This window comes from Bacteroides sp. MSB163 (genome assembly GCF_036416795.1).
Classification (GTDB): domain Bacteria; phylum Bacteroidota; class Bacteroidia; order Bacteroidales; family Bacteroidaceae; genus Bacteroides; species Bacteroides maternus.
In genome coordinates this window covers 1845488-1903158 of sequence record NZ_CP143867.1, presented here as the reverse complement: position 1 = coordinate 1903158, position 57671 = coordinate 1845488, and the positions used below count along the sequence as shown (strand labels likewise).

38 protein-coding genes and 1 pseudogene (2 of these 39 running past the window's edge) are annotated in these 57671 nt (G+C 45.7%); 32 read left to right on the top strand and 7 right to left on the bottom strand.

The window, feature by feature from the left end; all coding sequences use genetic code 11:
• The 6 genes and pseudogenes from VYM24_RS06525 to VYM24_RS06500 form a co-directional block, all read left to right on the top strand.
• Positions 1-1194 carry the 3' portion of a family 43 glycosylhydrolase gene (locus tag VYM24_RS06525; protein ID WP_330941797.1) on the top strand. 195 nt of this gene lie to the left of the window's left edge, so only the last 1194 of its 1389 coding nucleotides appear in the window; its start codon lies beyond the left edge, outside the window; it ends in the stop codon at positions 1192-1194.
• A 12-nt stretch (positions 1195-1206) separates the two neighbouring features.
• Positions 1207-2787 (top strand): glycoside hydrolase family 43 protein, encoded by a 1581-nt coding sequence (locus VYM24_RS06520; protein WP_330941796.1) that lies wholly within the window; start codon positions 1207-1209, stop codon positions 2785-2787.
• A 104-nt stretch (positions 2788-2891) separates the two neighbouring features.
• Positions 2892-5708, top strand: a complete 2817-nt coding sequence (locus VYM24_RS06515) for a TonB-dependent receptor (RefSeq protein WP_330941795.1) — start codon at positions 2892-2894, stop codon at positions 5706-5708.
• Between the two features lie 105 nt (positions 5709-5813).
• The gene (locus tag VYM24_RS06510) at positions 5814-6743 is read left to right on the top strand and encodes a metallophosphoesterase (RefSeq protein WP_330941794.1); all 930 of its coding nucleotides are present in this window, start codon (positions 5814-5816) and stop codon (positions 6741-6743) included.
• Between the two features lie 860 nt (positions 6744-7603).
• Positions 7604-8881, top strand: a complete 1278-nt coding sequence (locus tag VYM24_RS06505; RefSeq protein ID WP_291550421.1) for a WD40-like domain containing protein — start codon at positions 7604-7606, stop codon at positions 8879-8881.
• 137 nt (positions 8882-9018) lie between these two features.
• Positions 9019-9682 (top strand): annotated as a pseudogene (locus VYM24_RS06500) (KilA-N domain-containing protein).
• Between the two features lie 76 nt (positions 9683-9758).
• Here the strand turns inward: VYM24_RS06500 and VYM24_RS06495 are convergent.
• Positions 9759-11561 (bottom strand): mechanosensitive ion channel family protein, encoded by a 1803-nt coding sequence (locus VYM24_RS06495; RefSeq protein ID WP_291550470.1) that lies wholly within the window; start codon positions 11559-11561, stop codon positions 9759-9761.
• Between the two features lie 120 nt (positions 11562-11681).
• On the opposite strand from VYM24_RS06495, the gene VYM24_RS06490 reads away from it, so the two are divergent.
• The 6 genes from VYM24_RS06490 (at position 11682) to VYM24_RS06465 (ending at position 18997) form a co-directional block, all read left to right on the top strand.
• Entirely contained in the window at positions 11682-12641 is a 960-nt protein-coding gene (locus tag VYM24_RS06490; protein WP_330941793.1) for a calcium/sodium antiporter, read from the top strand.
• Between the two features lie 26 nt (positions 12642-12667).
• Positions 12668-13717, top strand: coding sequence for a helix-turn-helix domain-containing protein (locus tag VYM24_RS06485; protein WP_291550423.1), 1050 nt, complete (start codon positions 12668-12670; stop codon positions 13715-13717).
• 74 nt (positions 13718-13791) lie between these two features.
• Positions 13792-14931 carry a hypothetical protein gene (locus VYM24_RS06480; RefSeq protein WP_044263164.1) on the top strand — a complete coding sequence of 380 codons (1140 nt, stop codon included), beginning with the start codon at positions 13792-13794 and terminating at the stop codon, positions 14929-14931.
• Positions 14932-15016: 85 nt separating this feature from the next.
• Positions 15017-16888, top strand: coding sequence for a DNA topoisomerase IV subunit B (locus tag VYM24_RS06475; protein ID WP_291550424.1), 1872 nt, complete (start codon positions 15017-15019; stop codon positions 16886-16888).
• The gene (gene coaD, locus VYM24_RS06470) at positions 16885-17337 is read left to right on the top strand and encodes a pantetheine-phosphate adenylyltransferase (RefSeq protein ID WP_044263160.1); all 453 of its coding nucleotides are present in this window, start codon (positions 16885-16887) and stop codon (positions 17335-17337) included. Before VYM24_RS06475 ends, coaD begins: the two co-directional genes overlap by 4 nt.
• A gap of 34 nt (positions 17338-17371) precedes the next feature.
• A complete protein-coding gene (locus VYM24_RS06465; protein WP_330942220.1) occupies positions 17372-18997 on the top strand; it encodes a S41 family peptidase in 1626 nt (541 codons plus the stop codon).
• Here the strand turns inward: VYM24_RS06465 and VYM24_RS06460 are convergent.
• Entirely contained in the window at positions 18994-19596 is a 603-nt protein-coding gene (locus tag VYM24_RS06460) for a phosphatase PAP2 family protein (RefSeq protein WP_291550425.1), read from the bottom strand. The genes VYM24_RS06465 and VYM24_RS06460 overlap by 4 nt on opposite strands.
• A 105-nt stretch (positions 19597-19701) precedes the next feature.
• Here VYM24_RS06460 and VYM24_RS06455 point away from each other — a divergent pair, with 105 nt between their 5' ends.
• The 4 genes from VYM24_RS06455 (at position 19702) to VYM24_RS06440 (ending at position 24309) form a co-directional block, all read left to right on the top strand.
• Complete coding sequence (locus VYM24_RS06455) at positions 19702-20613, top strand: helix-turn-helix domain-containing protein (protein WP_291550426.1); 912 nt, start codon at positions 19702-19704, stop codon at positions 20611-20613.
• 189 nt (positions 20614-20802) lie between these two features.
• The gene (locus VYM24_RS06450) at positions 20803-21504 is read left to right on the top strand and encodes a succinate dehydrogenase/fumarate reductase cytochrome b subunit (protein ID WP_330941792.1); all 702 of its coding nucleotides are present in this window, start codon (positions 20803-20805) and stop codon (positions 21502-21504) included.
• A 36-nt stretch (positions 21505-21540) separates the two neighbouring features.
• Positions 21541-23520, top strand: a complete 1980-nt coding sequence (locus VYM24_RS06445) for a fumarate reductase/succinate dehydrogenase flavoprotein subunit (protein WP_291550427.1) — start codon at positions 21541-21543, stop codon at positions 23518-23520.
• Positions 23521-23553: 33 nt separating this feature from the next.
• Positions 23554-24309: a succinate dehydrogenase/fumarate reductase iron-sulfur subunit gene (locus VYM24_RS06440; RefSeq protein WP_007211613.1), complete on the top strand. Its 756-nt coding sequence runs from the start codon at positions 23554-23556 to the stop codon at positions 24307-24309.
• Positions 24310-24394: 85 nt separating this feature from the next.
• On the opposite strand, the gene VYM24_RS06435 is transcribed toward VYM24_RS06440, so the two are convergent.
• Positions 24395-26746, bottom strand: coding sequence for a sensor histidine kinase (locus tag VYM24_RS06435; RefSeq protein ID WP_330941791.1), 2352 nt, complete (start codon positions 26744-26746; stop codon positions 24395-24397).
• Positions 26747-26846: 100 nt separating this feature from the next.
• Here VYM24_RS06435 and VYM24_RS06430 point away from each other — a divergent pair, with 100 nt between their 5' ends.
• On the top strand, positions 26847-29621 hold the full coding sequence (locus VYM24_RS06430) for an outer membrane beta-barrel protein (protein ID WP_330941790.1): 2775 nt from the start codon (positions 26847-26849) through the stop codon (positions 29619-29621).
• A gap of 18 nt (positions 29622-29639) precedes the next feature.
• Here VYM24_RS06430 and VYM24_RS06425 read toward each other — a convergent pair whose 3' ends face one another.
• The 4 genes from VYM24_RS06425 to VYM24_RS06410 all read right to left on the bottom strand — a co-directional run bounded on the left by VYM24_RS06425 (position 29640) and on the right by VYM24_RS06410 (position 33560).
• Positions 29640-30485: a helix-turn-helix transcriptional regulator gene (locus VYM24_RS06425; protein WP_330941789.1), complete on the bottom strand. Its 846-nt coding sequence runs from the start codon at positions 30483-30485 to the stop codon at positions 29640-29642.
• A 129-nt stretch (positions 30486-30614) separates the two neighbouring features.
• Entirely contained in the window at positions 30615-31595 is a 981-nt protein-coding gene (locus VYM24_RS06420; RefSeq protein WP_330941788.1) for a fimbrillin family protein, read from the bottom strand.
• Between the two features lie 40 nt (positions 31596-31635).
• Positions 31636-32589, bottom strand: a complete 954-nt coding sequence (locus VYM24_RS06415) for a DUF5119 domain-containing protein (RefSeq protein ID WP_330941787.1) — start codon at positions 32587-32589, stop codon at positions 31636-31638.
• Between the two features lie 5 nt (positions 32590-32594).
• Complete coding sequence (locus VYM24_RS06410; protein ID WP_330941786.1) at positions 32595-33560, bottom strand: DUF3575 domain-containing protein; 966 nt, start codon at positions 33558-33560, stop codon at positions 32595-32597.
• Positions 33561-34528: 968 nt separating this feature from the next.
• Between VYM24_RS06410 and VYM24_RS06405 the strand changes: the two genes are divergently transcribed.
• From VYM24_RS06405 to VYM24_RS06335, 15 genes are all read left to right on the top strand, one after another.
• Positions 34529-35128, top strand: a complete 600-nt coding sequence (locus VYM24_RS06405; RefSeq protein WP_330941785.1) for an RNA polymerase sigma-70 factor — start codon at positions 34529-34531, stop codon at positions 35126-35128.
• Between the two features lie 65 nt (positions 35129-35193).
• Positions 35194-36246 (top strand): FecR family protein, encoded by a 1053-nt coding sequence (locus VYM24_RS06400; protein WP_330941784.1) that lies wholly within the window; start codon positions 35194-35196, stop codon positions 36244-36246.
• Between the two features lie 96 nt (positions 36247-36342).
• On the top strand, positions 36343-39855 hold the full coding sequence (locus VYM24_RS06395) for a TonB-dependent receptor (RefSeq protein WP_330941783.1): 3513 nt from the start codon (positions 36343-36345) through the stop codon (positions 39853-39855).
• Between the two features lie 15 nt (positions 39856-39870).
• Positions 39871-41637, top strand: coding sequence for a RagB/SusD family nutrient uptake outer membrane protein (locus VYM24_RS06390; RefSeq protein WP_291550443.1), 1767 nt, complete (start codon positions 39871-39873; stop codon positions 41635-41637).
• A gap of 19 nt (positions 41638-41656) precedes the next feature.
• On the top strand, positions 41657-42559 hold the full coding sequence (locus VYM24_RS06385) for a glycerophosphodiester phosphodiesterase family protein (RefSeq protein ID WP_291550444.1): 903 nt from the start codon (positions 41657-41659) through the stop codon (positions 42557-42559).
• A 12-nt stretch (positions 42560-42571) separates the two neighbouring features.
• On the top strand, positions 42572-44017 hold the full coding sequence (locus tag VYM24_RS06380; RefSeq protein WP_330941782.1) for an outer membrane protein assembly factor BamB family protein: 1446 nt from the start codon (positions 42572-42574) through the stop codon (positions 44015-44017).
• A 36-nt stretch (positions 44018-44053) separates the two neighbouring features.
• Positions 44054-44953, top strand: a complete 900-nt coding sequence (locus VYM24_RS06375) for a glycerophosphodiester phosphodiesterase family protein (RefSeq protein ID WP_330941781.1) — start codon at positions 44054-44056, stop codon at positions 44951-44953.
• 12 nt (positions 44954-44965) lie between these two features.
• Positions 44966-46318, top strand: a complete 1353-nt coding sequence (locus tag VYM24_RS06370) for an MFS transporter (RefSeq protein WP_330941780.1) — start codon at positions 44966-44968, stop codon at positions 46316-46318.
• A gap of 138 nt (positions 46319-46456) precedes the next feature.
• Positions 46457-47773: an ATP-binding protein gene (locus VYM24_RS06365; RefSeq protein ID WP_330941779.1), complete on the top strand. Its 1317-nt coding sequence runs from the start codon at positions 46457-46459 to the stop codon at positions 47771-47773.
• A 554-nt stretch (positions 47774-48327) separates the two neighbouring features.
• Positions 48328-49944, top strand: a complete 1617-nt coding sequence (locus VYM24_RS06360; RefSeq protein WP_330941778.1) for a DUF6377 domain-containing protein — start codon at positions 48328-48330, stop codon at positions 49942-49944.
• A 378-nt stretch (positions 49945-50322) separates the two neighbouring features.
• A complete protein-coding gene (locus VYM24_RS06355) occupies positions 50323-50841 on the top strand; it encodes a DUF5004 domain-containing protein (protein WP_330941777.1) in 519 nt (172 codons plus the stop codon).
• 14 nt (positions 50842-50855) lie between these two features.
• Positions 50856-52022 (top strand): hypothetical protein, encoded by a 1167-nt coding sequence (locus VYM24_RS06350; RefSeq protein WP_330941776.1) that lies wholly within the window; start codon positions 50856-50858, stop codon positions 52020-52022.
• Positions 52023-52043: 21 nt separating this feature from the next.
• The gene (locus VYM24_RS06345) at positions 52044-54977 is read left to right on the top strand and encodes a SusC/RagA family TonB-linked outer membrane protein (protein WP_330941775.1); all 2934 of its coding nucleotides are present in this window, start codon (positions 52044-52046) and stop codon (positions 54975-54977) included.
• Between the two features lie 53 nt (positions 54978-55030).
• Complete coding sequence (locus VYM24_RS06340; RefSeq protein WP_139261779.1) at positions 55031-56551, top strand: RagB/SusD family nutrient uptake outer membrane protein; 1521 nt, start codon at positions 55031-55033, stop codon at positions 56549-56551.
• Between the two features lie 25 nt (positions 56552-56576).
• Positions 56577-57671 carry the 5' portion of a glycoside hydrolase family 99 protein gene (locus tag VYM24_RS06335; protein ID WP_330941774.1) on the top strand. It continues 135 nt past the right edge of the window, so only the first 1095 of its 1230 coding nucleotides appear in the window; its start codon is at positions 56577-56579; its stop codon lies beyond the right edge, outside the window.

The window sequence follows — 57671 nt, the reverse complement described above, 5'->3', positions numbered from 1 at the left end:
TCGGGACCGCCTGTGGTATGGAAATCAAAGGACTTTGTTCATTGGAGCTTTGACGGTACTTATTTCCCTTCTGCCGCGAAAGAAAAGTACTGGGCACCCAGTAAGGCTGTCGCTGCCAATGGCAAATACTATATTTATCCGACAATAAACGGATATATGTATCCTGCGGTAGCGGATAGCCCGGATGGTCCTTTCAGGCTGGCCCATGGAAAAGATGAGTTTCATAAACCTTTCACGACTTCCACCTTATTACAAACAGAAGATCCCGGAGGCATTGATGCCGAGGTGTTTATTGATGACGACGGTCAGGCTTATGTGTTCTGGGGACGCAGGCATGTGGCTAAACTTAATAAAGACATGATAACGGTGGATTCAGACATTCAAATGATCTCCACTCCCCGCAAAGAATATTCCGAAGGACCCATTTTCTTTAAAAGAAAAGGAATATACTATTATTTATACACCATTGGAGGAGACGAAAAGTATCAGTACGCCTATGTGATGAGCAAAGTTTCTCCAATGGGGCCGTTTGAATTTCCCAAGCAGGATATCATTTCCACGACTGATTATAAGAAGGGGGTCTTCGGCCCGGGACATGGTTGTGTATTCAGTCCGGAAGGAACGGATGATTATTATTTCGCCTATCTGGAGTTTGGACGGCGTAGTACAAACCGGCAAACTTATGTAAACCGATTGGAGTTTAATGAAGACGGCACAATCAGGCCTGTCGAACTTACTCTGGATGGAGTGGGTGCCTTGCGGAAGGTAAAGCAGGAGAAGAAGATAAAGATAGACACCATTTATGCGTCCAGCACAGCAGAGCCTTTACACATCAAACCGATGAAGGATACTTTGTGCCGCCGTACAGAATATTTTGTTCCCGCTTTTGCAGCAGACGGGGCCAATGGCTCGCGATGGATGGCGGCTGATAGGGATAATGAAAGCTGGATTGTTGCAGATTTGGGAACAGCCAGGAAGGTGCGCCGCAGTGAAGTCTACTTTGTGCGTCCCACAGCCGGACATGCCTATCTGCTTGAAGGTTCGAGTGATGGAAAGGTATGGGAAGCTTGTGGAGGACATGAAGATATAAGAATACAATCGCCGCATACGGATGCACCAGGCAAGAAATACCGGTATCTCAGGATAAAGATATCAGAGGGCGTAAAAGGAATTTGGGAATGGAATATTTACTAATAAGAAGTTAGTATGAAACACCTATTAGCACTCATCTTTTGCGTATATTTTAGCGGCTGCCTGATGGGGCAGCAACAAGCTGAATGGGGGAACTGGAAAAACTGGGGTGACCAGGAAGACGGTACCTACCTGAACCCCATCATTCCGTCAGACTATAGCGATATCGACTGCATTCGTGTGGGTGACGACTATTATGCCATATCCTCCACCTTCCAGTTCTCTCCGGGAATGACGCTACTACATTCCAAAGACCTCGTCAACTGGGAACTTTGCGGAAACATCATCAATGATTTGACTCAGATTGGACCAGAATTGAATTGGGATCGTATGAACCGCTATGGCAAAGGGGTATGGGCAGGAACATTGAGGTATCACAACCAACGGTTCTATCTATTCTTCGGTACACCCGATGAAGGGTATTTCATGACCTCCGCTGCTCATCCCGAAGGTCCGTGGGAACCACTGACACCGCTTCTTACCGAAGCAGGCTGGGACGACTGTACTGCAATGTGGGACGACAACGGAAAAGCCTACTTTGTCGGCACCCATTTTGCCGACGGATATAAGACCTATCTCTTTAAGATGACTGAAGATGGGAAAAGTATTGACCGGAAATCTGCGGTACTCATCCATTCGGGCAGTGGCAGGGAAGCCAGTAAATTGATTAAGGTGAACGGTTGGTATTATCTGATTTTCAGTGAGCATAAGCCGGGAGTGGGCCGTTACGTCATGGCAAAGCGTTCCAGGAAGTTGACAGGACCCTATAAAGAAGAAAAACAGTTGGCACTGCCCGGTTGTGAAGCTATGGAACCGAATCAGGGAGGTATTATCCTGGGAAAGGACAATAACTGGTATTTTCTTACCCATCATGGAACAGGGGACTGGAGCGGGCGAATTGTCAGTCTCCTACCCGTTACGTGGATAGATGGCTGGCCCATACCGGGTGAAGTACTTCCCCAGAATATCGGTGCAATGAAATGGGGGGGAAAGATGCCTTTCAAATATACTGAGAAACTATCTATCAAGCGTAGTGATGACTTCGACAATGAACGGCTTGCCCCGCAATGGCAATGGAACTATCAGCCAAGAAAGGAATACTTTTCACTCACCGAACGTCCGGGCTGGTTACGCCTGAAAGCTTACCGCCCCTTAGAGGCCGATAAACTGCTGAAAGCCGGCAATACACTTACGCAGAGGACTTTCAGAAAGCTGGATAATGATGTCGTGATAAAGATGGATATTTCCAATATGAAAGATGGACAAAAGAACGGGCTTTGCCACTTCTCTTCACAACATTCGGCTATTGGTGTAGTAAAAGAAGATAGTACCTGTTATCTGGAATATAGAAAAAACGATAACATAACGAGAGGAATCCCCATCCGGTCGCAATATGTATGGCTTAGGACGCAGTGGGGGTTAGATGGTAAATCCCACTATTATTATAGTCTGGACGGGGATAACTTCCTGCCGTTTGGCGAACCTTATCAATTGGTATGGGGAAATTACCGGGGTGACCGCATAGGCATTTATTGTTTTAATGATAAGGGAGAGACCGGTTTCGTAGATGTGGATTATTTCCATTATCGATTGTAACCGGAATGTATCATATTTGTTACCGATTCTTAAATTTGCCGCAAAACGTATGAAACGCTATGTCTCTACTTTTGCGGCAAATTAATCAACGAATGACAACAGGTATGAAACACATTGTTAAAGTATTCACGCTCTTATTCTTATTTGCAACAGTCGGTAGCACGGCAAAAGCCGACGAGAAAGTAAACGTAGTGAAACAGGGCACCGTACGCGGCCGCATCATAGATGCCACGAAACAAACCCTTCCGGGTGCCTCCATTTACATCGAGAAACTGCACGCCGGAGTGACGAGCGACGTCAACGGCTTCTACACTTTCCCCAATCTGGAACCGGGGACGTATACCGTAAAAGTAAGTTATGTGGGTTACTCGCCCGTAGAGCTGAAAATAACCATTCCCGAAGGACGCACTTTAGAGAAAGACGTAGTGATGAACGAAGGAGTGGAACTACAGGAAGTAGTGGTAGGTGGTGCTTTCCAGGGACAACGCTGCGCCGTCAATTCGCAGAAGAACAGCCTCGGCATCAAGAATGTAGTATCTGCCGACCAGGTAGGCAAGTTCCCCGACTCCAACATAGGCGATGCACTGAAACGCATTTCGGGTATCAACGTACAGTACGACCAAGGTGAAGCCCGCTTCGGACAAGTACGCGGCACCTCCGCTGACATGAGTTCCGTCACTATCAATGGCAACCGCGTCCCTTCTGCCGAAGGTGATACGCGCAACGTGCAACTGGACCTTATCCCGGCAGATATGATACAGACCATCGAAGTGAACAAGGTAGTCACCCCGGATATGGATGCCGACGCCATCGGCGGTTCCATCAATCTGATTACGAAGAACTCTCCTTATAAACGCTTCATCAGTGCCACCGCCGGAACGGGCTACAACTGGATTAGTGACAAAGCGCAACTGAACCTGGGTTTCACCTATGGCGACCGCTTCTTCAACGACAAACTGGGACTCATTCTTTCCGCTTCCTATCAGAACTCCCCCTCCGGCTCGGATGACATCGAATTTGTATGGGACAAGGACGTAGAAACCGGAGAACTCTGCATCACCGACTATCAGGTGCGCCAATACTACGTCACCCGCGAACGCCAAAGCTACTCCACCGCACTGGACTGGGACATCAACGAGAACCACAAACTGACTTTCAAAGGCATCTTCAACAACCGCAACGACTGGGAAAACCGTTACCGCCTCAACGTGAAAGGTATCAACCTGGAAGAAGATGATAACGGCAACGAATATTGTTCCATCAACAACAAAGGCGCCGTACGCATACAGACCAAAGGTGGCACGCCCGACAACCGCAACGCCCGCCTGGAACGTCAGCGCACGATGGACTTCACCCTCGGCGGCGAGCACCTCTTCGGCAAACTGGACACGAAGTGGAGCGTCAACTACGCCAAAGCCAGCGAAGAACGTCCCAACGAACGCTACATCGACTATCAACTGAAGAAACAGAAGTTCACAATGGATTTGAGCGATGAGCGCAAGCCGTTGCTTACCCCGCAGGAAGGTTCGGCTATGTATCTGAACGACGATTTCAGTCTGAAAGAGGTGACGGAGCAACAGGAAGATATTCAAGAGAAGGACTTCAAGTTCAAACTCGACTTTAGTTTACCACTCACGAAAGGAAAGTTCGGCAATCATCTGCGCTTCGGAACTAAGGTGGTGCATAAGACTAAAGATAAAGAGATTGACTTCTACGAATACACCCCACTGGATGAAGACGGTTTCGATAAAACCAGTCTGGCGGCTGCCGTAGACCAGAACCGGGACGGATACATGCCGGGCAAGCAATATAAAGCCGGTAGCTTCATAAGCAAGGAGTATCTGGGAGAACTTGACTTGAACAATGCAAGTCTGTTTGAAAAGAACCAAGTACAGGAAGAGCTTGCCACCAACTTCAACGCCAAAGAAACCGTTGCGGCAGGTTATCTGCGCTTCGACCAGAAGCTGGGTAAGAAGTGGGACTTGATGCTGGGCCTGCGTCTGGAGAATACGCATGTGAAATATTCGGGTAGCCAGTATGATGCGGACGATGACAAGACCACCCGCACAGCCTACGAGTCGGACAGTTACCTGAATGTGCTTCCTTCCGTTCTTGTGAAGTATGATGTAAACGATGATTTCAAGGTGCGCGCCTCGTTCACCAATACAATTGCCCGCCCCAAATATGCCGCCCTGGCACCGAACATTACAATTAAGCGTAGCGACAACTCCATCTCTTTGGGTAATCCGGGCTTGAAACCTACCATTTCTTATAACTTCGACCTGAGCGGTGAGTATTACTTCAAGAGCATCGGTCTTGTCAGTGCCGGCATCTTCTACAAGAAAATCAATGATTTCATCGTAGACCAGACTATGCGTAACTACAATTACAACGGAACCACGTATACCAAGTTCAGCCAGCCGCGCAACTCGGGCAACGCTGATTTGCTAGGTGTGGAAGTAGCCTATCAACGCGATTTCAGTTTCATAGCTCCAGCCTTGAAGTGCATCGGCTTCTACGGAACATACACTTACTCTTACTCCCGCGTGGATAACTTCAACTTCGAGGGACGTGAGAATGAAAGTGGTCTGCGCCTGCCGGGTTCTCCGGAACACACGGCCAATGCTTCGCTCTTCTTTGAGAAATCCGGTGTGAGCCTCCGCCTTTCTTACAACTATGCATCGGCATTTATCGACGAGATGGGAGCGGAGAAGTTCTACGACCGCTATTACGATGTAGTGAATTATATGGATGCCAACGCCAGCTATACTTTCGGAAAGAAACTGAAAACAACGTTCTATGCCGAAGCCACCAATTTGCTGAACCAGCCCTTACGCTACTATCAGGGAACGAAGGAACGGACGATGCAGAGCGAACACTACGGCATAAAGGTAAATGCAGGCGTAAAAATCAACTTTTGAATTACTATTCAATAACAACTTGTTGACGAAATTAATTCATAACCGCACAGCAAGGAAGCAAATTAATTCCGCCAACAAATAATAAACAATCAAATCAATATAATAATGAAAAAAGTATTCTTTCTCCTTTTAGTTGTCCTCCTCAGCAACTGGGCAACCGCACAGATAACGGATTATTCCATCTTCGACAAGAAATTCAACTTCTACGTCGCCAACGACCTCGGTCGTAACGGTTATTACGACCAGAAGCCCATAGCCGAACTGATGGGCACCATGGCCGAAGAAGTCGGTCCCGAATTCGTAGTCGCCACCGGAGACATCCACCATTTTGAAGGCGTGCGCAGCGTGAACGACCCTCTGTGGATGACCAACTACGAACTCATCTACTCCCACCCGGAACTGATGATAGACTGGTTTCCCGTACTTGGCAACCACGAATACCGCGGCAACACGCAAGCCGTAATGGACTACACCAACGTCAGCCGCCGATGGACCATGCCCGCCCGTTACTATACCAAAGCATTCGAGGACGACGGCATCACCCTCCGTATCGTCTGGGTGGACACCGCCCCCATGATGGACAAATACCGCAACGACTCAGCCACCTATCCCGATGCCTGCAAGCAGGACTTGCAGAAACAACTCGCCTGGATTGACTCCGTATTGACTACCGCCAAAGAGGACTGGGTAATCGTCGCCGGACATCACCCCATCTATGCCGAAACCTCGAAGGACGACAGCGAACGCCAAGATATGCAGGCTCGCCTCGACCCCATACTACGCAAGCATAAAGTAGATATGTACATCTGCGGGCATATCCATAACTTCCAGCACATCCGCAAACCGGGAAGCGATATTGATTATATTGTCAACTCCTCCGGTTCCCTGTCCCGCAAAGTGAAACCGACGGAAGGAACGGTATTCTGCAACCCGGAACCGGGCTTCTCCGTTGTCTCTGCCGATAAGAAAGAGTTGACGCTACGGATGATTGATAAGAAGGGGAATGTGCTGCATGCTGTGACGCGGAAGAAATAAGACGGTCCGAAAAGAGATTCCTTCTTCCATGAAAAAGAATGTCTGTAGTGTTAGCTTTCTTCTTTATATACCTTTTTGTCCGTTATCTGCTACCTGCACCGGACAACTTAGGCATTGCATCTGATTGGTGCTTATAATTAGTAGTTTTCTAACAGTACTTGCAAGCTACTCTGATACAATAGTTTGCAGTTTCCCCACGGTAGGAAACGACAGTTTCTATTAAGAGAAACTGCACCCATCATAGGAAACGGGACGTTACATGGAGAATTGTGTTGCTCAGAAGGCTACACCATTTCCCCAAAAGGGTGTAGCCATCCACCCCGAAAGGTGTAGCTATCCGCCCAAAAGGGTGTAGCCTTGTAGTATGAAAGGAGGTTTTCCTATAAAATAGGGAGGAGAATCTTCTCCTAAAAGCTGTTTTAGCTCCTACTTTCAGGCTTTTCTCCGACATTTTTAAAAGAACGTTTTGATATCTTTTAGTCTCTTTACATATAAATTTGGATAGGATTATCAAAGTAACACATACAGAATAGTGAATAATCAGAATTACATCTTTCTTTTTGAACATCCGTCAAGTCATTTCCTTGCATTCTTTTCCATCAGTATCGGGAAGGTTTCCAGATTTTTTATTCAGGCCGTTTGTCCTGTCTTTCCGTATAAAACGGGGAATGACAACAATATTCACAACAGAACAATAAGATTAACGGACACCAACAGATGTCCGATTGAACAAACAATGTACTCCCCCAATACTTAGTCCGATGCGAAGGCACACAAAGAAAACAGAAAAAAGGAAAATAAAATTAGAAGAATACAAATGGAAAGTGATAACTTTGTCCCAACAATAACAGATAAACGCTATGAAGAAGATACATCTCTTCCTGCTGCTGGGCCTGCTACTTGCAGCATGTGACAAAGACAAGGACAAAGACGAACAACCCATTTTCGTAACCGACATCGTGATGCCCGACCCGGGAATCGAGTTCACTCCCGGCGACAAAGTAACCATCAAAGCACAAGGCTTTCAGACGGACGATGACATCATGCTTGATATCCGCTGGCCACTCGTAGACCACCCGCTCTTTGACGAAGGATATGCGCGCGGCGTATCGGCCGTCATCACGGAGAAAACAGCCACCAGTATCACGCTCCTGGCACCCGGACACTACCCGGCCTCTACCACAGAAGTATTCCTGCGCCGCTCTGGTGAAATGATGTCACTGGGAAAGATTGCGGTGAAAGACGGACAATCGCCCGAAGAGTTCCAGCTCTACGGCATTGTCAATTCCAAATCCAATACAGACTATCCCTACTCCATCGAACACATAGAACGCGGAACGGGAAAGATTACAAGAGTGGAACAATTCACGGATGGCAAAGAATTCTCTTGTGCAGTCAACATCTCCGGAAGTTTAACCCTCTGCGGGATTCAATCGCAGGGAGGAAACCGGAACATCGCCAACTACGACCTGTCCATGAACTACTGGAAGTGGGCGGAACTGGGGCAAACTGTGACCCTCTGCACCAGCTATAATAATATAGTAGCGATACAGGAAGTCGACCCGAATCATGTGTCGACACACGTTGTCAGTTCTTGGGCCAACACCCGAAGTGACTATCCTGCAATCCCTAGCATAAAGTTGCCCGACGGCATGAAATCCGAAGCCCTGGCCCGTTATACCGGCGTGATAACGGGTAGCAATCTGTTGCTTTCAGCAGACAACGGCAACGGCACCTTTTCTCCTGTTGTAGTAGACCTTGGAAAGCATAGCATGCACGCTTTAGCCCCCCTACAGTCCACCGCCCTGATTCCTTTCTGGATAATGGTGCCTGTAGAAGATGCAGGAAGTATGAAGTATACACTTAGCGGCGGATATGCCGTAGTAACCGACAGCGGAACGGAATTCCGCCTTTGGAATACCACCACCATGAGTATGGCAGAGCCTTTTGCTACCTCTCCCGACTATGCATGTTCAATAGCAACGCACATGAAAGATGCGAATACACAGGAACTCTATGTGCTGTCCACCGGGAGGAGCGATCAAATGATTGGGGTTTACGATATACTGAAGAAAGAGTGGAACTTGAGGTTATTCCCAGGCGTTTATCCGTATTCGGAGATTGTGCTGGCACGGTAAAGCAGGAGGAGGACATTCCTGTTTTCATGAAAAAGGATGTCTTTATTGTCAGCTTTACGTGATTTCTGAAAAGCAAATCTGAAATTATTCTCATAAACAGGTAACTTCGACGTTGAATGCAAATAACTTAAATCTACATGGCTAAAATAAAAGTACAAAATACAGAAATTACAGTTCTAACAAATAACGACCAGGATTATATTTAATTAACCGATATGGCACGTAGTCAAATGCAAGAGCACATAATATTCAGATGGCTTAGCTTAAAAAGTACACTTGAATATATCGGTGAATGGGAAATATTATACAACTCACATTTTAATTGTACCGAATTCGGTACAATTAAAAATATGGCTGGTAGTAACAATTTTGTTCTATCAGTTAAAACATGGATAGAACGAACTGGAGCTATTGGCATAATATCAAAAGCTGGAAGATATGGTGGCACTTATGCCCATAAGGATAATTCACACTGACGCTATCAAACAGAATCTTATTCCAGTAGAAGTAACAGCTAAGCAAGCAAGCATTATTTATGCCGAAGAAGCCGATGTGCTTAATGTGGCTATGTTTGGGCAAACAGCTAAAACATGGCGAGAGCAACATCCCGAACTAAAAGGAAATATCCGTGACTACGCTTCCATCAATGAACTTATTTGCCTCTCGAACATGGAGAACCTCAATGCCGTATTTATTGATCAAGGTATTCCCCAAGGTGAACGGCTAATTAAACTCAACCAAATAGCTATTCAACAAATGAGAATACTAGAAAATGATGAGAATAAAAAACGATTGAAATAATTCAGGCATGCACTTCATTTTCTTTATCACCTTCATCCCTACGGGGAAAATAATCCACCTCTGCACCGGATAAGGTTTATTTCTTCCCCCTCAGATCATCCTTGGGTATCGTCGTCTCACTACCGTCGCGCGTAGCGATGTAGTGCGGCGACATAATCTCGATGCCCTCTTCATTAAATCTATCCTGGATATTCTGATGCAAATCGGAATACACCTGCGCCAACTGGTTGGCATCCTTTATATAAGCATTCACCTGATAGACCGGATAATAATCCTGAAGAGACGTTTCCAATACAAACGGACGCGGATCATCTACCACTCCGGGTGTATTCAGAGCGGCCTCAACCAGAAGTTGATGCGTCTTCCGCCAGGGAATATCATACCCCACACTCACTTCCGAATGAATAATCAGTCCATAGTCGCGTGCCGACTGACTGAAATTCACCGTATGCGAAGACATGATGAAAGAGTTCGGGATAGTTACCACCTCATTCTTCGGCGTACGGATACGCGTCACTAACGGAGTCTTCTCTATTACATTGCCCGTAGTATCATTCAGTTTGATGCGGTCGCCCAATTTGAAGGGACGCATATAAGTGATTACTAATCCCGCAATAATATTCCCGATCACCGTACTCGAACCCAACGAAACAATCAAGCCGACAAAGACCGATATCCCCTGAAAAACACCCGACTTGGAACCCGGCAAATAGGGATAAATCATAGCAATCATAAACGCATAAAGCAGGAAACGCACAATGTGAAACGTCGGCATAGCCCAATCGGCATAGAAACCGCCTATCTTCAACCGCTCCGATTGAATTTCACTGGCAAGATAGCGCACCAGCCTCACCAGGTACTTCACGGCAAGCCATATCACAAAGATAGTGAACAGATTGGGAATATATTCCACTATACCCAGGAAGATACTCTTTATCGGATCCCATATATACGAGAACAACTTGTAGGCGAGGTCTTTTGTCTGAGGGAATATGGAGAAGAGCAATGGCACCGTCAGCACCAATTGAAGCAGCATCACCGCATATCGCAACAGATTTGCCAGGAAGACAAGCAGATTCACCTGCTTCTGCGTATCCAGCAATTCGTAATCCTGAATGGAGATAGGTTTCAGTTTGGTATCTTTCAATCGTTGGATACGCACTTTCAACTTATTGAACAACCAGGTGGTGAGTTTAAACAGCAGATACTGGCCTATGATTACAAGAATGAAATAGAGAATGCGTTTGCCAAGCTGCCACAGGCTATGCTCGTCTTTCATCACCTTTAGCTTGTCTACGATCACTTTACGCTTGGCAACCGCCAACTGATCGCGCGAACAACCTTCCCACAGACCATCCTGATCCGTAAAAGAAGAAAGAACCTTATTACCATACATCAGATCGGTAACAATATCACTACTCTCTAAGTAAACCGAATCCGGTTGCAGATTAAATCGCTTGCCCAGTTCCGTTATTGCCGCTGCATTCATTTCGGCACGTTGCTGCGGAGTATGCCCGCCCCGCTTGGCAAACAGGTAATACAGCGTATCGCCTTCCACCACTACCGGCACACCCGGCGTCATCCGCCTGAGCGAGTCAATGCGCAATCGCTGCTTTGCCAGCTTCAGGGAGTCCGCCGCATCATACTTCAGCCTCATTTGCTCTATCTCCATCCTGAGATTAGCCTCATTCAGCCTTGCAACCTCCAAGTCCTCTTTCATCTTCAGCAGATGAACCGAGTCTGTATCTGCCCTTTGGGCGACAACAGTCCCCAAAGTATCGTCATTAAAGACATCTAATACCTTCTCTACCAACTGGGCAGATGCGCCGCCCGCAGGCAACAGCAAGAGCCAAAGACATAATGCACGTATTCCCTTCATATAATAGCCTTTAATCAGGTTACTTAAAAACAACAAATTGATTAACGTGCCAAACATACGGAATGTTTTTTACTTTTCATAAAAGGAATTAATTATATTTGCACAAAAAACAGAATTCTCATGGATATTCTTTGTCTTATCGGAGGACTTCTCCTCATCCTTTTAGGGGCCAACGGACTGACAGACGGAGCCGCATCCGTCGCCAAGCGTTTCCGCATCCCCTCCATTGTTATCGGGCTCACCATCGTAGCTTTCGGGACTTCCGCTCCCGAACTGACAGTCAGCGTATCTTCGGCTCTGAAAGGCAGCGCGGACATCGCCATCGGAAACGTTGTAGGCAGCAATATCTTCAATACACTAATGATCGTAGGCTGCACGGCACTCTTCGCCCCAATTGTTATTTCCGGAAATACGTTGCGCAAGGAAATCCCACTCTGTATCCTGTCCTCCATAGTATTGCTGATTTGCGCAAATGATGTCTTACTGGATCATAGCTCCGAAAATATAATCAGCATTACAGACGGATTACTCCTGCTCTGTTTTTTCTTGATCTTCCTCGGATATACCTTTGCCATCGCTTTCCAAGAAAAGAAAGAGGGGGAAACGGAAGAAGAAATCAAACAACTTCCCATGTGGCGGTCCATACTATATATAATAGGTGGACTGGTAGCTCTGATTGCCGGCGGCAGTTTCTTTGTGGATGGTGCCAGTGGCATTGCACGCAGTCTGGGAGTAAGCGAATCCGTCATCGGATTGACTTTGGTAGCAGGCGGCACATCCCTGCCCGAACTTGCAACCTCCATTGTTGCTGCCTTAAAGAAGAATCCGGAAATTGCCATTGGAAACGTGATTGGCAGTAACCTGTTCAACATCTTCTTCGTGTTAGGATGCAGTGCTTCCATCACACCGTTGCACCTGACGGGTATCACAAATATGGATCTGCTGGTACTGGTAGGTTCGAGCATCTTGCTGTGGCTATTCGGATTGTTCTTTGCCAAGCGTACCATTACCCGCATCGAAGGCAGCATACTGATGCTTTGTTACATAGCATACACCATAGTACTTATTTATAACGTTTAATGGGAGGCATCAATATATCATACTTCATGAACGGAGCTGCATTCATGTTCTTCGGATATGTCAGTTTCCGCTTGCTCACACATAGGCCACGCTCACGGATACAGAGCATACTGGGACTCACCCTTGCTTTCTGGGCATTATTGGAGTTCAAGGATATATTACTCTATTTTCCTTCACTGAAAACCGAACAATTGGTCAATTCCCTGCTATTCATTGACGGATGGGCAGTTGCCGCCTGTTCCTTCTATCTTCTGGAATTAACGGCACCCGGATGGCTTAACTGGAAGAAAGTTTTTTTGCTTTTCAGTCCCTATATTGTATTTACAATTGCCTATTTGTGTACATTCCATGCCCCCATTTTCCCTTTTTATTTCGGATTCATTCTACTCTATAGTGCCGTTATTGTACTCATAGTTACATTCGCTGCCCGACGCTACCAACGATACATACGCAACAACTACTCTTATTCAGAACATATCGATGTGGCATGGTTGAAGAAAGCCACATTTATTCTCGCCATCTGCCTGGCAACATGGGTATATACCAGCATGAATATTACAGGCTGGGGAGATACTATTTATTATATTTCTTCTGTCATATTGTGGTTTGTTATTATCCACTATTCAGCCCATCAGATTACTATCCCTATGCCTAATAATCTGAAAGGCAACCTCCTGGCTAAAGAGCCTGTAGAAGAGAACGGGACCAGCGGAACGGAACAGGATAACTGTTCTTATTACGCTTTCCGGGAAGAGTTACTGAAAGTAATGGAAGAGCAACAACTCTACCTGAATCCTAAACTGACTATCAGCGATGTAGCCAATGCCATTGGAACCAACCGCACCTACCTATCCACCTATTTCAACAACAAGCTGAATATCACTTTCTACGACTACATCAACAACCTGCGCATTGAGAAAGCCGGCAAGCAACTACTGACCATTTACCCCTATACCATGAATATAGATGAGATAGCCGAACGTTCCGGATTTAACTCCACTTCCACCTTCCGGCGTGCTTTCCTCAAAAATACAGGTATGACACCTTTACAGTATCGGAAAAGCATACAGCAATAGATCAGTTTTTATCTCTGCCGCGTGGTATTTTAAAGATTATCATGTATCTTTGCCACTTCATTAGACATAAAATTATGGCAATAACAATCAAAAAAGTTTCCACAACAAAAGAATTGAAACGGTTCATCCGCTTCAATTACCGGCTATATAAAGGCAACCCTTACTCTGTCCCCGATCTTTACGACGACATGCTCAACACTTTCAATAAAAAGAAGAATGCGGCGTTTGAATTCTGTGAGGCAGAGTATTTCCTGGCTTACCAAGACAACAAAATAGTAGGCCGCGTAGCTGCCATAATCAACCATAAGGCCAATGAAACCTGGGATAAAAAGAACGTCCGTTTCGGCTGGATCGACTTTATTGACGACCCGGAAGTATCGGATGCCTTGATCCGCACGGTAGAAGAATGGGGAAAAGAACGCGGAATGACTCATATACAAGGTCCGTTGGGCTTCACTGACTTCGACGCAGAAGGTATGCTGGTAGAAGGCTTCGACCAACTCAGCACCATGGCAACCATTTACAATTATCCTTACTACCCGCAACACATGGAGCGCATGGGATTTGAAAAGGAAGCTGACTGGGTGGAATATCAAATCTACATTCCGGATGCCATACCGGATAAACACAAACGTATCTCCGACCTTATCCAGCGTAAATACAACCTCAAGATTAAAAAATATACATCAGCCAAAAAGATAGCCCACGATTATGGACAGGCCATCTTTGAGTTGATGAACGAAGCTTATAAACCCCTGTTCGGTTATTCCGCTCTGTCGCAACGGCAGATTGACCAGTACGTGAAAATGTATCTCCCCATCGTAGACCTGCGCATGGTGACGCTTATTACAGATGCCGACGACCAATTGATTGCCGTAGGCATATCCATGCCCTCCCTGTCCGAAGCTTTACAGAAAGCGCACGGCCGGTTATTGCCTTTCGGATGGTACTATCTGCTGAAAGCATTGTTCATGAAACGACGTGCTAAAATGTTGGATTTGTTGCTTGTTGCCGTGAAGCCGGAGTACCAAAACAAAGGTGTTAACGCATTGTTATTTTCCGATTTAATTCCGGTTTATCAGAAATTAGGTTTTATATTTGCAGAAAGTAACCCTGAACTTGAAATGAATGGTAAAGTACAAGCCCAATGGGAATACTTTGAAACCAAACAACATAAACGGCGCAGGGCGTTTGTGAAAGAAATTAATAATTAAGAATGAAGAATGAAGAATTGCCATGCGGCATCACAGCGCAGCCAAATTCTTCATTCTTCATTCCTCATTCTTCATTAAATAAGCTATGGAAGAAATCAACGGACTGATGCCCGAAGGCAATGTAGAATATACGGAAGACAACATTCGTCATTTGGACGACATGGAGCACATCCGTGTCCGTTCGGGTATGTATATCGGTCGTTTGGGCGACGGTACGCAGAACGACGACGGTATCTATGTATTGCTAAAAGAGGTAATGGACAACAGCATCGATGAGTTCAAAATGGGTGCTGGTAGACGGATCGAGATTAACATTGAGGATAATCTCCGTGTCAGTGTGCGCGACTATGGTCGTGGTATTCCGCAAGGAAAGCTGATTGAAGCGGTGAGTAAACTCAATACCGGTGGTAAGTACGACAGTAAAGCTTTCAAGAAAAGTGTCGGACTGAACGGTGTAGGTATCAAAGCTGTGAATGCACTTAGCAGCCGCTTTGAAGTACGTAGTTATCGCGAAGGTAAAGTTCGTATCGCCATTTTTGAAAAAGGTAATCTCCAAAGTGATGTAACGGAAAACTGTAACGAGGAAAGCGGAACTTACATCTTCTTCGAACCGGACAGCACGTTATTCCTGAACTATTCTTTCCAGGCTAATTTCGTGGAAACGCTATTGCGTAACTACACGTACCTGAATACAGGACTTTCCATTATATACAACGGTCAGCGCATTATCTCACGTCATGGACTGGAAGATTTGCTGAACGACAACATGACTGCACAGGGGCTTTACAATATCATCCATCTGAAAGGAGAAGATATTGAAATAGCCTTTACGCATACGAATCAATACGGCGAGGAATACTATTCCTTTGTCAACGGCCAGCATACCACACAGGGTGGAACACACCAAAGTGCGCTTAAAGAACATATTGCCCGCACCATCAAGGAGTTCTACAACAAGAACCAGGAATATGCCGACATCCGTAACGGTATTGTTGCCGCCATTGCCATCAATGTGGAAGAGCCCCAGTTTGAAGGACAGACCAAGACCAAACTCGGTTCCCCTTCCATGTCTCCCGGTGGTGTAAGCGTGAATAAGTATGTAGGCGACTTCATCAAAACGGAGGTGGATAACTATCTACACAAGAATCCGTTGGTTGCGGAAGTCATGCTGCAAAAGATACAAGACTCCGAAAAGGAACGTAAAGCCATTGCCGGTGTAACCAAACTGGCACGTGAGCGCGCAAAGAAGGCCAACCTGCATAATCGTAAGCTGCGCGATTGCCGTTACCACCTCAATGACGGCAAAGGAAAGGAACAGGAATCCGAGTCCTGCATCTTTATCACTGAAGGTGACTCCGCCAGCGGTTCCATCACAAAGAGCCGTGACGTAAATACGCAGGCTGTATTCAGTCTTCGTGGTAAACCGTTAAACTCATTCGGGCTGACTAAGAAAGTGGTATATGAAAACGAAGAATTCAATCTGCTACAAGCTGCCCTGAACATAGAAGATGGCATTGAAGGATTGCGTTACAACAAGGTGATTGCCGCTACCGATGCCGATGTGGACGGTATGCACATCCGGTTGTTGCTCATCACATTCTTCCTGCAATTCTTCCCCGATCTGATAAAGAAAGGGCACGTCTATATCCTGCAAACTCCATTGTTCCGCGTACGCAACAAGAAAAAGACAATTTACTGCTACACGGAAGAGGAACGGCAAAAAGCCATTGCCGAGCTGAGTCCCAACCCGGAGATTACCCGTTTTAAAGGTCTGGGAGAGATCTCGCCTGATGAATTCCGGCATTTCATCGGCAAAGATATGCGTCTGGAACAAGTCACTTTACGCAAAACGGACCTTGTAAAGGAATTATTGGAATTCTATATGGGTAAAAATACCATGGAACGGCAAAACTTTATTATTAACAATCTGGTTATAGAAGAAGATCTGGCATCATGAGAAGAGCAATCTTTCCGGGAACATTCGATCCTTTCACTATCGGCCATTCATCGGTAGTGACCCGCGCACTGACTTTTATGGATGAAGTCATTATTGGAATTGGTATCAACGAGAATAAAAACACCTACTTCCCTATTGAGAAGCGCGTGGAGATGATACAGAAATTCTACCGGAACGAACCACGTATCAAGGTCTACTCCTATGATTGCCTGACGATTGATTTTGCCCGGCAGGTAGACGCGCAGTTTATAGTTCGTGGTATCCGTACCGTGAAAGATTTCGAATATGAAGAGACCATTGCCGATATCAACCGTAAACTGGCAGGCATCGAAACCATTTTGCTCTTTACCGAACCTGAACTGACATGTATCAGCTCGACTACTGTCCGCGAGCTTCTACAGTTCGGCAAAGATATCAGCCAGTTTATCCCCGAAGGGATGGATATTTAATGATTAGTGAATTAGTGATAAGCGAAAAAGAATGATGAAGAAATTTCTTATCTTTATAATATGTATATGCGGCGCCATGGCTTCCATGCAGGCGCAGAATATGGGCAACTTGGCTGCCCGCAAGTTACAAATGGCAGAATTTGCCATCACCAACCTGTATGTAGACTCGGTAGACGAGAATAAACTGGTGGAAGAAGCTATTATCCGTATGCTCGCCCAACTCGATCCGCACTCCACATACAATGACGCCGAGGAAGTGAAGAAAATGAACGAGCCTTTACAAGGTAACTTCGAAGGTATCGGTGTGCAGTTCCAGATGATAGAAGATACATTACTTATTATACAGCCCGTCAGCAACGGACCGTCTGAAAAGGTTGGTATTCTGGCAGGCGACCGTATCGTGGCAGTGAACGACAGCGCTATTGCCGGCGTAAAAATGTCCACAGAAGATATAATGGCACGCCTGCGCGGCCCGAAAGACTCAGAAGTAAAACTAACCATTGTCCGCCGCGGAGTGCACGATCCCTTATACTTCACTGTAAAACGGGATAAAATACCCATTCTAAGTTTAGACGCTTCGTATATGATACAGCCCAAGACCGGCTATATCCGTATCAACCGCTTCGGTGCCACTACCGCCGAAGAATTTACCGCCGCCCTCAAAGAGCTACAGAAGCAAGGAATGAAAGATCTGATACTCGACCTGCAAGGCAACGGTGGTGGTTATTTGAATGCAGCAATTGATCTTGCCAACGAGTTCCTGCAACAAAAAGAACTGATTGTATATACCGAAGGAAGAACCTCTCAGCGCAGTAATTTCTATGCCAAAGGCACAGGCAACTTCAAAAACGGACGCCTCATCGTGCTGGTAGACGAATACTCTGCTTCAGCAAGTGAAATCGTAACCGGTGCCATACAGGACTGGGACAGAGGCGTAGTTGTAGGTCGCCGTACTTTTGGTAAAGGGCTGGTACAACGTCCCATCGAATTGCCCGATGGCTCTATGATCCGCTTGACTATCGCCCGTTATTACACCCCATCCGGACGTTGCATCCAGAAGCCGTACGACCATACAGCCAATCTGGACGGCAGAGGCCTTAGCAAAGACGACGGTCAGGAAAAATACAATATGGAACTGGTAGATCGCTTCAACCGTGGAGAAATGATGCATGCCGACAGTATCCATTTTCCTGATTCATTGAAGAACTCCACTAAGAAGTTGAAACGTACCGTATATGGTGGCGGTGGTATCATGCCCGACTATTTCGTACCTATCGATACAACCCAATATACCGATTATCACCGTAATCTGGTTGCTAAAGGCGTTGTCATCAAAGCAACAACCAAGTATATCGAGAAAAACCGGAAAGAACTCCAAGAGAAATATAAGAAGTTCGATACCTTCAACAATAAATTTGAGATAGACGAACAGATGCTTGCGGACATACGCGCTGCCGCCGATAAAGAAAAGATTGAGTTCAACGAGGAGCAGTACAACAAATCATTGCCCCTCATAAAAACGCAGTTGAAAGCCTTGATAGCCCGTGACCTGTGGGATATGAACGAATACTTTCAGGTGATAAACACCACGAACAACAGCGTGCAACAAGCCCTTAAGATATTGAACGAAAAGATATACGAGAAGAAACTACCGCTTTAATTACCGAACAACCACTTGTTCAGCCAACGGTTCACATAGATATTTACTACGGCACATCCGGCTCCGATAACTGCACCCGCCAGCACATCGGACGGATAGTGTACGCCCTCATTCATACGGGATACTCCGACAGAACATGCCCATAAGGCGGATGGAGCGATTACATACCATTTCGGATACTTCACACAAAGTGAAGTTGCCAATGCAAAAGCAGTTGCCGTATGTCCGGAAGGAAAAGAAGGACTGGTTTCATGACTATAAGCATGAACCCGGTCGGGATATCGGTCGAACGGGCGTTCACGATCTATAAGATATTTCATGCCGTAAGTCACAACAAAAGCACCGGCAACACTGGTACCTACATACACAGCATCCTTCAATAGTTCGCGGTCTTTTTTCACCCAGGCAGCCAATGCCATCGCCACAGGAACACCCACAGCAATATAGGGTTCAGTACGAGAAATTATTTTATTATAATTACGAATGAACTTACCATCCCAACTATTTATTTTATGCAAAGTATTAATGTCCCAGTTCTGGGCAGAAACATTGAATACAAGTAATGATGCGAAAAATACAAAAAAAATAGTCCGTTTCATGTAGTCTTTCTTATAGTTTGCCGCAAAGATAGACGATTTTGTTAGAGTATTCACAAAAAAATTCTATCTTTGTTGCCATAATTTTAGTAATTCGTCTTATATTTCATGACAAAAGACACTCTTTGCACACGGCAAGTAGATTGTACTCTATGCCCAAAAATCTCAGACGGGACATTGGTATATCGCCAATATCCCCAGGGGCAGCATTTCTCGGCGGAGAAGTGTACCCAGAACTGCATGATCTTTATGTTAAAGGGAGAATTGTTGATAAATAGTAACGAATACCCGGGCACTACGCTCCAGAGCAGACAATGTGTACTGCAAGCCATCGGTTCAAAAATGGAGTTGTTAGCACTGACCGAGGTGGAATATATCGCCTATTGGTTTACGGAACTTCCACTTATATGCGAAGACCGTTACAAGGAAATCCTCGAACGCTCTGAGGCTCCGCTGACCTACACACCGCTGATAGCGAATGCAAAACTGGAGCGGTTGCTGCATGATATCGCCGACTATTTTAAAGAACAGCCTTCCGCATGTGGGAAATATCTCGACATCAAACGCCAGGAACTGGTTTACATACTAACCTGCTATTATCCCCTGCGCCAGATAAGTACGTTCTTCTATCCCATCAGCACTTATACGGAAAGTTTCCATTATTTCATTATGCAGAACTACGACAAGGTGAAGAATGTGGAAGAATTCGCCCATTTGGGTGGATATACAACCACTACATTCCGCCGTTTGTTTAAAAATATGTATAATGTTCCGGTGTACGAATGGATACTGGACAAGAAACGTGAAGGTATTCTGAACGATCTGCAATTCACCAAGCAACGTATCTCCGTGATTAGTTCACGTTATGGTTTCGACTCTCTGTCGCACTTTGCTCATTTCTGTAAGGACTCCTTTGGAGACACCCCTCGTTCCTTGCGAAAACGTGCTGCCAGCGGAGAGAAAATCACCATTATAAAAGAAAAAAATGACGACTCAGCCAGGGAACAGGTTGACGAGTAAGAGTAATCTTTCCTTGTCAACCTGTTCCCTGACTCACTTGTCAACTTCTATCTATTCTCTGAATTACGGAATTATTTCTTTAATTCCTTGTTTAATCAATGTATTTCTTCTATTTTTGCGGGAAATTAGTGTAAGACCCTAAGTAAAAGCAAATTTTCTAACTATTAAATAATTTAAATTCAATCATTTATGTGGTTAAGTAATTCATCTGTAGGAAGGAAAGTGGTGATGAGCGTTACCGGTATCGCCCTTGTCCTGTTTCTGACGTTTCACATGGCGATGAACCTGGTTGCATTAATCTCGGCAGAGGGATACAACATGGTTTGTGAGTTCCTGGGAGCAAACTGGTATGCCTTGGTGGCTACGGTAGGTTTGGCCGCCCTTTTCGTTATTCACATCATCTACGCTTTCTGGCTGACAATGCAGAACCGCAAAGCACGCGGTACCGAACGTTATGCCGTAGTTGATAAACCCAAAACTGTGGAATGGGCTTCTCAGAACATGCTCGTATTGGGTCTTATCGTAATCGTAGGTCTGGGTCTGCACCTGGTGAACTTCTGGGCAAAAATGCAGCTTCCTGAGTTGATGCACAACATGGGTATGCATGCTGACACGCTGACACTGGCTTATGCCGCTAACGGTGTTTATCACATTCAGAACACATTCAGCAATCCGGTATACGTAGTGCTTTACCTCATTTGGCTCGGCGCACTGTGGTTCCACCTGACTCACGGTTTCTGGAGCTCTATGCAATCTCTGGGTTGGAACAACAAGGTATGGATTAACCGTTGGAAATGCATCTCCAACATTTACTCTACTATCGTCGTTGTATGTTTCGCCTTGGTGGTTGTCGTATTCTTCGCAAAATCATTGTGCGGCGGTGCTTGCTAATTTGTAAATTGTAAACGATTAAAATGTAATAGCATTATGACTAAGATAGATTCAAAAATTCCGGAAGGACCGGTGGCTGAGAAATGGACCAACTATAAAGCTCACCAGAAATTAGTTAACCCTGCTAACAAGCGTCGCTTGGATATCATCGTAGTAGGTACGGGCTTGGCAGGTGCTTCTGCAGCCGCTTCACTCGGTGAAATGGGTTTCAGAGTATTCAACTTCTGTATTCAAGACTCTCCGCGCCGTGCACACTCCATCGCAGCACAGGGCGGTATCAACGCTGCAAAGAATTACCAAAACGACGGCGACTCTGTTTACCGTTTGTTCTACGATACAGTAAAGGGTGGTGACTACCGTGCCCGCGAAGCTAACGTTTACCGTTTGGCTGAGGTTTCCAACAGCATTATCGACCAATGTGTGGCACAAGGTGTTCCCTTCGCCCGCGAATACGGCGGTTTGCTGGATAACCGTTCTTTCGGTGGTGCTCAGGTATCACGTACGTTCTATGCCCGCGGCCAAACCGGACAGCAGTTGTTGCTGGGTGCTTACTCTGCACTGAGCCGCCAGGTAAACGCAGGTACCGTAAAATTATACACTCGTTACGAAATGCAGGACGTTGTCCTCATTGACGGACGTGCACGCGGTATCATCGCTAAAAATCTTGTAACCGGTAAACTGGAACGTTTTGCTGCACACGCAGTAGTAATCGCTACCGGTGGCTACGGAAACGCATACTTCCTGTCTACTAATGCAATGACTTGTAACTGTACAGCTGCCGTTTCTTGCTATCGCAAGGGTGCCTGGATGGCTAACCCGGCTATGGTACAGATTCACCCCACTTGTATTCCCGTTCACGGTGACAAGCAGTCTAAGTTGACTTTGATGTCAGAGTCTCTGCGCAATGACGGTCGTATCTGGGTTCCGAAGAAGAAAGAAGATGCCATAAAACTCCAGAAGGGTGAAATCAAGGGAAGCGATATTCCTGAAGAAGACCGCGACTACTACTTGGAACGCCGCTATCCGGCATTCGGAAACTTGGTTCCGCGTGACGTTGCCAGCCGTGCCGCTAAAGAACGTTGCGATGCTGGTTTCGGTGTGAACAATACAGGCTTGGCAGTATTCCTCGATTTCTCTGAGGCTATCAGTCGCTTAGGCATTGATATTGTTCTTCAACGTTATGGCAACCTCTTTGATATGTACGAGGAAATCACTGACGTTAATCCGGGTGAACTGGCAAAAGAAATTGCCGGTGTGAAATATTATAATCCGATGATGATTTATCCGGCTATCCACTACACAATGGGTGGTATCTGGGTTGACTACGAACTGATGACTTCTATCAAGGGTCTGTTCGCTATCGGTGAATGTAACTTCTCTGACCACGGTGCAAACCGCCTCGGTGCTTCCGCATTGATGCAGGGTCTGGCTGACGGTTACTTTGTATTGCCTTACACTATTCAGAACTATCTGGCCGACCAGATTACAGTTCCCCGCTTCTCTACCGACCTGCCTGAATTTGCAGCTGCCGAGAAAGCTATCCAGGACAAGATTGACTGGATGATGAGCATCCAAGGTAAGAAGTCTGTAGATTCTATCCACAAGGAACTGGGTCACGTAATGTGGGAATATGTAGGTATGGGCCGTACAGCAGAAGGTCTGAAGACCGGTATTGCCAAACTGAAAGAAATCCGTAAGGAATTCGAAAAAGAACTGTTCATCCCGGGAGATAAGGAAGGCATGAACGTAGAGTTGGATAAAGCTATCCGTCTGTACGACTTCATTATCATGGGCGAATTGGTTGCTTACGATGCTCTGAACCGTAACGAAAGCTGCGGTGGTCACTTCCGTGAAGAATACCAGACTGAAGAAGGCGAAGCAAAACGTGACGATGAAAACTTCTTCTACGTTGCTTGCTGGGAATATCAAGGTTCCGACGAGAAAGCTCCTGAGTTGCTGAAAGAACCGCTGGTTTACGAAGCAATCAAGGTACAGACTCGTAACTATAAGAGCTAATCGGGAAGTTGAACATTTAAAGAATTAAAGAAAATGGATAAAAATATAAGTTTCACACTGAAAGTATGGCGCCAGAAAGGCCCAAAGGCAAAAGGCGCTTTTGAAACATACCAAATGAAAGATATCCCCGGTGACACTTCATTCCTCGAAATGCTGGATATCTTGAATGAACAACTGATTTCTGAAGGTAAAGAACCGGTTGTATTCGATCATGACTGCCGCGAAGGTATCTGCGGTATGTGTTCGCTCTACATCAACGGACATCCTCACGGTCCTGCGACAGGTGCTACTACCTGCCAGATCTATATGCGTCGTTTCAACGATGGTGACACTATCACTGTTGAACCTTGGCGTTCTGCCGGTTTCCCGGTCATCAAAGACTTGATGGTAGACCGTACAGCTTACGACAAGATTATGCAAGCCGGTGGTTACGTTAGTGTGCGCACGGGCTCTCCTCAGGATGCCAATGCTATCCTGATTCCGAAGCAAATCGCTGACGAAGCTATGGATGCAGCAGCTTGTATCGGTTGCGGTGCTTGTGTAGCTGCTTGTAAGAATGGTTCTGCCATGTTGTTCGTTTCCGCAAAAGTTAGCCAGCTGAACTTGCTGCCGCAGGGTAAACCGGAAGCATTGCGTCGCGCAAAAGCTATGTTGAGCAAGATGGATGAACTCGGATTTGGTAACTGTACCAATACTCGTGCTTGCGAAGCCGAATGTCCGAAGAACATCTCTATCAGCAACATCGCCCGTCTGAACCGCGATTTCATCATCGCAAAACTGAAAGACTAATCAGCCCTTTCTACATTTGATTAATATCACAAGAACTCCTCTACCGGGAAACCGGCAGGGGAGTTTTTCTTATGAGTCAGAAGTCTTATACCTCATCCGTCAAAGATAGAACAACCGTAAAACAGCTTCCTTTTCCTACTTCAGACTGTACCTCTATATGTCCGCAAAGCTTCTCAATAATGACTTTACAGATAGAAAGTCCAAGCCCGCTTCCTTGTTCAAACTCGTCAGTCTTATAAAAACGGTCAAAGATCATCATGAGTTCTTTCTCATCAATACCTTTCCCGGTATCCTGTACATACACACTGACCTTCCGACCTTTTTTATCCACTTTGCATCCTAATGTAATAGAACCATTCCGGGTAAACTTATCCGCATTGCCCAGGAAGTTGGAGATAACCTGAATAAAACGCATACGGTCTATATTGACAGGCAAAGAGAGATTCTCATCCAAAGCCAGATGAAACCTCAACGAGGGCTTGATTAATGCCTGGTAAGCCATATAAATCTCTTTCACAACCGTTGTCATATCCCATTCTTTTATTTCGAGATCCATGTTGCCGGAATCCAGACGTGATATTTCCACCACATCATTGATCAGTTTCAAGAGTAATTCGTTGTTACGGTTAATGATCTCAAGCATGACCTTCTTCTCATCCGATTCAATCTCATCGCCCCCCTCGCCAACCAACAAATTGGTGAAACCGACAATGGCATTCAGCGGAGTACGGATTTCATGGCTCATATTATTCAGGAAAGATTGTTTCAACTCAGCATTTTCAGCCATCTGCTTAGCCTGAATAAGCTGTTCTTCATGCTCTACCTGTATCTGAATATCCTGCATAATGCCTGCCAGCATTATCCTTCCCTTTGCATCTTTCAGACTGCGACACCGAAGTTCATACCAGCGATAATTCTCTTCACTGAAAGAGAAACGTACACGCCTAACCTGCATATCTGTAGATTGATGCAGTGTTTCGTACAATGAATTCAATAGAAATACATCATCAGGATACGCATATTTAAGGAAATCAGTCCGCACAAATGTCCTCTGTTCCATTCCCACCAAACGCGTATAGTTCTCATCAAATTCAATAGTATCCCCCTGTATATTCCAAAGCGAAATCCGCCCTCCATCCGTAGAAAGTGTCAGCCGCTTATGAGTCTCCTCAAGCATCTCCATATTCTTACGTTCCACACGCGAACGCCGGCGCATACGCAACAGACTGATCAATACCAGAATAAAAGCAAGGATAAACAATCCGGTCAGAAAATAAAATTCCTTCCGATACCGGTCATAGAAGAAGTAATTGATAATACGAACATCTTCAGGTATATTTTTCACATTAAAGTCCGCATAGGATGAAAAATAGGTCCAGTCCAGCACATACTCCTTTTCCATATCCCTGATTTTCGGCATACCAATTTTCTCCTTATTCATCAGACGAACAGAAAAATCGGCTGCAGTACGCGCAGAAATCTCATCAGTAGCCATGTAGCCGCCCACAATCTTGGCATCCTCCCCAAATCCCTGGCGAAGACAGCTGAAAGAAGGAATGTTTAAGGCTTTAGTTATCGGAAGCGACATCTGGTCGAACTTATCTAACAGGAAAACTTGTTTTCCCCTCCCAGCTTTTGTTTTTTCTATCTCGGTAAACAAAGAGGTCCCTTTTATATAACGAAAAGGGCAAAGGCTTATGGTAAAATCATCTTTATCAATACGGTTGTTTGCTCTTGCAGGCATCAGATTATAATGCTCAACCATTTCCTGCAATTTCCTGTATTCATGCTCCACTGAAAAAGTAGACTCACAGCCTAAAAACCGAATTTCTTTTCTATCCGCAAACCGGGTTAATAAATCAAACGATTTATATCCAAGCGGAGTCAGATCAATATTATAAATAATATCTATCCCTACATGTGGCTGCAAAGATTTTATAAAACCAATGTTATGCTTAAAATCCGGCGCATCACGCAGCACATATACCTTTCTGCGCTCATATTCTTTTATAAGTTTCTCATCGGGAAAACGTACGTTGCAAGCCACTACAGGAATGGAAGAAAGTAGTCGATGGCGGGTAGAAAGCAGGGCGGATGCGGCTTGGTCGCCCACTGTGAGGATCAGCGCCATCGGTTTATCTTTGATGATACTAAGATGCGCCTCCATATTTTTTACCCCATCTTCCGACGTGACAGTATTGAAATCCAGATAAAACTTATCAAATATCGGTTCTATTCCCTGTTTCCTGAATTCCTGTTTCAAGAGTTCTTCAAAGTTTCCGTAACAATCATACTGGGGAGAGGAAGAATAAACAAGAGAAATCATTTTTTCGATCCGGTGGTTAATAGTGTACCACCGTTTAAAATTGACTCCGCACCAAAAAGCACACAGCAAAAAGATGAAAGCTAAAACATATTTTAGTTTGTCGGTTTTCATTGTATCACTTATATTGAGCAAAAGTAGCATAATATCTATAAAAAAAGAAGATTTTATGACGAAAACTCTCTAATTTTGTGACTGACATAAAAAGACTGACATGAACGTGCACAAAATCTGGTTACTTTTGCTATTCTTACTGATTCCGACTATTCTATTCGCTCAAAAAACAAGGACAGTCAAAGGACTAGTGTGCACTACATCAGAGACCAAGAAAGGAGAAGAACCTCTGCCCTATGCAAGTCTTGTTATCCTGAAAGGCAAGGATTCCACCTTTGTAAAAGGAGTTGCAAGCGGCGCGGACGGTCGTTTCAATCTTCAGTTCACCCCTCAAAAAGGAACGCAATATTTACTGAAAGCCTCTTATACGGGAATGCAGTCTGTCTTCCGCAAACTGGACAGCAACACTTCAACAATCAACCTAGGCAGCATCTTGCTGGAAGAAGGTATCGAATTGGGCGAAGTGACAGTAAAAGCCCGGATGCGCGACGTAGATCAGGTGGGAGATACCACCGTCATCAATGCAGCAGCTTACAAAACACCGGAAGGCTCGTATCTGGAGACACTTGTCAAACGTATCCCCGGAATGGAATACGACAGCGAAACCAAAACACTGAAATACAACGGGCTGCCTATTAACGAAATCAATGTAAACGGTGAAGCCTTCTTCTCAGGTGACAACAAGATGGCACTGGAAAATCTTCCCGTGGAGTTAATCAGCAAGATAAAAGTGTACGATAAGAAAAGCAAGCTGGAAAAGCTGACGGGTGTCAGCACGGGGAAAGAGAACTATGTGCTCGACCTGCAAACCAAAGAAGAATTCAACGGTACCCTACTTGCATCGGGAAAAGCCGGATACGGCAATAACAACAAAAAGGATTTCAACCTGCAAGGCAACTACTTCAAAAATAACGGAAACAATTTCTCAGTTATTGCCAATTCCGGTAACCTCCATATGCGGACCAGCTACAAGGACAACATACAGGAGAACATTGCCGTAAATTTCACCCAAAAGTACAATAAGCAACTAACACTCAACGGAAATGTATCCTATCACCACAACGAGCAGGGTAATATTTCGACATCCTACAACGAACAATATCTGACAAGTGGCAATAAGTACCAGTATTCTGCCGGCAATAATACGAACCATAGCCGCAATATGAATTCATCCTTGGGCTTAAACTGGCAGGTCGATACCCTGACCTTTGTCAATTTCTTCGGTAATTTCAGCCTTGTCCGGAATAATAATGCCAACAATAACCGCCAAGCCACATTCAATGAAAATCCTCATCTGGATATTCTCAATCCTTTCAGTCATATCAACGATGTACCCGATGAGCTGAGAATCAATGACATCGCCATGGGATCACTAATGCAAGGAGAGCAACACCGCTATTCCTTCCATGCAAATATCATGCGCCGGATTAATAAAAAAGGAAGTTCTATCGGCCTGACTGCACAATACAATGATAGCAAGAATGACAACAATAACTTCTCTATCTCATCAACCACGTATTATCAGTTGAAGAACAGTGCAGGAAACGACTCCATACTCTACCGTAACCAATACTCGTCGAGCCTGTCCCCCAACTGTCAACAGGGCATCGGGCTGATGTTCAGCCATCCTTTTTCCAAGAAACTGCACGCACAGATTTCATATAACCTCAACTACAGTAAGCAGAAAAATGATCGTAATACCTACGACCTGTCCGGCTTTATGGAAGAAACCGCAGTACAACCCGGCTATCTGCCCGAAGGATATGAGGCGAGCTACATCGACAGCCTGAGTAACCGGAGCCATAGCAGTACCCTGCAACATGGAATCAACCTACACTTTAATTATTCCGACACCATTTGGAACATCAATGCCGGAGTAGCCGTGCAACCTGAGCGACGCAGCCTGAACCAGAAAACAGGTCTACATAGAGCTGATACCACCCTCCACTCAGTCGGCTTTCAGCCCATGCTTTTCATCTCATGGCAGAAAAAGAAAAACAGGATCACCCTAAATTATTATGGGAATACCTGGCAACCATCACTATACGATCTGATCTCACCAACCAACAACAGTGACCCGCTCAACATCACGCGAAGCAATCCTAACTTGAAACCTACTTATAATCAATCTGTACGATTGGAAGCACAAAATATAAAGGAAGGACTTTTTGCCACACTGAACTGGAATAACAGAATCAATAGTCAGACCCGTGCAGTGATCTACAACCAGCAAACCGGTGGACGTGAAACTTATCCGGTGAATATTAACGGCAACTGGAGCATAAACGGCGTATTCCGGTATCAAAAGCGCATCAAAAACTTTAACCTGAGTGCAAATGCCGGAGGCTCCTTTGCACAAGATGTCAACCTCATCAACGAAAACCAGAGCGAACAACCCGAACGCAGTGCCACGCATAACACCGGCCTCAACAGTGACCTGCGCCTATCCTACCAACCTAAATGGGGTAATCTGGACCTAAACGGGAGGTGGAACTTCCAACATTCTTCCAACTCACTTTTAGAGACGGATACATACACACGCAATTACACCTTCGGGCTAAATACCTTTGCCGACCTCCCGGGAAGTATACAACTAAGAACGGATGCCAATTACTCTTTCCGAAACGGCACGAACATCAACAAGGGAGACGACGACCAACTCGTCTGGAATGCAAGCGTCACATGGCGTTTCCTGAAAAAGAAACAGGCCGAACTGTCTGCCAATTGGGTGGACATACTCAGCCAGCAGAAGAATTACTACCGTGGCGCTATGGCAGACGGATTGTATGAACGCCACACTCAGCAGATAGGCAGCTATTTCGTTATCTCAATGAAGTACCGATTTAATCAGCCACTGGGCAAACGCAAACACTAACAGCGCTCATCCGAAGATCTATGCAGGTTGTTCGTGCCGCAATCCACGGGGAGAAGAGCCGAAGTTCTTCTTACAAAAGTTGGAGAAATGGGGCAAAGACTCGAAACCATATTTATAGCAGATTTCGGAAATGGTGGCTTCTGTGTAACGAAGGTCATAGGCTATACTTTCTTTGCGTTTCTCCATCATCCACTCATAAACAGGTTTGTGGAAAACTGAGTTGAAGATGCGCCGGAAGGTGGTGGTGGTGTATCCGCCTAATTGGGCAAGTTCTTCCACAGTCTTCACCTTGGTATGGTTTTGCAGGACAAAATACTGAAAAGAGGAAGTGTACTTGGAAAGCGGATGCACCAACATAGAGAGGTCGTAGTCCGAATAAAACTGTCCGAGGATGAAGGCAAGTTCTTTCCTCTTAAAGGAAAGCAGTTCGCGGCAAATCCTTTTTTCCGTCAGATAGGACTTCGAAGCTTCCAGAAAGAAATTCAGTTCAGGGATTATCTTTAGAGGGGAGAAAATGAGCGGAGGAGTTACCTCTGCCATAATATGCTTATAACGCTTTTCACAGAATTGTTCCGGCTGATTGAAACGATAGCAAACACATTCGGCATCTGTCAGAGCAAGAACTTCATACTTTGAACCAATGGCTTGAAGAATGAATTCTCCAGCACGCAACACGGTTCCGGCATACTCCTGACTGTTGATAAGTACTTCTCCTTTCAACAGGAAAATCATGATGTTTTCTTCGCATTGTTGAACAGGGAGATGAAAGCCTCTGGGATGAGAAGCATACATTATGGCGTTGTCCACAGCCTTCGGACATTCCTGGCACAGTATGGTCGCCCCGCAAGAGGAGTAATCATGCATTGTAGATTGAATGTTTTTGTTTGTTATTGTGCCGCAAAAATATGAATATTTTGCTGAGATACAAAAAAATCCCCTAAGACTTTTTTAAGGGAAAGTCTTAGGGGAGGAGAATTATGAAATTATAAAGGATTATTCAGCGGGAGGAGTGACAGGGGTATCATCGTTAGTATTCCAATTACCTACTTCAGGTGCAAAGCTAATAGTAGCTCCTTCACTTGATAACGTTAAAGTATAACGCACTTTCTTACCTACTTCCCAGTTTGCTGTTTTGTCCAAAGATATTACAGCATCAGTAACTTCATCAATCTGAACATCTTTAGAATTATAAACGTTATAACTAACTTTAATTTTAGAACTGGTACTCATAGCCTGTGGCATCAACATTAAAGCACCTTTTGCTTGGTCTAAATCTGCGACTGTAGTACCAGAAACAGGAGCATTTTCAGCAGTAGGATAGATATATTTTCCTGCTGTTCCTGTAACTGTCCATGTACTATCCGCAAAGGAATAAGTACCTGTATTGGCAACTCCTTCAATTGATATTGAGGATATTGTATATTTCAAATCAGTATTAGAGCCTTTCGCTGAAAAATTGACTTGAGTAAGTGCATGAAGAAATGAAAGTTTTACAGTACTTTCCGTCTTCTTTTGATTAATTAATTGCGCTACTACAAAATCTTTCTGTCTAGAAGCATCATCATTTATAGTATAGGTAATGATTGGATAAATATCACTATCATTCAATTTATATGTAGCACTTGCATCAGTTGCATATGCAAAGAACTGTACATTGCTGTTAAAGGGCCAATAATAAGGACCACCTGCTAATTCCCATTTTGCAGAATATGTAGCGGCTACACCGTCCATGAAAGGAGTTCCCAATCCTTTAGCTGCAACATTCTTCATTTCTGTTTCACCTGTATTATAAGCATACACAGTAAAACCGCTCTTCTGCAAAGAATCAATAGTTGTCACAGCAGCTCTTGTAGTCTTACTTACTATTGTCCCAAAGTTAATCTCCGCTTTGTTACCAACATTCTCAATCTCTTCATTCTGTGTGCAACCTACGATTGCCAAAGCAGCAACGGCTGCCAATAAAATTTTCTTCATAACCGTTTGTTTTATAAGTTAATATTTTATTTCTTTATTTTCATTCTACGGGCAACTCCACATTCGTCTCATCATCCCAGTCTCCCACATCACCTCCGATGCCTCCGCCACCTCCTGGAGGCACTTCCACATCGTCCACCTCAATCTCTTCATCAATCGGTATCTCTATATCTGTCTCCGGTTCCGGTTCTTCTTCCCCGCCCGAAGGAGGTGGCGGTGGAGCTACAGCTTTTGTAATATCTACTTTAACCTCCTGAACCGTATGATCCACCTTTATCAGCAACAGCTTCATCGTCACCTCTCCGCCTGCGCGGGTACTTGTGAACGTCGGTGCAGAGAAAGCCGAGAAACTGCCACGTAACACAGCATCCCCTCTATTGGCCTCTACATAAATCGGTGCAATGCTGGACGTACAAGTACCATCACTCATACAATAAGAACCATTCATCCCATCCACATTGCAGACAATGCTCGCTACATTCTTCAATCCCTTCACCTTTATTTCAAAAGAATAGTGCCTAACCACCAGCCGTGGTTGGAATTCCATCAACAACACATCCTCACTCTTTTCTATTCTCATATCATTCATACTTACTACATACAAAGGGTCGGGTGCCCACACCATTTTCTCGCTTGTGTCAAGACCCGAACAATATCCCGTATAAGCTTCAATCGTTTCATACGCTCCATCGCCGCGAATCTGCACACACTCCGTATTATAATTGTAAATCACCACGTCATAATATCCCGGAGGCACTTTCACTTCACCTCCTTCCACCGACAGGTAACTCTCCACCTTTCTCCCTTCTTCGCTCTTTGGATAGAAGATGACCCGCATACCTTCGGGCAGTTCGTCCGTCACTCCCTCCCAGTTGAACTTTATCTGTACCCCACTGACGGGATAATCATCCAGCATGTCTCTGAAGCTACATCCTGTCAAAAGCACCGATAGTCCGGATAGAAGCAAAAGAAACATATACATCCTATTCCTCATAGCCTTCACCTCCTACGCTTAATGAGCCATACCAAAGAGATTTTGGCTTTCGTAGGCCCAATGAAATGATAGCGCCCGCTACTTGTCCAAATCAAATCTTCTTCGTAAGTGGTGTATTTGCGGTATTCCGTCTCCAGATAGCCTATGCCCACGCTGAACTCAAGAGCCAGATAACGGGCCAGTTGGCAACTATATCCATAAGTCAGACCGGAAGCTGCATAATGATTGCCCCGATACCCTTTATCTTTGTCCAATTGGAAATCGTACACTCCCCCTTCGGCATATACCCCCACGAAATGTCCCGTCAACTGGTCGCGCTTCCTGCGGTTTCCCAGCCAAACACGTGCCTCGACGCCTCCCGAAAGAAGCTGATAACAGAAGCCACGCGCATTGTCCGACCACCAGGGACATTTATATTCAACATTCAAAGACCACCGTCGTCCTACGGGCAATTCTACTTCCAAATTTGGAGCCAGTGCCAAATCATACAGCAAATTGTTTTTTATAGCTAATACCGTCCTATTTTTAAATTCTCTCTTTTTCTTATTCTCTATTGCAGCGGAAACAGGCACTGGCTCCATTTTCAGTATCGGCAGACTATCTGCAGGCAACGACAATTTTATTATGAACAAATCATTTTCTATCTCTCTCGCCTTCTCTATCCTCAGAAATATATATTCCGATAAATAGCTCCAGGCTTTACCTTCATTCAACCGGCGCAGCAACTTCATCAGTTTCCCGAAGTCTCCGTAGTGATACTTTATCAACGTCAGGACTTCTTCCCGGTCCGGCACTTGCGGGTCGTTCGTTATCCATTGATAAACTCTCCCCCACGTTTCGGGTTGCACCATCCGGTCTTCTACTTTGCAAGTATCAGCATTCGCCGCATATCTTTCAGCGCGCGCCTCTTCTTTTCCTAATATCAAAAAAAAGAGTATTAAGAGTATATATGAACCGACGCGAACCCTCATAACTTTGCTTTGTATAGAGGCAAAAGTATATCATATAATTTTAAATAAATACAGATTCTATAACTCTTTTCAGGGAGTGAAAGGTTCTGTGAAACGAATGAAACAGATTTGCAACTTTGCGATAAACATTCTCGTGATTGTAGTTACATATACCTCCCTGAATGCAGGATTTACAGATAATCATGAAGCCCTTGCAACTGAATAATTATACTATTTATTTACTCCATTGAAGTATCAGGTACATACCCGAACCGTATCAGGCCCGTACCAAGACCGTACCAAGTCCGTAAAAAGGGGACCCTATACGGAGATGATACGGAGATAACACGGAGCAGACACGGAGCAGATACGGAGCAAATACAGAAAAGGCACGGACCTCGCACGGACCTAAGCACATCGGCATACTATCAAAAAGACAACTCGTGTGCGAAAACAGTGAATATCCGTGAAAGAATTCTAAAAGAAATAGTAAACAGAAGCTATGATTTGGAAGGAATATAGTAAACTGTTATATTTGTCATGTGATTTTTTTCATAGTATTAGATTTAAGGTTAACAAAGGTTGGAGTACAGCGGTACTCCTTTTTTTATGCTCTATCGCCAGATACACTCCCCCGACTTGCCAAGCCAGACATTCATTTTGACTCATATCATTTATTTTCATTTGATATTCATAGTGCTACATATTATTTATTTCATTCCTGCATCGCTGTAAATCAGACTATAGGAGCCAGTTTTTGCCACCATGTTGGCAAGACTTTGCCATCTCATTGGCAAGGCTTTGCCAACGTAGTGGCAGAAGTTTGCCAACGTAGTGGCAAAGTCTTGCCAATGAAATGGTAGAACCTTGGCAAAATGTGCTGTAGTTAAAAAGCACTACTACTATTCGGATATTCTGGAAATTATTAATAATATTGCAACCTGTTACGTAAGCACAAGGCATACCTTTGAAGCCTAAATCAATAATATATGATTGCAAACGAAAATAGAAATGAATTGCTACAATCACTAAAGGAGGGTTCTTTTTCTGCATTCGAGAAGTTATACAATCTGTATAGCGGTAAGCTCTACAACTTTATGATGCGTCTCTCTTCCGGCAATCAGTATATGGCGGAAGAGGTGGTGCAGCAAACATTTATCCGCATATGGGAGGTGCGGGAGAAGATAGACCCGGCTGAAAACTTCATCTCCTACCTCTGCACCATAGCCCGCAATATGTCGATGAATATGTATCAGCATCAGACGGTGGAATACATCTATACCGAATACCTGTTGAAAAGCAGTTCCGAACGCGATTGCCAAACGGAAGAGAACACCGACCTGCGCTTTCTGAACGACTACATCGACTCATTGGCCGAAGAACTACCCCCTTCGCGCAAGAGGATTTTCCTGCTCAGCAAACGTCAGGGCTACACCAACAAGGAGATAGCCGCGATGCTGGACATCTCGGAAAGTACCGTTGCCACCCAACTATCACTTGCCGTGAAGTTCATGCGCGAACAATTCATTAAGCATTACGATAAGCTGATTCTCATCCTATGGGCCTTTTTTGTTAACGAAATGCAATAATAACGACACAGTTGGACAAGAGAATGGAAGTAACTGTATACACATATAGAAATAAGTAAGAGAAGATGGAAAAAGAATATTATAAGAACTTAGCCGAAAAATACTTCGCAGGAGACATCACAGAAGCGGAAATCAGCGAATTGGCAGGATGGATACGCAACAATGCCCAACTGGTAGGATGGTGGGAGAAGGAGTTTGAGAAGTCCGCCGCCGACATCAGTCCCGCCTTGCGCGATAAGATGTTTGCCCGGATTAAGACGGAAGTTCTTAAAGAGACTTCCGGAACTTCCGAAGTCTCCGGGCTTTCCGGTAAAGACACAGTTGCCCCCTACACACCGCAACAACCTGCCGTGAAGCGTACACCGGGCAAAGCACTGGTTCCCGCCTGGGCAAGGTGGGCGGCTATGATTTGCATTCCCATCTGCATCGCCTTCTTCACTTACAATATCCTGAGTATCTCTAATGCCGATAAAGCCCACTCACCCTTCATTGTGAAAGCCGACAAGGGCGACAAAGCCACTGTAATTCTGCCCGACGGTACAGACGTCATCCTGAATTCCGCCTCCCAACTCAGTTATCTGAGCGACTTCGGAAGAAACGAACGCCGCGTGCAACTGGAAGGAGAAGGTTACTTCAAAGTGGCACATGACACCCGCCGCACTTTCATCGTGCAGGTGGGCGAACTGGAAGTTAAAGTAATGGGCACGGTGTTCAACGTCTGCGCCTACAGTAACGACCAAGATGTGACTGTCGTCCTACTGGAAGGAAAAGTCGGTATCTACACGCCATCCACTTCTACCATCCTAAACCCCGGAGAGAAGATAAACTACAACAAGTCCACCCGCAAACTGAGTACCGAGAAAGTCTATCCCGACGACTACGTAAGCTGGACGAAAGGCAGTCTCTACTTCCAAAACGAATCTTTGGAAAACATCATGAAAGCCCTTTCACGAGTGTATGACGTCACAATACGTATCGACTCACCCAAGATATCCGAAGAACGTTTCACCGGTACTATCCCCGGTGGAGGTATACAGAACGCTTTAAACATCATCATGCTGACCTCTCCATTCCGTTATGAAATGGAAGATTCAGTCATTATCTTAAAGGAGAAATAGCCGTTGGTTTGTTAATGTGAGTTAAAAGAAAAAAGCCGCTTGGACGGCGACATAAGGAAACCTGTATACCTATCAAACCAACTTAATTTATTTGATATGAAAAACAGGAAACCAAAGAATCTAAGAACTATGCGGGCGCTTTGCCTCACCTTGTTCTTGAGTGTATCACTCAGCCTTTTCTCGCAGATCACCGTCACTGTGGAAAACACGCCGTTGCGTACCGCACTGAAAAAGATTGAGCAGGTAAGCAACTACAAGTTCTTCTACAATGAGAAACTGGCAGGTCTCGATCAGACCGTTTCCTTCAACGTAAGCAATGCCACCATCGAACAGACTTTGCAGAAAGTGCTGGGGGGGGGGAAGGAGCTTACTTACAGAATGGAGAAAGACAATGTAGTAGTGCTGTTGCAGAAGGAGGCTGTGAATCAGAAGACTAAGACGATTACCGGAACGATTGTAGACCAGTCGGGCGAACCGGTAATTGGTGCCAGCATTGTAGTAAAAGGAACCAGCAATGGTACCATCACCGATATAGACGGTAATTACACCTTGGCAAATGTACCTGAAAATTCCACAATCAACATTTCCTATATAGGTTATCAGTCCTTGACCTATCCCGCATCCAGTAAAGAACTCACCAAAGTTACGCTGAAAGAGGATAGTGAAATGCTGGATGAGGTGGTGGTAGTAGGATACGGTACCACCAAGAAAGCAAATCTGTCCGGTGCCGTAGACCAAATATCCTCGAAAGAAATAGAGCACCGCGTCAGTGGCAATGCCGGGCAAGTACTCCAAGGAATGATTCCCAATCTGAATGTTTCCTTCAGCGATGGTTCCATAAACTCAAAGGCAACCTTTGATGTACGTGGCGTAGGTTCCATAAACGGCGGAAAGCCTTTGGTACTTATCGACGGCGTAGAAGGTGATATGAATTATATCAATCCCAAAGATATAGAATCCATATCTGTACTGAAAGACGCTTCTTCTGCCGCCATCTATGGTGCCCGTGCCGCTTTTGGTGTAGTACTTATCACGACCAAGAATCCGAATGCCGGAAAAATACAGGTGAATTATTCCAATCACTTCGGTTGGAGCAATCCCACTATCAATACAGACAATTTTATCACGGACGGTCTGGAATGGGCTCGCCTGAGCGACAAGTTAAGTCTTTTGGAAAACACAAGTACCTACTTAGGATACACTGAAGAAGACTATGCCTATATGGAAGCCCGCAAGAAAGACCCTTCACTCCCTTCCGCACTGATAAAAACAGTAGACGGCGTGGAGCGCTATGTACATTACGGAAATACGGATTGGTGGGATTATATCTTCCAGAATAACCAGCCCTCCATGGAACATAACCTGAATATTTCCGGTGGTAGCGAGAAAGTTCGTTTCTATCTTTCCGGAAGATTCTATTCAAGAGAAGGTATTTACCGAATCAACCCCGATAAACTGAAAAGTTATACCTTACGCAGCAAGATCGATTTCCAGCTGACCTCCTCTATCAAGATAACCAACTCCACCAATATCTATTTCAGCGATTACGATTATCCGGCAACCAACAATCGTAATGTAGGTGGAAGCGATAACAGTGAGGATTGGAGAAAATATACCTTCCACGCTTCCCCGGTATTCTTACCCCGAAATCCGGATGGTACTATTCTTATCAACGGCGCCTACACTCCCGGCCGTGACATAGCAGACGGCACATTTGCCGACCTGACCTATGGGAAAAGCAAGGGACTTGACCAGGAGCATGACATTTCAAACACCATTGCTTTGCAGTTTACTCCCATCAAGGATGTAGTATTGAATGCCGACTATAGTTTCCGTAAAGGAAGTCCCGTTTCCAAACTGTTACTGGTTTCAACTCCACACACCAACCAACCCAATGGTGAGGGAACAAGCCGCTATATGCCTAACAAATCACTCTATAAGGAGATGCATTGGCAAACTATGTATCAGGCAGTCAATGCCTTCGGTACATACAGCCACCTCTTTGCAAAGAAACACGATGTAAAGGCAATGATCGGATTCAACCAGGAATGGAGACATTGGGAGCGCAGCGTTGCAAGACGCAGTTCACCCGCATCCGAAGAACTGGGTTCTTTCAATCTCGCCACAGGAGAAAATGTACAGGTTCAGGGAAATGCTGATGAATGGGCTATCCGTGCCGCTTTTTACCGCCTGAACTACGACTACCTGGGACGCTATCTATTAGAGTTCAACGGACGCTTCGACCTTTCCTCCAAGTTCCCCCATAATAAACGCCTGGGTATTTTTCCCTCCGGTTCTTTTGCCTGGCGCATAAGTGAAGAACCATTCTTCCAATCATTGAAATCCGTTATGGATAACTTAAAATTCCGCGTTTCCTATGGGACACTGGGCAATCAAAACGTAGGTCCATACGACTACATAGCCAAAATGAAAGTCACGCAAGGGGATTACCTGATGGACAGTTCATACATGAGTTACCTGACTACCCCTGATGCCATCTCCTCAAACTTCACTTGGGAAAAATCTCAGACCATTGACTTTGGAGTCGATTTCTCTTTGTTTAACGGACGGTTCTCCACTTCTTTCGACTGGTATCAACGCGACACAAAAGATATGTTGACCCAAGGTAAGAAACTTCCATCTGTTTTCGGAACTTCCGAACCACAAGAGAATGCCGCTAATTTGCGTACAAGAGGTTTCGAGCTGTCAGTGAAATGGCAGGATAAATTCTTGCTGGCACACCAGCCGTTCGAATATAAAGTAGGATTCACATTAGCTGATAACGTAACAGAAATTACCAAATTCGACAACCCCGACGGACAGATAGACCAGTTTTATGTAGGTAAACGCTTGGGTGAAATATGGGGATATACGGTTGAAGGGTTCTTCCAGGATGACATGGAATATCTGAAACATGCAGACCAAACGAAAGTAAACCGAAGAATCCAACGTAACTACCTCATTAACCATCCGATAGCTGGAGACATCAAATTCAAAGACTTGGATGGCAATGGAGAAATATCTCCGGGTGACCAGACTTTGGCAAATCCGGGTGACCTGCGCATTATCGGTAATACATCGCCCAGATACACTTGCTCCCTGAACCTGGGATTCAATTATTACGGCTTCGACTTTTCAACATTCTTTCAGGGAGTCCTGAAACGTAACTGGTGGCCGGGCAAGGATAACAGTTTCTTCTGGGGACCGTTTACACGCCAGTACGAGAATTTCTACCCTAAAAGTATTGAGCAAAACTCATGGACCCCGGAAAACCCGAATGCATACTTCCCACGTCTGGCTGTATATGCGGCCAACGAAGGTGGAAATTATGAAGGCGCTCAGTTGAGAGTCTATTCTGATAAATACTTGCAGAATGCTGCTTATGTCCGCCTGAAAGATATCACTTTAGGCTATACTCTGCCTAAGGCACTCTGTAGTAAGATTGGATTCTCCAGCATCCGGGTTTATGTTTCAGGAACCAACCTCCTGACGTTCTCTCCTTTGTACAAACATAACGAGGACCGCACCGTAGACCCGGAACAATTGGGAGACGGTAATTCTTACCCGTTCAGCAAGACATTTGCTTTTGGTTTTGATTTTAAATTTTAAAGAAGAAGTATAGCTATGAATAAATTCAATATAATAAAAGTTTGTACTGTTTGTATGATAGGCATAGGCATGGCCTCATGCAACGACTCATTCATGGACAGATTCCCTATCGCGGAAATATCGCCGGAGAACTCATTCAAGTCTGCACAAGACCTCGAATTGTATACTAATGGGTTTTATGAGAATCTTCCGAAAATCAATGATATTGTCCGAGGAGATAATACATCAGATAATATACTTTACAGCAATGTACCTATGGAACAACGAAGTGCGGAAAGAGATATTCCATCCGAAGCCGGTAGTAGTGGCTGGAGTTGGGGAGCTCTCCGGAAAATCAATATTTTCTTTGATAACTACACACGTTGTGAAGACAAAGTTGCCGCACTGAAGTATGAAGGTGTTGCCCGTTTCTTCAGAGCCTGGTTCTACTTCGACAAAGTGAAACGCTTTGGTGGTGTGCCCTGGTATGAAACAGAAATCAAAACAGACGATGAAGACTTGCTATATAAGCCCAGAGATTCACGTGAATTCATTATGAACAAAACGATTGAAGATCTGGAAATAGCAGTGGAACGTCTGGGTACTACCAGAAAACCGGACCAGATATCCAAATGGACTGCATTAGCTTTCTTGTCCCGCGTATGTCTCTACGAAGGTACTTATCGTAAATATCACACAGAACTAAATCTTCCCGATGCCGACAAACTACTGGAGAAAGCATATAAAGCAGCGGAAAGAGTAATGAATGAATCGGGCTATAGTTTATATACCACAGGAAATTCCGATGTCGATTACAGGGACTTGTTTGCTTCCGATGATCTGAAAGAGGCAGAAGTTATTTTGGGAAGACGTTACTCGTTGGTATTGAATAAGATGCATAATACAAACTATTATTTTCTATCAAAAACCCAACAAGACGTAGGGCTGACCAAAGACTTTGTGAATACCTATCTGTTGGCCAACGGAACACCGTTCACCGCTCAAACAGATTATGCTACCATGCAGTTCAAGGATGAAATGAAGAACCGGGACAAACGTCTGGCACAGACAATCCGTTCAGTGGGATATACCCGGATTGACAGCGACAAACCATTACTTCCCGACTTAGAAGCCTCCATGACGGGATACCAGATTGCTAAATTCATATCCAAAGAGGCACAGGATGGAGATGGTGCATCCTATCAGGATGTAGCTATCATTCGCTATGCGGAAGTTCTTCTGAATTATGCCGAAGCCAAGGCTGAACTGGGAGTAATCACACAGGATGACATTGATAAGTCTATAAGGCTGATTCGCGTAAGAGCCGGAATGCCAAATCTGAATCTTGCTACATCCAATTCCAATCCGGACGGGATACTTGCAAGCGAATACACCAACGTAACCGGAAGTAATAAAGGCGTCATTCTGGAAATCAGACGCGAACGCCGCATAGAATTAGCTCTCGAAGGATTCCGCTATGATGACTTGATGCGCTGGAAAATGGGTAAACTACTTGAACCTCATTTCACAGGTATGTATTTCCCCTCACTGGGTGAATTTGATTTGGACGGAGATGGCACAGCCGATCTTCTGCTTTACGACGATAAAGCACCCGAAAGTAAAGCGAAACAAAAAATCAAAGTGGGAGGTGTCCTTCAGCTGACAGAAGGGAAACGAGGCTATCTGGTTGGTTTCCTGAATATAACGAAGAAATTTGATGAAACACGCGATTACCTATATCCGATACCGTCAGGTGATATCTTGCTGAACAAGAATCTGGAGCAAAACCCGAATTGGAAATAACCTAAAAACAGAATGAATCATGAAAATAGATAAAACATGTATAATAGGATTTTTCTTTTCTCTGTTTCTGTTAGTAGCTTGCGGAAGTGATAATGAGCCATCCGTTCCGGAAGAACCTGACCCAATGGAAGAGCCCTACCCCGAAGTTACTGAAAGTGAGCGAGCATCTATTCCCGTTTCATTGCAGAAGAGAGACCACGTGCAGATATGTGCCCATCGGGGATACTGGAAAGATGCGCCGGAAAACTCCGTCAAAGCGGTAACTCTGGCTATTGAGAACAAAATAGATATGATAGAGTTAGACGTGAGGATGTCAAAAGATGGAAAGCTGGTATTGATGCACGATGCCACTATCGAACGTACGACAAATGGCACTGGAAAAGTATCGGAATTGAGTTACAAGGAATTAAGTTCGTACAATCTGTATCATGAGGGAGAATTGACGGAAGAAAAAGTACCGCTCTTCAAAGATATTCTATCAACCGCCAGAGGGAAGATCTACATTGATATAGATGTGAAGATTTCCGATTATAAGGCAGTATACGACTTGGTAAAGCAATATGGTATGCTTTCCCAGGTACTGTTTACAGTCTATGATGTGGCAGCAGCCAAGAAGGTGGTGAATCTGGATGAAAACGCCATCCTCTTACCAGTCATCTACGAAATGCAGGATCTGGAAAATTATCTGGCAATTCGCAAACCTCTTCCCGTTGCCCAGTTCAATAGCGCTGCTTTCACAGACGACATTCTGGCCAAAGCATCCGAAAACGGTGTTTTCCTATTCAAAAACATTTACATAAACACCAATATTACTCCGACTTCGGATAACTACAAACAAGTGAAAGCATTTCTGATAAAAGAAGGAAGTATCATACAGACAGATTATCCCGTTGAACTGAAAGAGTATTTAAAAAACAATTAAAAAGATACATCAATGAAAAATACAATATTAATAATACTGACTGCACTTCTATGGATGGCATGCAGTGATGAAGATAAAGTGAATATAAAACCAGTGGCGGCTTTCAAGGCAAGTGAAGTCATCGTCCAGGAAGGACAGTCTGTAGCTTTCACCGACTTGTCATTTGACCAGGACGGACAAATAGCCAAATGGGCATGGGATTTTGGCAATGGCAGTTCTTCCGAAGAGCAATCTCCAATAACGGAATATTCTGCGGCCGGAGAATATACAGTGACTTTATCCGTCTGGGATAATCAAGGGACACAGAATGCAAATACATTCAGTAAGACTATCACTGTAAAAGAAAAGTCTACTGCTGACGTAGAACCCGAAATAGCATGGGAATTCCAGACACCATGCGGCTTTCAGGATGTATCTCCTGCCATCGACGATCATGGAAATGTCGTTGTGGGCTGCGATGCAAACAATGCACGCGGCGGGCAAAATATATGGGTAATAAACAATGGAACAGAAGTCTGGCATTATTCTTCGGGCGACGTAATCCGTTCTTCGGCTGCAATAGCAGATGATGGTACTATCTATGTGGGCAGCTATGACAAGAAACTATACGCCTTCTCCGCCAGTTCATCCGCACCATTGGGAACATTTGATCTGGGTGCCACAGCCAAGTTCAGTAGCCCGGCTATAGATAAAGATGGTACAGTATTTTTCTCTGCCAATAAAAAGTTATTTGCCATCAATGCGGCACCGGGTATGACCGAAAAGTGGAATGCCGATTGTGAAGGGACTACGCAATCTACTCCAGTAATAGGCGATGATGCTGTATACATCTGTTCCAATAGTGGTAAACTTTATGCTTTTGCCAAAAATGACGGAAAGAAGAGATGGACTGTGGAATATGGAAAGACTTGTACTTCAGTTCCCGCCATAGGAGAAGACGGCACCATTTATCTATGTGGTGAAACGGCGGATGGTGGAATAGTAATGGCTGTAAATCCGGATGGGACTGTAAAATGGCAACAATATTCAGCCTCAGCCTTCGCTAATTCCGGTATCTCGCTGAGTATCGACGGATATTTGTATGTAGGCAATTCTGACGGAGATATGCTTTGCTATACTCAGGAAGACGGTACCTCTGTCTGGAAGTTCAAGGCACAAGGACAGATTCGTTCGGTACCTGCAATAGACAATGCCGGAAATATTTACTTCGGTGACGGAAAAGGCTACTTCTATGTACTAAATTCAAAAGGAAAACTGAGTTATAAGGAAATTCAGTTGGGAGCAAACATCTGGTCATCTCCTGTTATTGATAAGAATGGACTTATCTACGTTTGCACCGATGTTACCAAATCATCAGAGCCAGGCAAGGTATTCGCACTCAGAACCCATGCAACAGGAGCACAACAAGGTTGGTCCATGCGGAGTGGAGACTACAAGAGAAACGCCCGTAAAAAATAACTTTAACGAATAAAAAACTCAAAAGAAAAATAGAATATGAAAAGGATATTATCAATATCAGTATTACTGATCGCTTATTTGGCAACATTTGCCCAAGGACATTTTAAAGAGATAGAAAAGAGCTTCAAGGAACCGGAGACTAAATCGATTCTTGTTGTTTCCCATCGTGCCGATTGGCGCAATGCACCGGAAAATTCCTTGCAGGCTATCCAGAACTGCATCGATATGGGTGTAGATATGGTGGAAATCGACCTGAAGAAAACAAAAGATGGTCACCTGGTACTGATGCACGATAAAATGATAGACCGCACAATGAACGGTAAAGGAAGTCCGGAGGATTATACTCTGGCAGAGCTAAAAGCCATGAGACTGAAAAATGGTGCCGGAATCAAAACCCGGCATCAGATTCCTACCTTTGAGGAAGTCATGAATCTATGTAAAGGCAAGATCATGGTAAATGTAGACAAAGGCTATGACTACTTCAAAGATGCGTATGAAGTACTAAAGAAAACCGGCACCGCAGACCAATGTGTGATGAAAGCCAGCCTGCCCTATAAACAAGTGAAAGCTGAAAATGGCGAAGTGCTGGATAAGATGATTTTCATGCCTGTTATCCAGTTACACAAAGAGGGAGCAGAAGCAATCATAGACGGGTATCTGAAACACATGAAGCCACAGGCTTTTGAATTAGTCTTCAATAACGACAGCCCTGAAGTGCAGCGCCTCATCAAGAAGGTTCACGACAGTGGAGCAAAGATATTCATCAACTCCCTCTGGCCCGAGCTTTGTGGCGGACATGATGATGACCGTGCCATAGAACTGCATCAGCCGAACGAGAGCTGGGGATGGATCATCAACCAGGGAGCAAAACTGATTCAGACAGACCGTCCCGCTATATTGCTGCAATACTTAAAGGATAAGAAACTGCACAAGTAAAGAAAAGAAAGCATGTTGAAACATATCATTGATTTTTACAAGGTGTCGGCTCCGGCACCTTGTAACGGGGAATCTTTGCCCGAACAAAAGCGTCGGTTGAAGCATCTGCAATGGTCCACTTTCCTTGCGGCAACTCTCGGATATAGTATGTACTATGTATGCCGTCTGAGCCTGAACATCGTTAAGAAGCCGATTGTAGATGAAGGCATCTTCTCCGAAACTGAATTAGGTATCATTGGTTCTGTATTATTCTTCACCTATGCCATAGGTAAGTTCTCTAACGGTTTCTTGGCGGACAGAAGCAATATCAACCGCTTCATGTCAACGGGATTGCTGGTGACGGCACTGGTAAACTTGTGTCTGGGCTTTGTGAACTCGTTCATCTTGTTCGCCATATTATGGGGTATCAGCGGTTGGTTTCAGTCTATGGGAGCGGCATCCTGCGTTGTAGGGTTATCACGCTGGTTTCCAGACAAGGAACGCGGTTCATTCTATGGTTTTTGGAGTGCCAGTCACAACATAGGCGAAGCAATGACGTTCATCATTGTGGCCTCCGTCGTGAGTGTGCTCGGATGGCGTTATGGATTTCTGGGTGCAGGCATGGTAGGTCTATTAGGCACATTACTTATCTGGCGTTTCTTCCACGATACACCCGAAAGCAAGGGGCTTCCTCCGATCAACGCACCGAAAGAAAAGAAAGTGATGAGCGCACTGGAGACGAAAGAATTTAACCGTGCACAGAAAGCTGTGTTAAGGAATCCGGCAATCTGGATACTTGCCCTCAGCAGTGCATTCATGTACATCAGCCGTTATGCTGTGAATAGTTGGGGAATATTTTATCTGGAGGCACAGAAAGGCTACTCAACATTGGATGCCAGTTTCATTATTTCTATCAGTTCGGTATGTGGCATCATAGGCACTATGCTTTCCGGGGTAATCTCAGACAAGCTGTTTAAAGGACGCCGCAATGCACCGGCACTTATATTCGGATTAACGAATGTATTGGCGCTTTGCTTGTTTCTATTGGTGCCTGGTGTACACTTCTGGTTGGATGCCTTGGCGATGATACTGTTTGGGATAGGCATCGGAGTGCTGATTTGCTTCCTCGGCGGACTGATGGCCGTCGATATTGCCCCGCGCAATGCTTCGGGAGCCGCTCTCGGAGTGGTAGGCATTGCCAGTTACATCGGTGCAGGGTTGCAGGATGTAATGAGTGGTATATTGATAGAAGGGCAAAAAACCGTAGTGAACGGAACAGATGTGTATGATTTCACCTATATCAACTGGTTCTGGATTGGCGCGGCGACGTTGTCGGTAGTGCTGGCGTTGCTGGTATGGAATGCAAAGTCGGCAGATACAGAATAAGGATATTCAGAAAAAGCACCACTCATTTGGTTAATCTCATTATTCTCTGTATTTTTGTTCCGTAACCGTCAGTTCCGTAATGCATATTACGGAACTGACGGTTACGGAACTTATTTATAATCACATAAACCACTGATTATGAAATTCTACGATAGAGAACAAGAAACAACTAAATTGCAGGAGATACAGCAGAAATCACTTCTGCAAGCTCAAATGACTATCATTACAGGACGGAGACGTATCGGTAAAACCCAGCTACTACTGAATGTCACGGCGAAGCAACCCACGCTATATTTCTTTGTGGCACGCAAAGCAGAAGCCGACCTCATCGCCGACTTTCAAGCCATCATAGCCCGCAATCTGAACATCCCCGTCTTCGGACAAGTAACTTCTTTTGCAGAACTGTTCCGCTTTCTCATGGAATACTCCGCCACTCATCCCTTCAATCTCATTATTGATGAGTTTCAAGAATTCTTCAATATCAACCCAGCCATTTACAGCGAAATGCAACACTATTGGGATGTCAACAAAGACAAGAGCCGAATAAACCTGCTACTCAGCGGTTCTGTTTATTCATTGATGCAAAAGATATTCCAGAACAGCAAGGAACCGCTATTCGGCAGAGCCACAGCGTATATCCGGCTGAAACCTTTCCGCACAGACGTGCTGAAGCTAATTCTATCCGACCACCACGCCCGCTATACAAACGAGGATTTACTCGCTCTATACGCATTTACCGGAGGCGTGGCAAAGTATGTACAACTCTTTATGGACAACGGCATTTTTACCAAAAAGAAGATGTTGGACTATATGATACAGGAAGACTCACTCTTCATTGCCGAAGGGAAAAATATGCTCGTTGAAGAATTCGGAAAAGATTACGCCGTCTATTTTTCTATTCTGGCCGCTATTGCAAGGGGAGAAAACACACGTGCCAAAATAGAAGCTGCCGTTCAGAAAGAACTCGGCGGTTACTTGTCCCGATTGGAAAAAGACTTTAGCCTTATCGAAAAGAGTATCCCGCTGCTGGCCAAGGTAGAAACCAAAAACGTACGCTATCGACTATGCGACAACTTCTTGTCATTCTGGTTCCGCTTCATCTTCAAGTATTACTATATGGTTGAGATCGGCTCCTACACTATGCTACGTGAGATTATAGAACGCGATTATGAAATATTCAGTGGTCTGGCATTAGAGAAATATTTCACGGCACGCTTCATGGAAGAGCAACGCAGCACCCGCATAGGCGGTTTCTGGGATCGGAAAGGAGAGAACGAAATAGACCTTATCACATTGAACGAGTTAGAGAAGTCCGCGCGCATCATTGAAGTGAAACGCCAGAAACGAAAAATAGATATGGAACGTTTACGGGCTAAAGGAGGTTTCTTCATTGAAAGTTCCGGCTTAAAAGATTATCAGGTAGAATATATGGGATTATCTATGGAAGACATGTAAGTTACCATACAAATAAACATCCATTACGCAGTTTTGATATCATAAAGACAACGATTTAGCCTTTTAGGCTAAATCCCTTTTATACAAAAGAGATGGAACAGAAGAAATCCTGCATATAGTATGACATCCATATGCAGGATTTCCGTATAATATACCTCCTTTATGCACTAATCCGGCAGAAAAAGCCAATATCTTGCCGACAGACTCTTAACTCCCTGCCGACAAGAAGTTAACTTCTTGCGAACAAAGAGTTAACTTCATCGTAGAGGAACACACTTTTTACCGTAGAAGAGCACCACCTTCCTTATAAAGGAACAAGTAGAGAAGGGTATTCCGATTTATTAGGCTTGTAAAGAATCTGATATTCCACTGATTCTATAGCATTTACAGTTTTCCATTCCCATCTTTTCCAACATTCCGAAAGAGAGGCGGAAAGAACACATCCTGAAACTATTAAAAATACAAAGTGTCAGAATGATATTGATTTTTCAATTTATTCTCCTACATTTGCAGAACCCAGTTAGGAAAAAAGACATGAACCTATACGTAATACAATGAAAAAAAGCCTCTTTCTTCTCTTCCTGTTATCCGTTACCGGTTGCCTCAGAGGGTATTCCGCCTCTCTGCCTTTGGATACTATGCTCGTGCAACTGGACACCCACCTGGCAAACAGTAAGCAATATATCGACCGGAAAGAGAAACAAATAGCCGAATGGCGACGGAAACTCGGGGAAGCCGTATCCGACGAGAAACGTTACGAAGCCTTCATCCACCTGTTCGACGAATATAAATCCTATAAATACGACTCAGCCTACACCTACGCCAACAGATCCCTGCACCTGGCAGAGAAACTGCACAACCGGGGATACGTAGCAGAAGCAAATGGAGGAATCGTATTCTGCCTGTTGTCCTCGGGACTGTTCAAAGAAGCCTTCGATGTGATAAGCAGAATTGATATTACAGACGTGTCCCTCTCCAGCCGGATAGCCTACTACTCCCTGTACAGCCGGTTGTACTACGACATTGCTGACTACAACCACGAAGCCCCTTTCCAAAACGAATATATAGAAAAGGGAAGTCTCTATACCGATTCATTGCTAAGGCTGCTTCCCGAAAAATCACTGAAATGGTGGTACTCCGTAGGCCAAAAGCAAATGAAAGAGCGGCAATATGACGCCTCCATTTCCTCGTTCAGCACCCTATTACAGAGGAAAGACCTCGATCCGCATACGGAAGCAATCGTTTCATCCAGCCTGGGCTGGATGTATTACGGCCGTAATGATAAGGAACTTGCCATGACCTACCTGATACGGGCCGCCATCGGAGACATCCGTTCCGCCACCAAAGAGACCACCGCCCTGCGTGTATTGGCCGGACTGCTTTATGAACGAGGCGACATCAACCGCGCCAACAAATACGTACGTCTGGCACTGGAGGACGCCAATTTCTACAACGCCCGCCATCGCAAGATTGAGGTAGGCTCCATCCTGCCCATCATCGAGCAAGACCGCTTCGACATCGTAAAGAAACAACGGAATGTGCTGATAGGGTTTGTCTCCCTCGTATCCTTATTATTCATCCTGCTGCTGATTGCCACCCTCATCATCTACAAGCAGGTGAAGAAACTGCGTACCGCCCGCCACACCATCGAAGAGCGCAACCAACAGTTACAGCAGACCAACAACCAGTTGTCCGAGGCCAATAACATCAAAGACGAATACATCGGCTATTCCTTCTATCTGAATTCCGAATACATCGACAAGATGGAAACCCTCTACAAGATGATTAACCGGAAGATAGCCGCACGCCAATACGACGACCTGCGTACCTCCTTCAAAGAAGCCGACCTGAACAAAGAACGGGATAACATGTACGCCTCCTTCGACGAAACCTTTCTGAAATTATTCCCCGGTTTCATCACCGCTTACAACAAACTATTCCCCGCCGAAGAACATACACGCAGTGACAACGAGAAATCGCTCACTTCCGAAATGCGCATCTTTGCGCTGATACGCCTGGGCATCTGCGAGACAGAACGTATCGCCAAATTCCTGAATTATTCCATCCACACCATCAACACCTACAAAACCCGCGTTAAAAACAAGTCGCTGGTGTCAAACGAACAGTTTGAAGCAAAGATTATGGAAATAGCCGCCGTTGCCCCTCAATAAACGTCGTATCCGGCATATAGATCCAACGCATCCGATATATAGATCCAAGCCGCAGCATCTATATATCCAACACGCTGCATCTATATATCCAACACATCCGATATATAGATACTGCAAACAGGGCATAAATTAGAAGAAAACAGCCTGTTATGAGGCTATATTTCCTTTATACAAATCGGAGATTCAGGAAAACGCTATTCACTGATAATAAGAATATTAACAGCATATCAACGCAAAAAAGCATTATACAATACACAGATATTTTTTCTTTTCCCTCCAAACCCCGTAGCTTTGCAATGTCGGTCGGAAGAAAACCTTCCCGCGACCAATGCATTGTTTAAGAGTTAACCGATTTATTCATTAAAAAAACTACAACCTATGAAAGCATTGAAATCCTTGTATGCTTTACTACTACTGTCATTGATGACCGGTGCATTTTTCACCGCCTGCAATGATACCGACGACGGTTCTTATGTAGCTCCCATCACCTTAGGCGAGAAAATCCAGGGAAAGTGGACGCTCAAATCAATCCGGCAAGTGGACGAAATCAACGGGCAGGCACTCGACCTGACCGGGAAGTTCAACTTCACCTCGTTCACCATCGACCTGAAAACGGATGCGGACAACGTCCCCACCTCTTTCCATATAGAAGGCAGTGCCCCCGCCCTTCTGCCCAACACAGGTACATGGAACATGGAAAAACCGTTTACCAACGCCGACGGAACAGCCAGCAAGATATTGCTCTATTCCGATGCTTCCCAGTCGAAGAAAGCGGGAGAACTCACCGTCACCGCCACACCGGGTGCCAACCGCGTGCTGGAGTTCAAGATGACACGCAAAGTAAAAGGCCAGCCTTTCGTATCGTATGTGTATAACCTGGTACCCGTTACCGAATAATGGAGGAAAGAATCATGAAAAACATATTCACAGCATTACTGGGCATCGTTCTGATGCTTCTGCCCAACATCGCATTTGCAGGCAAGTTCCCCGGTGTCCCCAAAGTATGGACAGTGCCTGCCGTCTATCAGTTTGATGAAGAAGTCACTTTCTTTTTCGATGTAACCGACATTGGCTTCCAGGAAGGGGTGGACCTCTACCTTTGGGCATGGGAACCTACCGAGCCTGATGCGGGAAACCGTGACAACTCTTCCGACTTTGCCAAACTGGAATACACCGGAAACGGCATCTACAAGAAGACCATGACCCCGACCCAATACTTTAACTGCGGACTGGAGAAGTTTGACGGCTTTGCCGGACTTTGGATGCAGCTCAAGGTAAAGAACGACGGAGACTGCACCACGGAATTTTCCGCCCCCGACTCACGCCAGGTATTCAAGGATTTCGCCGAATCGGGCAAAGATATCCTGTTCTATCCCGACAAATTCCTGCTGAAAGAACCTCTCTCCATTCTGGTAAATGCCAACGAACTGGAAATAGGCGGAAAGAAAGGCGGATTACATGATCTGAACTTTACATCGCTCAACCTGCACAGTGGTCTGAACAACTGGGAGGTGATGCAAGGCATCAAAGTGTGGCTGCCCAACGTTATGGAAAAGACAGCCTTCAAAGACCTGGGCAACGGTCTGTACAAGTTCGACATGACTCCCTTCGAGTACTACAACAGCACCATAGCCGACGACGGTTCGATAGAAGCCCCGGCAGTGCCCGATGACTATGAACTGGAGAACATGACCTACATCATCGTGCCCATCGTCAACGGAGACTGGGGTCCCGGCAGTGGCGACCGCTTGCAGAAAGCTGGCAACGCCCCCATTTATCCCGACCCTGCATTCTCCTACTTCCCCCAGAAAATCTGTGCACTGGACATCGTGACACTGACACGCCAATGGAACGAAAAGAATGCCGGTACGCTGAAATACACCATCACCGCAGGCAGCAGAACCATCACGGGCGACATGGAAGGAAACCGCGACAAACGCGAAGCCTCCGTCAATCTGTTGAAAGAATTGGAAGGACTGACCAACCTAAGCAAAATCAGCCTGAAGATAGAGACTGCCAATGGAATCACGGTAGTCAACACCGACATTCCACTGATATCATTATCGGAAATCGAATAATCCTCTAATCTACCGAAAAATATGAAACGTAAAGCTATATATACCCTTTGTTCCCTTTTCATCCTATTCATGATGACGGGACTCTGCGAAACCGCAACGGCGCAGAACATCACAGCTACCGGAAAGGTAGTGGACAAGAACCAGGAACCGCTGATTGGCGCCACCGTACGGATAGTAGGGGCACAAGGCGGCACCATCACCGGAATGGACGGAGACTTCAGCCTCAGCTGCCCGTCGAACAGCACGCTCGAAATCTCCTTCGTAGGCTACATCAGCCAGAAAGTAAACGCAGGCACCCGCCTCAGCATCGTATTGCAGGAAGACGCCATCGCCCTGGAAGAAACCGTGATTGTCGGTGTGGGATACGGAACAATGCGCAAATCGGACCTGACCGGTGCCATCACTTCCGTCAACGCCAAAGACATGAAACAAGGTATCATCACCAGTGCCGAACAGTTGCTGCAAGGCAAAGTAGCCGGTTTGTCCGTTGTGCAAAGTTCCGGCGCTCCCGAAGCAGGTGCTTCCATCCGTTTGCGCGGTGGTACGTCACTTTCAGCCAGCAACGGCCCCCTGGTGGTGGTGGATGGAATTCCCGGAGTGGACTTCAACTCCGTGCAACCTTCCGAAATTGTATCCATCGACGTACTGAAAGATGCCTCGGCGGCAGCTATCTACGGTTCGCGGGGTGCTAACGGCGTCATCATCGTAACTACCAACCGTGCTGCCAGCGATACGGAGCAGAAAAGTATACAGTACAACGGTTACGTAGCCATCGGCCAGGTAGCCAAACACATGGACTTGCTCAGTGCCGACCAGTGGAGAGCATACGTCCGCGAGAACAACGTGGGACAGGCCATCGACTACGGAGCCGACACCGACTGGCAGAAAGAACTGGAACGCACAGCCATCTCACACTCCCACAACGTAGCCATCAGCAATTCGCGCAAAGACAACGGTTACCGTGCCTCCATCACCTATCAGAACAATCAGGGCGTGATAGTCCGCAACAGCATGAACCGTCTTGCCGGTAGTCTCGCCGCTTACCAGACCGGATGGAACGGGCGCCTCCGCATCGAGGCAGGCATCAACGCTAACTTCGACAGCTGGCATCCCATCGACAACCGCATCTTCGAACGTATGACCAACCTGAATCCCACCTTCCCGGTATATGACCAGAACGGCGACTTCGCCCAAATAGGCGGTACCAACACCGAAAATCCGGTGGAAATCAACGCCAACCGTGCCGACGACCAGAAACGCCACCGCTTCCTGGGCTACGGTAAAGTGGAACTCGACCTGGTGAAAGGACTGAAAGCCGTAGCAAACGGCTCATACGAATATCAGTCTAGCGAAGGCGGCCTCTACAAACCCACCTACGCCATGATGGAAGGAAAGAGTGAAAAAGGCTGGGGACAACGCACCTATGCCAAATATACCAACAAACAGATAGAAACCTACCTGAACTACGATCTGGAGTTGGCCCGGATTCACCGGATGAACTTCATGGCCGGTTATTCTTATCTGATTAACGTATACGATGGCTTCGGCTCCAGCCGCAGCGGCTTCGACACGGATGCTTTCCTGTACAACAACCTGGCTGCCGGCTCCGACTTCCGTGCCGGTGACGTGTACTCTTACAAAGGAGAAGCCAAACTCGCCTCTTTCTTCGGACGTATCAACTACAACCTCATGGGCAAATATATGCTGACTGCCACCCTGCGAAGAGACGGTTCCTCCCGCTTCGGGGCAAACCACAAATGGGGTACATTCCCCTCTGTCTCCCTGGCATGGCGCATCTCGGACGAAGCCTTTATGGAAAGTACCACAAGTTGGCTGAACAACCTGAAACTGCGTGCCGGATATGGTGTAATGGGTAACCAGGCGGGTATCGGCGAATACAAATCACTGGCCGTGCTCAGTGCAGACGGTGCTTCTTATTATGACGCTGCCTCCGGTACGTGGAAGAAATCATACGTACAGGCACAAAACGTAAATCCCAATCTGAAATGGGAATCTACGGCACAGCTGAACATCGGACTTGACTTCGGGATATTCAACCGCATCAATGGTACAATCGAGTTCTACCACAAGAAGACCAGCGATTTGCTCTGGACATACCCCGTTCCGCAACCGCCTTATCAAGTGGGCACCATGCTGGCAAATGTGGGCGATCTGGTGAATAAAGGGATTGAAGTCAGTCTGAGCGCCAACATCCTTCGACAGAAAGACCTGACTCTGGACGCTAACGTAACCTTTGCCTACAACGACCAGGAAATCACCAAACTGTCAAACGAAGCCTATCAGGCAGTAGGACTCCAGGCCGGTTCACTGCACGGGCTGCGCGGTATGTCGGGCATGTACTCCCAGATTATCAAAGAAGGATATCCCTCCGGTGCCTTCTACGGCCCGAAGTGCAGTGGCATCGACTCCGACGGCAATTACATCATCAACCGTGATGAAGACGGTAAGCCGATCAACGAATACCTGGGCAGCGCGCAACCCAAGTTCAACCTGGGCTTCGGCATGAACCTCACCTATCGGGACTTCGACTTCAGCTTTGCCGGTTATGGCATGTTTGGGCAGAAGGTGCTGAACGCCACCCGCATGGCCATGTTCGACCCTACCCGTCTGCCTGCACAGAATGTACCCGATGACTTCCTGGAAAGTGGCATCAAGAGCGACCCGGTATTCTCAAGCTATTTCGTAGAGAACGGTTCTTTCTTCCGTCTGCAATCCGTAACCCTGGGTTACACGCTTCCGGGAGTCAAGAAAATCGGTCTGGAAAAGATACGCTTCTACCTGACAGGCGAGAATCTCTTCTGCATCACCGGCTACAGTGGCATCGACCCTGAAGTCAGCCTGCCGGACAACGTTCTGGAAGGTCCCGGCATCGACCGTTTCAACAGCTACCCGCGGCCACGGACTTTCTCACTGGGGGTGAATATATCGTTTTAAATGAAGAATGAAGAACGAAGGATGAAGAATTAATAATGAAAGATTTGAAGATTATGAATAAAAAACTAATATCAGCTTTACTCGGCGCATCGTTGATGCTCGGTGCATGTACCGACCTGAACGAGACCTTATATGATAAAGTTTCCATGGACGACTATGGACAGACTTCCAATGAAGTGCAGACCATCGTTGCAGGCGCTTACGCCACCCTGCGCGGTTATGGTGCCGACACCGACGAAGGTAACGGAGCCAACTGTTACCCCACTTGCGAATATGTATTCTTTCTGAGTGCCTGTGCCTCTGATGAAGCCTGCATCCCTACCCGCGGCACGGACTGGTATGACGGCGGACGTTACCAACAGGTGCAATATCACACCTGGGATGCACAGAACCAGATGATTCTGAGTGCCTGGCGTTATCCCTTCATCGGAATCTCCAAAATCAATGCCATCATCTATCAAGTGGACCAGTCGGAACTGACCGAAGCAGCCAAAGACAAGGTGAAAGCTGAATTGCGCGGCTTGCGTGCTTACTATTATTATCAGTTGCTCGACCAGTTCGGTGCCGTACCCATCACAACGGACTTCACCGCATCGGGATTACCTCAGAAATCCAGCCGCCAGGAAGTATTCAACTTCGTGGAAAAGGAACTGACCGATATTATGGAACTTCTCCCCTCAGGCGTACAGTATGCCCGATTCACCCAGAATGTGGCAAACACTTTGCTTGCCCGCCTCTATCTGAATGCGGAAGTATACACCGGCACTCCGCGCTGGCAGGACTGCCTGGATGCCTGCGAGAAGGTAAGCGGTTATGCGTTGACTGCCAACTATTTCGACAGCTTCAAAATAGTAAATGAAACATCGTCCGAAATCATCTTCGCCATTCCTTACGACCACAAACAGGGAACGGTAGGCAATTATCTGGCATCCATGACTTACCACTACAACCAGAAGAAGGCATTCACAGCCGATGAGTCTTATCCCTGGTGCGGTAACGGCATCTGTGCACAACCGGGACTTTACTCCTCGTTCGATGAAACGGATGTGCGCCGGGGTTCGCTCCTGATCGGCCAGCAAAAAAGTGCCAAAGACGGCAGCGACGTATTAATGGATGATGGCGAACCGCTGAACTACACCGAAGAGATAGAGAATTATGAGAAAGCGAAACAGAACGAGGGAGCCCGTCTGGATAAATATGAATGGAGCTCAACGGACATCTGGGAACGTGACAACGACTGGGTATTGATGCGTTACGCCGAAGTACTGATGATGAAAGCGGAGGCTAACTTCCGCCTGGGCTTTACGGCAACCGCACTGCCTTTTGTCAATCAGCTCCGCGTCCGTGCCGGTTTAGCCGAACTGACCGCTTTGACAGAGAACGACCTGGATAAAGAATGGCAGCACGAATTTGTATTCGAAGGGCTGCGCCGCACAACGAATATCCGCTTCGGAACTTTCTTCAAGCCCTGGTGGAATAAAGGGGAAACACCCAAATACAGAGGTGTATTTCCTATCCCGGCCGAGGAACTGGCAAAGAACCCGAATTTGGAACAGAATCCGGATTATAAGTAAATTAAGTTTCATAACTCTGAATACAATGAAGCGAATTACATCTATATGTTTCCTGCTTGCAGCCCTCCTCACCGGGGGGGCTTGCAGCAACGGGAATGATGATTCCGGCAACGGCGGCGGCAAGGAATTGCCCGGAGCGCTCAACCCGGTAACCGTCACCAAAACCAACCCGATGAAGGTATATGCCCACTACATGCCCTGGTTTGAGACTCCTGCAACCAACAATGATAAGTGGGGGCAACACTGGACTATGGCTACCTGTAACCCCGATCGTCAGAATTCCAATGGCCGACGTGAGATTGCCGCCCACTACTATCCGCAGATAGGACCGTATGCATCCAGCGATGCAGTCGTACTGAATTATCACGCCCTCCTGATGAAGTATTCCGGCATAGACGGAGTAATGATCGACTGGTACGGCATCCAGGACAAACATGACTACGCCGCCAACAAGCGAAATACGGAAGAGCTGGTGAAAGCCGTCGAACGCGTCGGCCTCGACTTTGCCATCGTTTATGAAGATGCAACCCTGAGCGACCTGAGTGATGCCGGCAAAGTGACGCAAGCCCAAGCCGACCTGAAGTACCTGGAAAGCCAATTCTTCAAGAAGAGTAATTATATCCGGGTAAACAACCAACCGCTCCTGATGATCTTCGGCCCGCAGCAAGTGAGCACTCCCAAAGAGTGGACAACCATCTTCAGTGCCCTCGAAGCAAAGCCCGCCTTCGTGGTACTGAACGGATTTTCCGGCAAAGCGAACAACAGCCTGGAACAAAATGCCATCGGTGAGTTCCTTTGGGTAAATCCCGCTCCCAACTACTCCGATACCGGAAACTTCGGTTGCTACATCGGCGGAGCCATGCCCGGCTTTCACGACTATTACCGGGAAGGCGGCTGGGGCGATGGCTACACCACCTACGATGCAGAAAACGGCGCCCTCTTCAACCGCCAGCTGGATGCCGCCCGAAAAGCAGGGTTGAAGTATCTCCAGATAAGCACCTGGAATGACTTCGGCGAAGGCACCACCATAGAGCCCACCCTGGAATACGGCAACCGTTATCTGACCGCCTTGCAGCAATTCACCGGTATCTCTTATCAGGAGAAAGCGTTACAGGAAATA

Bases quoted from the DNA above. Each gene is read 5' to 3' on its own strand.
- VYM24_RS06520 (WP_330941796.1), top strand. From the start codon at position 1,207: ATGAAACACCTATTAGCACTCATCTTTTGCGTATATTTTAGCGGCTGC.
- VYM24_RS06515 (WP_330941795.1), top strand. From the start codon at position 2,892: ATGAAACACATTGTTAAAGTATTCACGCTCTTATTCTTATTTGCAACA.
- VYM24_RS06510 (WP_330941794.1), top strand. From the start codon at position 5,814: ATGAAAAAAGTATTCTTTCTCCTTTTAGTTGTCCTCCTCAGCAACTGG.
- VYM24_RS06505 (WP_291550421.1), top strand. From the start codon at position 7,604: ATGAAGAAGATACATCTCTTCCTGCTGCTGGGCCTGCTACTTGCAGCA.
- VYM24_RS06495 (WP_291550470.1), bottom strand. From the start codon at position 11,561: ATGAAGGGAATACGTGCATTATGTCTTTGGCTCTTGCTGTTGCCTGCG.
- VYM24_RS06490 (WP_330941793.1), top strand. From the start codon at position 11,682: ATGGATATTCTTTGTCTTATCGGAGGACTTCTCCTCATCCTTTTAGGG.
- VYM24_RS06485 (WP_291550423.1), top strand. From the start codon at position 12,668: ATGAACGGAGCTGCATTCATGTTCTTCGGATATGTCAGTTTCCGCTTG.
- VYM24_RS06480 (WP_044263164.1), top strand. From the start codon at position 13,792: ATGGCAATAACAATCAAAAAAGTTTCCACAACAAAAGAATTGAAACGG.
- VYM24_RS06475 (WP_291550424.1), top strand. From the start codon at position 15,017: ATGGAAGAAATCAACGGACTGATGCCCGAAGGCAATGTAGAATATACG.
- coaD (WP_044263160.1), top strand. From the start codon at position 16,885: ATGAGAAGAGCAATCTTTCCGGGAACATTCGATCCTTTCACTATCGGC.
- VYM24_RS06465 (WP_330942220.1), top strand. From the start codon at position 17,372: ATGAAGAAATTTCTTATCTTTATAATATGTATATGCGGCGCCATGGCT.
- VYM24_RS06460 (WP_291550425.1), bottom strand. From the start codon at position 19,596: ATGAAACGGACTATTTTTTTTGTATTTTTCGCATCATTACTTGTATTC.
- VYM24_RS06455 (WP_291550426.1), top strand. From the start codon at position 19,702: ATGACAAAAGACACTCTTTGCACACGGCAAGTAGATTGTACTCTATGC.
- VYM24_RS06450 (WP_330941792.1), top strand. From the start codon at position 20,803: ATGTGGTTAAGTAATTCATCTGTAGGAAGGAAAGTGGTGATGAGCGTT.
- VYM24_RS06445 (WP_291550427.1), top strand. From the start codon at position 21,541: ATGACTAAGATAGATTCAAAAATTCCGGAAGGACCGGTGGCTGAGAAA.
- VYM24_RS06440 (WP_007211613.1), top strand. From the start codon at position 23,554: ATGGATAAAAATATAAGTTTCACACTGAAAGTATGGCGCCAGAAAGGC.
- VYM24_RS06435 (WP_330941791.1), bottom strand. From the start codon at position 26,746: ATGAAAACCGACAAACTAAAATATGTTTTAGCTTTCATCTTTTTGCTG.
- VYM24_RS06430 (WP_330941790.1), top strand. From the start codon at position 26,847: ATGAACGTGCACAAAATCTGGTTACTTTTGCTATTCTTACTGATTCCG.
- VYM24_RS06425 (WP_330941789.1), bottom strand. From the start codon at position 30,485: ATGCATGATTACTCCTCTTGCGGGGCGACCATACTGTGCCAGGAATGT.
- VYM24_RS06420 (WP_330941788.1), bottom strand. From the start codon at position 31,595: ATGAAGAAAATTTTATTGGCAGCCGTTGCTGCTTTGGCAATCGTAGGT.
- VYM24_RS06415 (WP_330941787.1), bottom strand. From the start codon at position 32,589: ATGAGGAATAGGATGTATATGTTTCTTTTGCTTCTATCCGGACTATCG.
- VYM24_RS06410 (WP_330941786.1), bottom strand. From the start codon at position 33,560: ATGAGGGTTCGCGTCGGTTCATATATACTCTTAATACTCTTTTTTTTG.
- VYM24_RS06405 (WP_330941785.1), top strand. From the start codon at position 34,529: ATGATTGCAAACGAAAATAGAAATGAATTGCTACAATCACTAAAGGAG.
- VYM24_RS06400 (WP_330941784.1), top strand. From the start codon at position 35,194: ATGGAAAAAGAATATTATAAGAACTTAGCCGAAAAATACTTCGCAGGA.
- VYM24_RS06395 (WP_330941783.1), top strand. From the start codon at position 36,343: ATGAAAAACAGGAAACCAAAGAATCTAAGAACTATGCGGGCGCTTTGC.
- VYM24_RS06390 (WP_291550443.1), top strand. From the start codon at position 39,871: ATGAATAAATTCAATATAATAAAAGTTTGTACTGTTTGTATGATAGGC.
- VYM24_RS06385 (WP_291550444.1), top strand. From the start codon at position 41,657: ATGAAAATAGATAAAACATGTATAATAGGATTTTTCTTTTCTCTGTTT.
- VYM24_RS06380 (WP_330941782.1), top strand. From the start codon at position 42,572: ATGAAAAATACAATATTAATAATACTGACTGCACTTCTATGGATGGCA.
- VYM24_RS06375 (WP_330941781.1), top strand. From the start codon at position 44,054: ATGAAAAGGATATTATCAATATCAGTATTACTGATCGCTTATTTGGCA.
- VYM24_RS06370 (WP_330941780.1), top strand. From the start codon at position 44,966: ATGTTGAAACATATCATTGATTTTTACAAGGTGTCGGCTCCGGCACCT.
- VYM24_RS06365 (WP_330941779.1), top strand. From the start codon at position 46,457: ATGAAATTCTACGATAGAGAACAAGAAACAACTAAATTGCAGGAGATA.
- VYM24_RS06360 (WP_330941778.1), top strand. From the start codon at position 48,328: ATGAAAAAAAGCCTCTTTCTTCTCTTCCTGTTATCCGTTACCGGTTGC.
- VYM24_RS06355 (WP_330941777.1), top strand. From the start codon at position 50,323: ATGAAAGCATTGAAATCCTTGTATGCTTTACTACTACTGTCATTGATG.
- VYM24_RS06350 (WP_330941776.1), top strand. From the start codon at position 50,856: ATGAAAAACATATTCACAGCATTACTGGGCATCGTTCTGATGCTTCTG.
- VYM24_RS06345 (WP_330941775.1), top strand. From the start codon at position 52,044: ATGAAACGTAAAGCTATATATACCCTTTGTTCCCTTTTCATCCTATTC.
- VYM24_RS06340 (WP_139261779.1), top strand. From the start codon at position 55,031: ATGAATAAAAAACTAATATCAGCTTTACTCGGCGCATCGTTGATGCTC.